Annotated in this window: 55 protein-coding genes (2 of these 55 only partly in view); 31 read left to right on the top strand and 24 right to left on the bottom strand. The window is 63.6% G+C overall.

Going from position 1 to position 56,123, the window contains the following annotated elements; all coding sequences use genetic code 11:
• The 3 genes from ACYG9Z_RS09765 to ACYG9Z_RS09775 form a co-directional block, all read right to left on the bottom strand.
• Positions 1 to 763, bottom strand: partial view of a sugar phosphate isomerase/epimerase family protein gene (locus tag ACYG9Z_RS09765; protein WP_023753220.1) — the 5' portion only. Its footprint begins 89 nt before the window's first position; the window shows 763 of its 852 coding nt (coding positions 1-763); it begins with the start codon at positions 761 to 763; its stop codon lies off the left edge, out of view.
• Positions 764 to 886: 123 nt separating this feature from the next.
• Entirely contained in the window at positions 887 to 2,074 is a 1,188-nt protein-coding gene (locus ACYG9Z_RS09770) for a Gfo/Idh/MocA family protein (protein WP_023683012.1), read from the bottom strand.
• 18 nt (positions 2,075 to 2,092) lie between these two features.
• Complete coding sequence (locus tag ACYG9Z_RS09775; RefSeq protein ID WP_031244304.1) at positions 2,093 to 3,148, bottom strand: sugar phosphate isomerase/epimerase family protein; 1,056 nt, start codon at positions 3,146 to 3,148, stop codon at positions 2,093 to 2,095.
• Between the two features lie 399 nt (positions 3,149 to 3,547).
• Between ACYG9Z_RS09775 and ACYG9Z_RS09780 the strand changes: the two genes are divergently transcribed.
• The 5 genes from ACYG9Z_RS09780 (at position 3,548) to ACYG9Z_RS09800 (ending at position 7,833) form a co-directional block, all read left to right on the top strand.
• On the top strand, positions 3,548 to 4,435 hold the full coding sequence (locus ACYG9Z_RS09780) for a sugar phosphate isomerase/epimerase family protein (protein WP_023753222.1): 888 nt from the start codon (positions 3,548 to 3,550) through the stop codon (positions 4,433 to 4,435).
• A 9-nt stretch (positions 4,436 to 4,444) separates the two neighbouring features.
• The gene (locus tag ACYG9Z_RS09785) at positions 4,445 to 5,614 is read left to right on the top strand and encodes a mandelate racemase/muconate lactonizing enzyme family protein (RefSeq protein WP_023686624.1); all 1,170 of its coding nucleotides are present in this window, start codon (positions 4,445 to 4,447) and stop codon (positions 5,612 to 5,614) included.
• A 2-nt stretch (positions 5,615 to 5,616) separates the two neighbouring features.
• Positions 5,617 to 6,333 (top strand): FadR/GntR family transcriptional regulator, encoded by a 717-nt coding sequence (locus ACYG9Z_RS09790; protein ID WP_023686625.1) that lies wholly within the window; start codon positions 5,617 to 5,619, stop codon positions 6,331 to 6,333.
• Between the two features lie 85 nt (positions 6,334 to 6,418).
• On the top strand, positions 6,419 to 7,396 hold the full coding sequence (locus ACYG9Z_RS09795) for an NAD(P)-dependent oxidoreductase (protein WP_023753223.1): 978 nt from the start codon (positions 6,419 to 6,421) through the stop codon (positions 7,394 to 7,396).
• Between the two features lie 68 nt (positions 7,397 to 7,464).
• Positions 7,465 to 7,833, top strand: coding sequence for a hypothetical protein (locus ACYG9Z_RS09800; RefSeq protein ID WP_245259988.1), 369 nt, complete (start codon positions 7,465 to 7,467; stop codon positions 7,831 to 7,833).
• 3 nt (positions 7,834 to 7,836) lie between these two features.
• On the opposite strand, the gene ACYG9Z_RS09805 is transcribed toward ACYG9Z_RS09800, so the two are convergent.
• On the bottom strand, positions 7,837 to 9,135 hold the full coding sequence (locus tag ACYG9Z_RS09805; protein WP_023815726.1) for an amidase: 1,299 nt from the start codon (positions 9,133 to 9,135) through the stop codon (positions 7,837 to 7,839).
• 116 nt (positions 9,136 to 9,251) lie between these two features.
• On the opposite strand from ACYG9Z_RS09805, the gene ACYG9Z_RS09810 reads away from it, so the two are divergent.
• Positions 9,252 to 9,599 (top strand): GFA family protein, encoded by a 348-nt coding sequence (locus ACYG9Z_RS09810; protein ID WP_023753226.1) that lies wholly within the window; start codon positions 9,252 to 9,254, stop codon positions 9,597 to 9,599.
• A 2-nt stretch (positions 9,600 to 9,601) separates the two neighbouring features.
• Here the strand turns inward: ACYG9Z_RS09810 and ACYG9Z_RS09815 are convergent, their stop codons facing one another.
• Positions 9,602 to 10,510 carry an SDR family oxidoreductase gene (locus tag ACYG9Z_RS09815; protein ID WP_023753227.1) on the bottom strand — a complete coding sequence of 303 codons (909 nt, stop codon included), beginning with the start codon at positions 10,508 to 10,510 and terminating at the stop codon, positions 9,602 to 9,604.
• A gap of 94 nt (positions 10,511 to 10,604) precedes the next feature.
• Here ACYG9Z_RS09815 and ACYG9Z_RS09820 point away from each other — a divergent pair, with 94 nt between their 5' ends.
• Positions 10,605 to 11,183, top strand: coding sequence for a TetR/AcrR family transcriptional regulator (locus ACYG9Z_RS09820; RefSeq protein WP_023753228.1), 579 nt, complete (start codon positions 10,605 to 10,607; stop codon positions 11,181 to 11,183).
• Between the two features lie 38 nt (positions 11,184 to 11,221).
• Here ACYG9Z_RS09820 and ACYG9Z_RS09825 read toward each other — a convergent pair whose 3' ends face one another.
• From ACYG9Z_RS09825 to ACYG9Z_RS09855, 7 genes are all read right to left on the bottom strand, one after another.
• Entirely contained in the window at positions 11,222 to 12,307 is a 1,086-nt protein-coding gene (locus ACYG9Z_RS09825; RefSeq protein ID WP_023683001.1) for an ABC transporter ATP-binding protein, read from the bottom strand.
• A complete protein-coding gene (locus ACYG9Z_RS09830) occupies positions 12,307 to 13,410 on the bottom strand; it encodes an ABC transporter ATP-binding protein (RefSeq protein ID WP_023753229.1) in 1,104 nt (367 codons plus the stop codon). The genes ACYG9Z_RS09825 and ACYG9Z_RS09830 overlap by 1 nt, the downstream gene beginning before the upstream one ends.
• Positions 13,407 to 13,628, bottom strand: a complete 222-nt coding sequence (locus ACYG9Z_RS09835) for a hypothetical protein (protein ID WP_023669846.1) — start codon at positions 13,626 to 13,628, stop codon at positions 13,407 to 13,409. The genes ACYG9Z_RS09830 and ACYG9Z_RS09835 overlap by 4 nt, the downstream gene beginning before the upstream one ends.
• Entirely contained in the window at positions 13,625 to 14,584 is a 960-nt protein-coding gene (locus ACYG9Z_RS09840) for a carbohydrate ABC transporter permease (RefSeq protein ID WP_023682998.1), read from the bottom strand. The genes ACYG9Z_RS09835 and ACYG9Z_RS09840 overlap by 4 nt, the downstream gene beginning before the upstream one ends.
• A 1-nt stretch (position 14,585) precedes the next feature.
• The gene (locus tag ACYG9Z_RS09845; RefSeq protein ID WP_023682997.1) at positions 14,586 to 15,491 is read right to left on the bottom strand and encodes a carbohydrate ABC transporter permease; all 906 of its coding nucleotides are present in this window, start codon (positions 15,489 to 15,491) and stop codon (positions 14,586 to 14,588) included.
• Positions 15,492 to 15,558: 67 nt separating this feature from the next.
• Complete coding sequence (locus tag ACYG9Z_RS09850) at positions 15,559 to 16,875, bottom strand: ABC transporter substrate-binding protein (protein ID WP_023669849.1); 1,317 nt, start codon at positions 16,873 to 16,875, stop codon at positions 15,559 to 15,561.
• 358 nt (positions 16,876 to 17,233) lie between these two features.
• Positions 17,234 to 17,917, bottom strand: a complete 684-nt coding sequence (locus ACYG9Z_RS09855; RefSeq protein WP_023753230.1) for a TetR/AcrR family transcriptional regulator — start codon at positions 17,915 to 17,917, stop codon at positions 17,234 to 17,236.
• Between the two features lie 111 nt (positions 17,918 to 18,028).
• Between ACYG9Z_RS09855 and ACYG9Z_RS09860 the strand changes: the two genes are divergently transcribed.
• Genes ACYG9Z_RS09860 through ACYG9Z_RS09870 form a run of 3 tightly spaced genes read left to right on the top strand, consistent with a single transcriptional unit; the run spans position 18,029 to position 20,512 of the window.
• A complete protein-coding gene (locus ACYG9Z_RS09860) occupies positions 18,029 to 19,222 on the top strand; it encodes a Tm-1-like ATP-binding domain-containing protein (protein ID WP_031244306.1) in 1,194 nt (397 codons plus the stop codon).
• 13 nt (positions 19,223 to 19,235) lie between these two features.
• Positions 19,236 to 20,099 (top strand): phosphoenolpyruvate hydrolase family protein, encoded by an 864-nt coding sequence (locus ACYG9Z_RS09865; protein ID WP_023704250.1) that lies wholly within the window; start codon positions 19,236 to 19,238, stop codon positions 20,097 to 20,099.
• Complete coding sequence (locus tag ACYG9Z_RS09870; RefSeq protein ID WP_023753232.1) at positions 20,096 to 20,512, top strand: cupin domain-containing protein; 417 nt, start codon at positions 20,096 to 20,098, stop codon at positions 20,510 to 20,512. The genes ACYG9Z_RS09865 and ACYG9Z_RS09870 overlap by 4 nt, the downstream gene beginning before the upstream one ends.
• A gap of 180 nt (positions 20,513 to 20,692) precedes the next feature.
• Here ACYG9Z_RS09870 and ACYG9Z_RS09875 read toward each other — a convergent pair whose 3' ends face one another.
• Positions 20,693 to 21,883: a M24 family metallopeptidase gene (locus ACYG9Z_RS09875; protein ID WP_023753233.1), complete on the bottom strand. Its 1,191-nt coding sequence runs from the start codon at positions 21,881 to 21,883 to the stop codon at positions 20,693 to 20,695.
• A 365-nt stretch (positions 21,884 to 22,248) separates the two neighbouring features.
• Here ACYG9Z_RS09875 and ACYG9Z_RS09880 point away from each other — a divergent pair, with 365 nt between their 5' ends.
• The 6 genes from ACYG9Z_RS09880 (at position 22,249) to ACYG9Z_RS09905 (ending at position 28,258) form a co-directional block, all read left to right on the top strand.
• Positions 22,249 to 23,853: an ABC transporter substrate-binding protein gene (locus ACYG9Z_RS09880; RefSeq protein ID WP_023669855.1), complete on the top strand. Its 1,605-nt coding sequence runs from the start codon at positions 22,249 to 22,251 to the stop codon at positions 23,851 to 23,853.
• A gap of 249 nt (positions 23,854 to 24,102) precedes the next feature.
• A complete protein-coding gene (locus ACYG9Z_RS09885) occupies positions 24,103 to 25,089 on the top strand; it encodes an ABC transporter permease (protein ID WP_023751740.1) in 987 nt (328 codons plus the stop codon).
• Positions 25,086 to 25,916, top strand: coding sequence for an ABC transporter permease (locus ACYG9Z_RS09890; RefSeq protein ID WP_023728582.1), 831 nt, complete (start codon positions 25,086 to 25,088; stop codon positions 25,914 to 25,916). Before ACYG9Z_RS09885 ends, ACYG9Z_RS09890 begins: the two co-directional genes overlap by 4 nt.
• A complete protein-coding gene (locus ACYG9Z_RS09895) occupies positions 25,913 to 26,914 on the top strand; it encodes an ABC transporter ATP-binding protein (protein WP_023751738.1) in 1,002 nt (333 codons plus the stop codon). Before ACYG9Z_RS09890 ends, ACYG9Z_RS09895 begins: the two co-directional genes overlap by 4 nt.
• Positions 26,911 to 27,687: an ATP-binding cassette domain-containing protein gene (locus ACYG9Z_RS09900; RefSeq protein ID WP_023751737.1), complete on the top strand. Its 777-nt coding sequence runs from the start codon at positions 26,911 to 26,913 to the stop codon at positions 27,685 to 27,687. The genes ACYG9Z_RS09895 and ACYG9Z_RS09900 overlap by 4 nt, the downstream gene beginning before the upstream one ends.
• A gap of 58 nt (positions 27,688 to 27,745) precedes the next feature.
• Positions 27,746 to 28,258 (top strand): L-2-amino-thiazoline-4-carboxylic acid hydrolase, encoded by a 513-nt coding sequence (locus tag ACYG9Z_RS09905; protein WP_023751736.1) that lies wholly within the window; start codon positions 27,746 to 27,748, stop codon positions 28,256 to 28,258.
• Between the two features lie 10 nt (positions 28,259 to 28,268).
• Here ACYG9Z_RS09905 and ACYG9Z_RS09910 read toward each other — a convergent pair whose 3' ends face one another.
• The 5 genes from ACYG9Z_RS09910 to ACYG9Z_RS09930 are packed head-to-tail and all read right to left on the bottom strand — an operon-like array spanning position 28,269 to position 33,306.
• Positions 28,269 to 29,051 (bottom strand): DeoR/GlpR family DNA-binding transcription regulator, encoded by a 783-nt coding sequence (locus ACYG9Z_RS09910; protein WP_023712282.1) that lies wholly within the window; start codon positions 29,049 to 29,051, stop codon positions 28,269 to 28,271.
• 2 nt (positions 29,052 to 29,053) lie between these two features.
• Positions 29,054 to 29,857, bottom strand: coding sequence for an HAD-IIB family hydrolase (locus ACYG9Z_RS09915; protein WP_023751735.1), 804 nt, complete (start codon positions 29,855 to 29,857; stop codon positions 29,054 to 29,056).
• 7 nt (positions 29,858 to 29,864) lie between these two features.
• Positions 29,865 to 31,157: an iron-containing alcohol dehydrogenase gene (locus ACYG9Z_RS09920; protein WP_084566277.1), complete on the bottom strand. Its 1,293-nt coding sequence runs from the start codon at positions 31,155 to 31,157 to the stop codon at positions 29,865 to 29,867.
• Between the two features lie 14 nt (positions 31,158 to 31,171).
• Positions 31,172 to 32,629, bottom strand: coding sequence for a xylulokinase (locus ACYG9Z_RS09925; protein WP_023751733.1), 1,458 nt, complete (start codon positions 32,627 to 32,629; stop codon positions 31,172 to 31,174).
• On the bottom strand, positions 32,629 to 33,306 hold the full coding sequence (locus tag ACYG9Z_RS09930; RefSeq protein WP_023743084.1) for a beta/alpha barrel domain-containing protein: 678 nt from the start codon (positions 33,304 to 33,306) through the stop codon (positions 32,629 to 32,631). Before ACYG9Z_RS09930 ends, ACYG9Z_RS09925 begins: the two co-directional genes overlap by 1 nt.
• Positions 33,307 to 33,543: 237 nt before the next feature.
• Here ACYG9Z_RS09930 and ACYG9Z_RS09935 point away from each other — a divergent pair, with 237 nt between their 5' ends.
• The 5 genes from ACYG9Z_RS09935 (at position 33,544) to ACYG9Z_RS09955 (ending at position 37,926) form a co-directional block, all read left to right on the top strand.
• The gene (locus ACYG9Z_RS09935; protein ID WP_023751732.1) at positions 33,544 to 34,857 is read left to right on the top strand and encodes an ABC transporter substrate-binding protein; all 1,314 of its coding nucleotides are present in this window, start codon (positions 33,544 to 33,546) and stop codon (positions 34,855 to 34,857) included.
• 67 nt (positions 34,858 to 34,924) lie between these two features.
• A complete protein-coding gene (locus tag ACYG9Z_RS09940) occupies positions 34,925 to 35,854 on the top strand; it encodes a carbohydrate ABC transporter permease (protein WP_155923888.1) in 930 nt (309 codons plus the stop codon).
• A 10-nt stretch (positions 35,855 to 35,864) separates the two neighbouring features.
• Positions 35,865 to 36,698, top strand: coding sequence for a carbohydrate ABC transporter permease (locus ACYG9Z_RS09945; protein WP_023751730.1), 834 nt, complete (start codon positions 35,865 to 35,867; stop codon positions 36,696 to 36,698).
• Positions 36,699 to 36,709: 11 nt separating this feature from the next.
• On the top strand, positions 36,710 to 37,765 hold the full coding sequence (locus tag ACYG9Z_RS09950) for an ABC transporter ATP-binding protein (protein WP_023707568.1): 1,056 nt from the start codon (positions 36,710 to 36,712) through the stop codon (positions 37,763 to 37,765).
• Entirely contained in the window at positions 37,762 to 37,926 is a 165-nt protein-coding gene (locus tag ACYG9Z_RS09955; RefSeq protein ID WP_023698833.1) for a hypothetical protein, read from the top strand. Before ACYG9Z_RS09950 ends, ACYG9Z_RS09955 begins: the two co-directional genes overlap by 4 nt.
• Before the next feature lie 22 nt (positions 37,927 to 37,948).
• Here the strand turns inward: ACYG9Z_RS09955 and ggt are convergent, their stop codons facing one another.
• From ggt to ACYG9Z_RS09980, 5 genes are read right to left on the bottom strand one after another with little or no spacing between them, the layout of a single operon-like run.
• Positions 37,949 to 39,535, bottom strand: a complete 1,587-nt coding sequence (gene ggt, locus ACYG9Z_RS09960; RefSeq protein WP_023751729.1) for a gamma-glutamyltransferase — start codon at positions 39,533 to 39,535, stop codon at positions 37,949 to 37,951.
• A 41-nt stretch (positions 39,536 to 39,576) separates the two neighbouring features.
• The gene (locus tag ACYG9Z_RS09965; RefSeq protein WP_031201307.1) at positions 39,577 to 40,878 is read right to left on the bottom strand and encodes an NAD(P)/FAD-dependent oxidoreductase; all 1,302 of its coding nucleotides are present in this window, start codon (positions 40,876 to 40,878) and stop codon (positions 39,577 to 39,579) included.
• A gap of 2 nt (positions 40,879 to 40,880) precedes the next feature.
• Entirely contained in the window at positions 40,881 to 42,263 is a 1,383-nt protein-coding gene (locus tag ACYG9Z_RS09970) for a glutamine synthetase family protein (RefSeq protein WP_023685714.1), read from the bottom strand.
• 6 nt (positions 42,264 to 42,269) lie between these two features.
• The gene (locus ACYG9Z_RS09975) at positions 42,270 to 43,553 is read right to left on the bottom strand and encodes a glycosyltransferase (RefSeq protein ID WP_023685713.1); all 1,284 of its coding nucleotides are present in this window, start codon (positions 43,551 to 43,553) and stop codon (positions 42,270 to 42,272) included.
• A gap of 10 nt (positions 43,554 to 43,563) precedes the next feature.
• Positions 43,564 to 44,502, bottom strand: coding sequence for a GntR family transcriptional regulator (locus tag ACYG9Z_RS09980; RefSeq protein WP_023685712.1), 939 nt, complete (start codon positions 44,500 to 44,502; stop codon positions 43,564 to 43,566).
• Between the two features lie 235 nt (positions 44,503 to 44,737).
• Between ACYG9Z_RS09980 and ACYG9Z_RS09985 the strand changes: the two genes are divergently transcribed.
• The 9 genes from ACYG9Z_RS09985 to ACYG9Z_RS10025 all read left to right on the top strand — a co-directional run bounded on the left by ACYG9Z_RS09985 (position 44,738) and on the right by ACYG9Z_RS10025 (position 52,678).
• The gene (locus ACYG9Z_RS09985) at positions 44,738 to 45,802 is read left to right on the top strand and encodes a polyamine ABC transporter substrate-binding protein (RefSeq protein ID WP_023686655.1); all 1,065 of its coding nucleotides are present in this window, start codon (positions 44,738 to 44,740) and stop codon (positions 45,800 to 45,802) included.
• 94 nt (positions 45,803 to 45,896) lie between these two features.
• Complete coding sequence (locus ACYG9Z_RS09990; RefSeq protein WP_023712268.1) at positions 45,897 to 46,739, top strand: ABC transporter permease; 843 nt, start codon at positions 45,897 to 45,899, stop codon at positions 46,737 to 46,739.
• A gap of 186 nt (positions 46,740 to 46,925) precedes the next feature.
• Positions 46,926 to 47,717, top strand: a complete 792-nt coding sequence (locus ACYG9Z_RS09995) for an ABC transporter permease (protein ID WP_023672946.1) — start codon at positions 46,926 to 46,928, stop codon at positions 47,715 to 47,717.
• Entirely contained in the window at positions 47,714 to 48,787 is a 1,074-nt protein-coding gene (locus ACYG9Z_RS10000) for an ABC transporter ATP-binding protein (RefSeq protein WP_023712266.1), read from the top strand. The genes ACYG9Z_RS09995 and ACYG9Z_RS10000 overlap by 4 nt, the downstream gene beginning before the upstream one ends.
• 9 nt (positions 48,788 to 48,796) lie before the next feature.
• Positions 48,797 to 50,071: a glycosyltransferase gene (locus ACYG9Z_RS10005; protein ID WP_023751728.1), complete on the top strand. Its 1,275-nt coding sequence runs from the start codon at positions 48,797 to 48,799 to the stop codon at positions 50,069 to 50,071.
• Positions 50,068 to 50,418 (top strand): cupin domain-containing protein, encoded by a 351-nt coding sequence (locus tag ACYG9Z_RS10010; protein WP_023672949.1) that lies wholly within the window; start codon positions 50,068 to 50,070, stop codon positions 50,416 to 50,418. Before ACYG9Z_RS10005 ends, ACYG9Z_RS10010 begins: the two co-directional genes overlap by 4 nt.
• A gap of 21 nt (positions 50,419 to 50,439) precedes the next feature.
• Positions 50,440 to 50,781 (top strand): cupin domain-containing protein, encoded by a 342-nt coding sequence (locus ACYG9Z_RS10015; protein ID WP_023672950.1) that lies wholly within the window; start codon positions 50,440 to 50,442, stop codon positions 50,779 to 50,781.
• A 23-nt stretch (positions 50,782 to 50,804) separates the two neighbouring features.
• Entirely contained in the window at positions 50,805 to 51,149 is a 345-nt protein-coding gene (locus ACYG9Z_RS10020) for a cupin domain-containing protein (protein ID WP_023672951.1), read from the top strand.
• 20 nt (positions 51,150 to 51,169) lie between these two features.
• Positions 51,170 to 52,678, top strand: coding sequence for an aldehyde dehydrogenase family protein (locus tag ACYG9Z_RS10025; protein ID WP_023733647.1), 1,509 nt, complete (start codon positions 51,170 to 51,172; stop codon positions 52,676 to 52,678).
• A 55-nt stretch (positions 52,679 to 52,733) separates the two neighbouring features.
• Here ACYG9Z_RS10025 and ACYG9Z_RS10030 read toward each other — a convergent pair whose 3' ends face one another.
• Positions 52,734 to 53,282, bottom strand: a complete 549-nt coding sequence (locus tag ACYG9Z_RS10030) for an invasion associated locus B family protein (RefSeq protein WP_023751727.1) — start codon at positions 53,280 to 53,282, stop codon at positions 52,734 to 52,736.
• 261 nt (positions 53,283 to 53,543) lie between these two features.
• Between ACYG9Z_RS10030 and ACYG9Z_RS10035 the strand changes: the two genes are divergently transcribed.
• Positions 53,544 to 56,123 carry the start of an inverse autotransporter beta domain-containing protein gene (locus tag ACYG9Z_RS10035; protein WP_460222895.1) on the top strand. 9,660 nt of this gene lie beyond the right edge of the window, so only the first 2,580 of its 12,240 coding nucleotides appear in the window; it begins with the start codon at positions 53,544 to 53,546; the stop codon falls past the right edge of the window.

Here is a 56,123-nt window from a genome sequence, read left to right on the forward strand (position 1 = left end):
TGGTCGCCGCCGCCAGATCCTTCAGCGACCTGCCAAACGCCTCGATCGTCAGCCAGTCGTCATAGCCGCTCTTGCGGATGGCCGCGAAAGTCTCTTTCCACGGAATGTTCCCGCGTCCCGGCACGCCGCGATCGTTCTCCGAAATGTGGATGTGCACGACATTCCTGCGGTGCTTCGTATAGGCGCCGATCGGGTCGGCTTCCTCGATATTGGCGTGGAAGGTGTCGTACATCGCCTTGATGTGCGGCCGGTCGATGGCATCGACGTGCTCGGACAGATCGGCCATCGTGTTCAGCAGATAGCACTCGAAACGGTTGAGCGCCTCCAACCCGATGGTAACGTTCCGCTTGCCGGCATGATCGCCAATGGCGCGCTGCGAGGCGATCGAGCGCTTCTTCTCGGCAGCGGTCGGCCCGCTGCCGGAGAAGGCGCCGAGCGTCGAATGCAGCGGCCCGCTCAGCGTACTCGCGCCGAGCGCCTGGGCGCAATCGATCGCCCATTTCATGTAGCCGATGCCGGCCTCGCGGGTCGCGGCATCCGGCGAAATCAGATTCATCGCCGGGTCGCCCATCGCCGTAACAGCCGTGCGCTCCAACCCAATGCGGTCGAGCAAATCGCCAAGCTTCTTGTAGTCCTCTGGCGTGCCTGAGAAGATCGGTATCTCGACGCCGTCGAAGCCGGTCGCCTTGATGTCGCGCAGCAACGGCTCGTGTTTCTTAGACACGGAAGTCGTCCACAAAAACATGCACATGCCGATTTTCATCGACAGCCCCTCCCCATTTGACGGCGCGCTGGTTTCTTTCGCACCTCGCACCATGCGCCCTCATTCGGCCGCTTAGCGGCCACCTTCTCCCCGAAGGGAGAAGAGACTTGGCGCCGGCGCTACCTAAAGTTTCGTCCACGCCCCGTTCTTCTTCGACGACTTCACGCAGGCCTCGATGAACGCCATACCTTCGACGCCGTCCTGGATGGTCGGGAACACCACGTCCTTGCCCGGCTTGCCGCCCTTCTTGCGTGCCGCGCGGATCGCGCGCGCCGCCTCCTGGTAGATGTTGGCGAAGCCTTCGAGATAGCCTTCCGGATGGCCAGACGGAACGCGGCTGACGCGTCCCGCAACCGGCAGCGCGCCGGCGCCGTTGCGGGTGAGCAGCTGCTTGGGCTGGCCGAACGGCGTGTACCAGAGATAGTTCGGATCGGCCTGCACCCATTCCAGCCCGCCTTTCGAGCCATAGATGCGCAGCTTCAGCCCGTTCTCGTGGCCGGGCGCCACCTGGCTTGCCCAGATCATGCCCTTGGCCGGATGCACCTTGCCGACCGGCTTGAAGCGCAGCATGACATTGACATTGTCGTCGAGCAGTCGCCCCGGCACGAAAGCGTCGAGATCGGCCGACAGGGAATCGAGCTCCAGACCCGAGACGAAGCGCGCCAGATTGTAGGCATGCGTGCCGATGTCGCCGAGCGCGCCGCCCGCGCCCGCCTGCTTGGGGTCGGAGCGCCACGCCGCCTGCTTCTGGCCGGTGGCGGCAAGATCCTCGGTCAGCCAGTCCTGCGGGTACTCGGACTGAACGATGCGGATGTCGCCAAGCTGCCCCTTGGCCACCATCTCGCGCGCCTGCCGGATCATCGGATAGGCAGTGTAATTGTGCGTCAGCACGAACACCTTGCCGGTCTTTTCAACCACGGCCGCGAGCTTCTTGGCCTCGGCCAAAGTCGTCGCCAGCGGCTTGTCGCAGATGACGTGGATGCCCGCCTCGAGGAAGACCTTGGCCGCCGGCACGTGCACATTGTTGGGGGTGACGATCGCCACCGCCTCGATGCCGTCCGGGCGCTTGGCCTCGGCCTTGGCCATCTCGGCATAGGAGGCGTAGCTGCGCGCCGGGTCGAGACCGAGTTCGGCGGCGGAAGCCTTGGCGCGCTCGGGATTGGCCGACAGGGCGCCGGCCACCAGCACGAAGTCATTGTCCATGCGCGCCGCGATCCGATGCACCGCGCCGATGAAGGCGCCTTGGCCGCCGCCGACCATACCATAGCGGATCGGGCCGCCCCCCGCTTCCGACTTCGATGCGCCGACCATGTCTTTCTCCTGCTTGTCTCAAATACCCATCATGGCGCGCAGCATCTTCTTGTCGGTGGTGCCGCCGGCGAAATCATCAAAGGCCTTTTCCGTCACCCGGATAATGTGGTGCTGGATGAAGGGCGCGCCTTCGGCCGCGCCGTCCTCCGGATGCTTGAGGCAACACTCCCACTCCAGCACCGCCCAGGAATCGTAGCCATACTGGGTAAGCTTGGAGAAGATGCCGCCGAAATCGACCTGCCCGTCGCCAAGCGAGCGGAATCGCCCCGCGCGATTGGTCCAGCTCTGATAGCCGGAATAGACGCCTTGCCGCCCCGTCGGATTGAACTCGGCATCCTTGGCATGGAAGGCCTTGATCCGCTCGTGATAGATGTCGATGAATTCGAGATAGTCGAGCTGCTGCAAAAGGAAATGCGATGGGTCGTAGTTGATGTTGCAGCGCTTGTGGCCGCCAACCGCATCGAGGAACATTTCGAACGTGGCGCCGTCGAAGATGTCCTCGCCGGGATGGATCTCATAGCCGACGTCGACGCCGTTCTCGTCATAGACGTCGAGGATCGGCTTCCAGCGCTTGCCGAGTTCGGCAAAGGCCTCCTCGATCAGCCCGGCCGGCCGCTGTGGCCAGGGATAGAGATACGGGAAGGCCAGAGCGCCGGAAAACGTCACCGAGGTTTTCAGGCCAAGATCCTTCGAGGCCTTGGCGCCGAACTCCATCTGTTCGACCGCCCATTTCTGCCTGGCCTTGGGGTTGTTGTGCACCGCAGGCGGTGCAAAGCCGTCGAACTGGGCATCATAGGCCGGGTGCACCGCCACCAGCTGCCCTTGAAGATGCGTCGACAGTTCGGTGATCTCGACGCCGGCATCCGCGCAGATGCCTTTCACCTCGTCGCAATAGGTCTTGGAAGACGCCGCCTTCTTGAGGTCGAACAGGCGTGCATCCCAGGTCGGGATCTGCACGCCCTTGTAACCGAGACCGGCCGCCCATTTGGTGATCGAGGCCAGCGAATTGAACGGCGCGGTATCCCCCGCGAACTGCGCCAGAAACAGCCCCGGACCCTTCATTGTCGACGGCATCGGCATCCTCCCAATTCATTTTTCCAAGGACCAAGCATAGCGTCTGATGAAAGCAGGGCCAGCCTCTTTGGTCTCTCGTGATGTGCATTCTCGTATCGGCGTTCTGGTATTACCAAATACCGGAAATGGGTCAAGCCATTTGACTCACGCGCAAAGCTGCCGGGGCATTCCATTTTTGGCGATATATACCAGCATAATCAATACGGTACACAGATGCCGATATCGCATCGCGGCGGTTCTTGCCGCGCGACAAAAATTGCTGTAGACCTCCATTAGGGCCCAATTGGTCGAACCAGTTGCGCAAAAACGCTGGAGCGCCTTGGGGAGGAAACACGCGACGCGCCTTGTGGGGCGCATCGCAGGCGAACTGGCACAGACGAATTCTGGGAAGGATAGACCATGCATCTTTCGACGCACAACTGGATGCGCGCGGAACCGTTGGAGGTGACGCTGAAGCGCATCAAGAAATTCGGCTACGAGTCGATCGAGATTTCCGGCGAGCCCGAGCAATACAAGACCAAGGAGACCCGCGCGCTGCTGAAAGAATACGGCATCCGCTGCTGGGGGTCGGTGACGCTGATGCTGGGCGAACGCAACCTTGCCGCCAGGGACCAGGGCCAGCGCGAACGCTCGGTGCAGTACGTCAAGGACGTGCTGACCATGGTCAGCGAACTTGATGGCGAGATCATAACGCTGGTGCCCGCGACCGTCGGCAAAGTGGTGCCGGACGGCACCGAGGAAGAGGAATGGAAGTGGGTGGTCGACGCCACCCGCGAATGCTTCACCCATGCCAGGAAGGTCGGCGTCAAGATCGCGGTCGAGCCGCTCAACCGCTTCGAGACCTATTTGTTCAACCGCGGCGCGCAGGCGTTGGCCCTGGCCGATGCGGTGAGCCCCGAATGCGGCGTCTGCCTCGACGCCTATCACATCCATATGGAAGAATTTAACGTCCATGACGCGATCCGTCAGGTCGGCAAACGGCTGTTCGACTTCCACGTCGCCGACAACAACCGCTTTGCCGCCGGCCTTGGCCAGATCGATTGGCCACGGATCGTGCAGACGCTGAAGGAAGTCGGCTATGACGGCGCGCTGACCAACGAATTCGTCGCGCCCGTCGACCGCACACCCGCCGCGCCCTATCCCGACATGGTCGACCGGAATCCGGTCGACATTTCTCCCGAACAGCTGAAGTTCATCCAGGATCACGGCTCCAGCGTGCTGACGGAGAAATTCTATACCGACCAGATGCGCATCACGGCCGAAACGCTGCTGCCGCTGATCAAGTAGCCGATCGGGATGCGCATCAAAACGGTCCAGGCGTGGTGGGTCCGCGTGCCGATTGAGGCCGCGAAGCAGCATCGCAGCGACTTTGGCCAGGTGACGACGTTCGACGCCGCCATCCTGCGCATTGAGACTGACGACGGGCTGATCGGCTGGGGCGAGGGCAAGAACGCCGCCGGCAGCGCCGGCAGCTATGGTGCGCTGGTCTACATGCTGAATCACGAGGTCGGGCCGCAGCTGATCGGCCGCGACCCCGCCGACATCGGCATGATCTGGGAGATGCTCTACAACGGCGTGCGCCATGACAGTGCCGCGCGCGCCGGCCATGCCATGCCGCAGCTGGCGCGGCGCGGCATGAGCATTGCGGCAATCAGCGCCGTCGATATCGCGCTCTGGGATATTCTGGGCAAGTCGTTGGGACAGCCGGTGTGGCGGCTCATCGGCGGCCGCAAGCTCGACCGCATGCCGGCCTACGCCTCCGGCGGCTGGGCTGCCGCCGAGGCTATCGGCGAGCAGCTCAAATCCTACATCGCCAAAGGCGGCTTCAAGGCGCTGAAGATGCGCGTCGGCGCCATGGACGGCGCCCCGCACATTTCCGCCGCCCGCGTCCGCGCCGCACGGCAGGCGCTCGGTCCTGACGTCGAGTTGATGGTCGACGCGCATGGCACCTATACGGTGGCCGAGGCCAAGCGCTTCATCAGCCTGGCCAGCGATCTCGACCTCGCCTGGTTCGAGGAGCCTGTTATCGCCGACGACAAGGCTGGTATGGCCGAGGTGCGCGCCTCGGGCTCGATCCCGATCGCCACCGGCGAAAGCGAAGCGACGCGCTACGCCTTCCGCGATCTCGCGGTGCTGAAATCCGCCGACATCTTCCAGCCGGATCCGGCCTTTTGCGGCGGTATCAGCGAGGCGATGAAGATCGGCACCATCGCCAGTGCCTTCAATCTGCGCTTTGCCCCGCATCTGTGGGCCGGCGCGCCATGCTTCTTCGCCGGCCTGCATGTTTGTGCGGCCTCGCCTGCCAGTTTTACCGTCGAATATTCGCTCGGCGCCAACCCGATGATCCACGATCTTATCGAAGAGACTGTCGAAGCAAGGGACGGTATGATAGCGATCCCTGAAAAGCCGGGTCTGGGATTCACCATTTCGGAGCGGTTCCTGGAGGCGCACGCGCAACGCGGTTGACGATGAAAGAAAAGAACCTTCTCGCCGAGCTCGCCGCCTATCTCTTCGCCCATTCGGACAAGGAGACCGGCCGCACGCCTTCGGAGCGCGAACTGGCGGAGCATTTCGTCGTCAGCCGCGGCCAGATCCGCGAAGCGCTGGCCATTCTGGAGGCCATGCGCATCGTCGAGCGCCGCGCCAAATCCGGCATCTATGTCGACACCAGGCAGGCCAGTGTAGAAGCCTTGGCTCTTTTCGCCCGCGCGGGCCTGCCGCTCGATCCGGTGCAGATCTACGAAACCGTCGAACTGCGCAAGATCCACGAGATCAAGGCCGCCGAACTTGCCTGTTCGCGTGCCACCGAAGAGAATTTCGAACGCCTGCGGGAGATCCTGAAAGCCTCGGAGGAGTGCATCGCCGCCGGCGAAGGCCTCGCCAAGGAAGACCGCGAATTCCACCTCGAAATCGTGCGGGCGACCAAGAACGGCGTCTTCCACAATATCTGCAGTGTCTATTACCTGATGGGCGAGCAGCGGCTGCCGATCTACTTCAACGATCCCGAGCGCTCAGTGCGCTCGCATGCCGAGCATATCCAGATCTACGAGGCGCTGCTGCGTCGCGACGGCAATCTCGCCCAGGCGCTGATGAGCGCCCACCTGCAAGGCGCGGAAAGCTACTGGAAGGGGATCATCGAGGGCCGGGAGGCGCAAGCGCAAAGCCTGGCACTTGAGAAGGTCTAGTGCAATTCCAGGAAAGGTGTGAAACGGTTTTTCTGGGAAAAGCGCGCGGCGCTTTCCTTTGAGAATTGCGACTAGCGAGAGCCCCATGCCCAGAATCCTGTCGACGCACACGCTGCACCCGCGTGCCTCCGCCATGCTGGCGGGCGCCGGCGAACTCGTCGTCGCCTCAGCGCTCGATGCGGCAACGCTGACCGCCGAGGCGAAGCATGCCGACGTCATCATCGTTCGCGCACCGCTGCCGCCGTCGCTGTTCGAAAACGCCACGAAACTCAGAGCAGCGGTCCGCCACGGGGCCGGGCTCGACATGGTGCCCATGGAGGCCGCGGCCGCGGCCGGCGTGCTGGTCGCCAACGTGCCGGCGGTCAATGCGCGTTCGGTCGCCGAATATGTGATGTTCGCGGCCCTTGCCCTGCTTCGGCGCTTCCGTTCGGTCGACCGCGACTTGCGCGCCAAGGGCTGGAATGCCGGCCGCGACCACGCCAGCCATGCCAGCGAGCTTGCCGGCAAGACCATCGGCATCATCGGCTTCGGCGCCATCGGTCAGGCGGTCGCCCATATCGCCGCGCACGGCTTCAGCCTCGACGTCGTGGCGACGACCCGCAGCATGCAGCCGGCACCCGACAGGATCGGCTTCCTGTCGATCGATGCGCTGGTCGAACAGAGCGACATCATCGTGCTCTGCTGCCCGCTGACGCCGGAAACGCGCGGACTGATCAGCCGCGAACGCATTGCCCGCATGAAGCCGGAAGCGCTTTTGATCAACATTTCGCGCGGGCCGGTGATCGATGACGAGGCGCTGATCGAGGCCTTGCGCCAAGACCGGATCGGCGGCGCCGCACTCGACGTCTTTGCCACCCAGCCGCTGCCGGCAAACCATCCCTATTTCGGTTTCGACAATGTCATCGTCACCCCGCATATGGCGGGGATCACCGAGCAATCGATGATGCGCATGGGCGTGGGCGCGGCCGGCGAGACCTTGCTGGTGCTGGCCAACCGGCTGCCTGTCAATCTGCGCAATCCCGACGTGGTCGAGCATTACCGCAGACGGTTTCCTGCCGACTGACGTTTCTGCAAGCCGCCTCAATTTTCGCGGATTTGGCGGCGACCTTCGCCGATATGGTCAAGAGCGTCGTGAGAGTTCTTCTTCTGATTGCCGGTACAAGCGTAGGGACAGCCAAGGCTCAGGCCGAAAGCAGCTACGTGCCTTGCGACAACGGCCTGCGCTGCGTGATGGCGCCCTGCCCTTCTACCAGCGCGCTCGACCTCGCCACCGGAAAGGTCGTCAAGGGTGTGTGGGTCGACATCGACGGCTTGCCGCAGCAGGACAAGGCGCTTGACCTTTCCGACAAGCTCTATGCCGGCAAGCTCGTTGTCACAGGAACAATCGAGAACCGGCCACACAGCTTCAACGGCAAGCAGCACGACGTGCCGACATTGCTCGCGACGGGCATCCTGCGCACCGCCAAGGACAGCGAACGCAAGCACTGCTCGTCGGGTTGACTATTACCGACCAAGCAGCCGCTCGATTTCAGCCGCGATGCGCAGCAGATGGTGGTCGTGGCCATTGCGCGCCACCAGCATCAGCCCGGCCGGCAGCGTCATGCCGGGCATCGGCAGCGAGATCGCGCAGAGGTCGAACTGGTTGGCGACCTGGGTGTTGCGCAGCAGCAGACCTTCGGTGCGTTCACGCAGAGCCGTATCCTCGGCCATCGAAACGATAGTCGGCGCTGTCACCGGCGTGGTCGGCAGAGCCAGCACATCGACCGAACCCAACCGCTCGTCCATGGCTATGCACAGTGCCGCGCGACGACGCATTGCCCTGATATAAACCGGCGTCGGTATGGCCGCCGCCCGCGACAGCGGCCCGCTGACATGGGGATCGACCGGCACCGATGCGCCCGTCGCCAGCCAGTCGGCATGGATTTCAGCACCTTCCATGGCCGCGATCGAGCCGCGTTTGGTGGCCAGGCGCAGATCGGCAATGAGGTCGTCGATCGAAATGTCCGTGAGCCACGCGCCTGCCTGCTCGATCCCGGCAAGGCTGCGATCGAACGCGGCGGCAATCTCCGTTTCCGTGTCTTCGAAAAGCAGGCCGCGCGGAATGCCGACACGAAGCCCGGCAAGCGCTAACGGCAGGTGCAGTTGCGGCATCTGCTCGCCCGTCATCGCGGCGTCAGCCAGGGCACACGCAGCAACACTCAGCGCCAGCGGCCCGATCGAATCCAGCGTCGCGGAAAGGGGATAGGCACCAGTCAGCGGCACGCGCCGCGCCGTCGGCTTGAAACCGACGACGCCGTTCAGCGATGCCGGGATGCGCACCGAACCGCCGGTGTCGGAGCCGATGGAAATGTCGCTCGTCCCCTCGCCAACGGACACGGCGGCGCCCGACGACGAACCGCCTGGAATGCGGCTGGTGTCGGCGGCATTGCCCGGTGTGCCGTAGTGCATGTTGTCGCCGATAGCGGTGAAGGCGAATTCGGTCATGTTGGTCTTGCCGATGATGACGGCGCCGGCCTGGCGCAGACGGCTGACGACCGCAGCGTCGTGCCGACGGGGCGCGGTGTCCCTCAGCATCAGCGACCCGGCCGTGGTCGGCTCGCCGGCGACATCGAACAGATCCTTGATCGACACGATGGTGCCGTCGAGCGGCCCGAGCGATACGCCGGCCTTCTTGCGCGCATCGGTGGCCTCGGCCGCTGCGCGCGCCGCCTCGGCATAGAGTTTGGTGAACACCTTCTCGCCTGCCGCGCAACTGGCAAGACGTGACAGGATGATCTCGAGACGATCGCGGATTGATTGCATGTCGATGTCGGATTCCGTCAAGGTGGAGCGTCTTTAAGGCATATGGGCCGCTAGGTCAGCGGAAGGAATAGCCCGGACAGCGTGCCTTTGCACCTGCCAGCGATAGGAAGGGACTGATGCTGTACAAAGGCAGCTGCCACTGCGGCAAGGTTGCGTTCGAATTCAAGGCGCAGCTGACCGGCGCCGTGAGGTGCAATTGTTCGATCTGCTCGCGCAAGGGCGCGCTGTTGGCCGCCATCCCGCATGACAGCCTGACGGTGCTGGCGTGGGGCGACGATCTCGGCACCTACACATTCGGCAATCATGCAATGGCGCATCGCTTCTGCCGGACCTGCGGCATCCATCCCTTTGCCGAGGATGTCAGTCAGGGCAGCGAACGCAGCGCCTACGTCAACCTCAACTGCGTTGCGGATATTGATGCTGTCGGTCTGTCGATTTTCGACTTCGATGGCCGCTCGGTCTAAGCTTACCGGTAACCCGCGGCATCGGCAGGTTTGCCGGCGTCCTGTACCTCCGGAATATAGCGCCAGGCGTCCGGGCGTGAGCCGTCGAGATCGGTAAAACCATAAATCTGCGCCAACCCACCGCTGGACAGCGACTGGCCGTTCCAGCGCGCACGATCCGGATCCGCCGCAAGCGACGCGACCGCGCGGCCGACAAAGCGCGGCGTTTCGGAAATGACGAAATGCGGCACGTTGGCGGTGGCGTCGCGCCAATTGTCTTCGGTGACGCCAAACGCCTCCAGCATCATTTCGGAACGCAGCCATCCGGGCGTCAGCGACACCGAGGTGGCGCCATGCGCAGCAAGATCTTTGGCGTGTGCCCATGCCATGCGGTTCACCGCGACCTTGGCGAGATCGTAGAACGGCGACAGCCGATAGTGATCGGCATTGTACTCGGCGGTGCCGTCAGTGACCTCGACCAGCAGCCCGCCCGGCCGCTCGATCATCAGCGGCAGCGCATGATGCGCGGTGATCAGATGCGTGTCGATGCCGAGCCGCAACAGGCGCAGGCCGTTTTCCAGATTGTGGTCCCAGACCGGCTTATTCCACTCGAACAGCTTTTCGCCGCCCCAGATATCGTTGACCAGAATGTCGAGCCGACCCTGTTCGGCCCGGATGCGCTCGACCAGACTGCGCACATCATCAGTCACCATATGATCGACTTGCACGGCAATGCCCTTGCCGCCATGCGAACAAACCAGCTCCGCCGTCTCCTCGATGGTTTCGGGCCGGGCATAGTCGGATTGCTGGCTGCGTGTGGTGCGCCCGGTGACATAGACGGTGGCGCCGGCGGCGCCGAGTTCAACCGCGATCCCCCGCCCGGCACCACGCGTGGCGCCGGCGACCAGGGCGACCTTTCCTTGCAACGTCATGGTAGTCTTCCAACCGAATCTATCGACCAAACCGATCTGGCTTACGCCGCTCGCATTATATATAAATGATTATTCGGTTATTTGAGATGTCAAGGTGACGCGACCAAAAACCAAATCCGACGAGCAGGTGCTGGAAGCCGCGTTGGGATTGATTCACGATCAAGGCCCCGAGGCGCTCACCTTCGAGCGGCTGGCAAAGGCCTGCGGCCTCTCGGGCGCGACACTGGTGCAGCGTTTCGGCAACAAGGCGCAGCTGAAGCAGCGCACCTTGCTGCAAGCGTGGGATGGCCTCGATGCCAAGAGGAGGGAACTCGCAGCCACCGTTCCCAAAACGCCGGCCGGCGCGATCGAATTGCTGGTGGGGCTGTCGCAGGGCTACGGCGGCATCGAAGCCTACGCCGAGGGCCTGCTCGTCCTGCGCGAGGATCTGCGCGACCCCGTGCTCAGGGCGCGAGGCGCCGCCTGGAAAGCGTTCCTGAGCGAGGCCCTTGCGGCTTGCTTGGCCGGAACGCCCGACACCCCGCGCGACATCGGCCTGCTGATGGCATCGCATTGGCAGGGCTCACTGCTGTGGTGGAGTTTTGACCCGACGATCGAGGTGGCCACCTATGTCGAGGAAAGCCTCAAGTGCTTCGTTGCAGCCATCACCAAGACAGCGGCCCGAAAACCGTGATGGGCCGCTGCGCAAGCTGGGAGTGGATGTAGTCTAAATTAGCTGGCGTGCCGCAAGCTCACGCCGCTGCCCTTGTCGAACAGCACCACCTTGTCCTGATTCCAGGCAAAGCGCACCGGCTGCTCGATCTGGACATCGGTTCTGGCCGGCACCGTGGCGCGCAGCGTCGTGTCGCCGACCCGCAGAGTCAGGATCTTTTCCACGCCATGGTTCTCGACATCGTGGACGCGTGCCTCGACCGGCGCACCGCTTTCAAGATACACATCCTCAGGTCGAATACCGAAGACGAGCGGGCGACCGTCGGTCGCACCGCCCGCCTTGGCACCCCCAGAGAAAGGCAGTTCGAAATTCAGCGGCGCCATCACCGCGCGGCCGTTGACCAGCTTGCCATCGATCAGGTTCATCGGCGGCGAGCCGACGAAGCTCGCCACATAGGTATCGCGCGGATTGTTATAGATCTCGTGCGGCGTGCCGGTCTGGATGATGCGGCCATGGTTGAGCACGCCCACCTTGTCGCCCATCGACATCGCCTCGATCTGGTCGTGGGTGACGAACAGGAAGGTGGCGCCAAGCTGGATCTGCAGGTTCTTCAGTTCCGTGCGCAGCGCCTCGCGCAGTTTGGCGTCGAGCGCCGACAGCGGTTCATCCATCAGGAACACGCGCGGCTTGCGCACGATGGCGCGCCCGATCGAGACGCGCTGCATTTCGCCGCCTGAAAGGCGGTCAGTCTTGCGGTCGAGCAGATGCTCGATCCGCAGTGTCTTGGCCGCCCGCGCAACACGGTCCTTGATCTCGGCATCCGGCAGCCGACGTATCTTCGGCTTCAGGGGAAATTCGAGATTTTCGCGGACCGTATAGCGCGGATAGAGCGAATATTGCTGCAGCACGAGCGCCACGTCGCGCTCGGCCGCACCCCAGTCGGCGACGTCGACGCCGTCGATGAACACCTGACCCTCGGTCGGCTTTTCCAGACCCGCGATCATGCGCAGCGTCGTCGTCTTGCCGGCGCCGGTCTCGCCGAGCAGCACGAAGAACTCGCCATCGGCGATCTCGAGATCGAGCCCGGCCAGTGCGGTGTGGTTGCCGAAGCTCTTGGAAATATTCTTGAGCTGGATATGAGCCATCAGAGCCTCACCTCAAGCGACTTGCCGCTTGCCGTGTCGAAGAAATGTGCCTGCGTCGGATCGATCCTGGCGAAGACCTTTTCGCCCGGGCCGCCGACGAAGCCGCTCTTGGTGCGCGCGCGCAGCATCTTGGAGCCGACCTTGAGATCGACAATGTCGAACGAGCCGAGCGGCTCGACGATCTGTGTCTCGACCGGCACGAAACCCTCCGCCGCTTCATGGCGCACCAGCACGCCTTCCGGCCGGATGCCGAGCGCAAGCTGGCCGCCGGCATGGCCGTTGAGCTTGGACAAAAGCGTGCGCGGGAATTCGAAGCCGGCGGCAGCGCCACCGAGGGTGACCGAGGCCGCCGAAGCGGTTTCGGCGATCGCCGCGTCGGCGACGTTCATCACCGGGCTGCCGACGAACTGCGCCACGAACAGATTGGCCGGATGCGAATAGACCTCGTCGGGCGAACCGACCTGCTGCAGCACGCCCTCATGCATGATCACGATGCGGTCGGCGAGGCTCATCGCCTCGATCTGGTCGTGCGTGACATAGATGGTGGTCGAGCCCTGTTTGATGTGCAGCCGCTTGATCTCGGCCCGCATCTCTTCGCGCAGCTTGGCGTCGAGGGCGCCGATCGGCTCGTCCATCAGCATCGCCTTCGGCCGCCGCACCAGAGCCCGGCCGATGGCCACACGCTGCATGTCGCCGCCCGACAGCGCCGACGGCTTCTTGGCCAGCAGTTCCGTGATCTGCAGCGTCTTGGCGACCGAGCGCACCTCGCTATCGATCTCGGCCTTGCTCTTGCGCGTCGCGCGCAAGGGAAAAGCAATGTTCTCATAGACGCTCATATGCGGGTAGAGCGAGAACGACTGGAACACCATGGCGATGTCGCGGTCGGCGGCCTTGAGGTGTTGCACCGGCTTGCCGTCGATGAGGATGTCACCGCCGTCGATCGTCTCCAGCCCGGCAACCGCCCTCAATGTCGTCGTCTTGCCGCAACCCGACTGACCGAGCAGCACGATGAACTCGTTGTCGTCGATCTTGAGGTTGAGGTCCTTGATGACCTGGACCGCACCGAAGAATTTCTGGACGCCGCGAAGCTCAATCTGGGTCAATGCTCTGCTCCCGGATTGCGCACCTGGCCGGTACCGGCCTTCTCCGCCGGCGCGATCTTCGAGGTGATGTTGAAGCCGATCAGGCCGATCAGGATGATGGTCACGCCATAGCTGTGCAGCAGCAGGTTCCACGGCTGGCAAAGCGCGATGATGCCGAGGACCATCAGTACCTGAGACCCCGGTTCGAGATATTTCTGGTTGATGGCTCGAAAGCTCATTTGCGGATCGCTCCGAAGGACATGCCGCGCAGCAAATGGTTGCGGAGCAGGAAGGTGAAGATTGCGACCGGCAGCAGGAACAGGAAGGTTCCGGCGGCGATCACCGTCCAGTCGGGCAGGCCGGCGCCGACCTGGCTGGGGATGAAGGGCGGCGCCGTCTGGGCGCGGCGGTTGGTCATGATCAGCGCGAAAGCATACTCGTTCCACGCCGTGATGAAGCAGAAAACCGCAGTCGCGGCGATGCCGGTGGCGGCCTCCGGCAGCACGATCTTGAAGAAGGCTTCCATGCGGGTGTAGCCGTCGACCAGCGCTGCCTCTTCATACTCCTTCGGGATCTCGTCCATGAACCCCTTCATCAGCCACACCGAAAAGGACAGGTTGAAGGCGGTATAAAGGATGATCAGCCCGATATGGGAATCGTTTAGGCCGACGGCCCGGTACATCAGGAACATCGGGATCGCGACCACCACCGGCGGCAGCATGCGCGTCGACAGGATGAAGAAGAGCAGATCCGCCTCCCCCTTCACCTTGAAGCGCGAGAAGCCGTAGGCGGTGAAGGTACCCATGCCGACAGCCAGCACCGTCGAGGTGATGGCAATGATCAGCGAGTTCATGAAGCGGCTCGGATAGCCGGACCATTGCACCTGGCCCTTGCCGTCGCGCACGATCTTTTCACCGCCGTCGAACACGACACGTTCCCACCAGGGTGCCGCCGCATACTCTTCCGGCGACGGCGGGTTGCGCATCTGCGAGCGCTTGGTGAACAGCTTGACGAACGGCGATATCTCGGGCTGGAACACCACCGTCGGCGGGATGGTCGTGGCAAGATTGCGCGGCTTGAACGCCGTCGAGGCGATCCAGTAGATCGGCGCCAGGAAGATGATCGTCACCAAAAGGACGGCGACGATGGCGACGCGATTGAAGCCTATTTCGGAAGAAGTGCGGACGGCGGCCATCTCAGCGCTCCTTCACCTTGTTGAGGTACTTGACGTAGATGTTGGTGATGGCCAGCACCATGATCAGCACGATGTAGGCGAGCGCGCAGGAGCGCCCGGTCTGCCATTCCTGGAACGCCATCTTGTACAGCCGGATAGAGATCAGCTCGGCCGTCGGCTGGCTGGTCAGGATATAGGCGAGGTCGAAGGTCTTGAACGCTTCCATGGTGCGGAAGATGACCGCGATCATCAGGATCGGCGCGACCAGCGGCAGCGTGATGCGGAAGAAGGTGTAGAACGGTCCGGCGCGGTCGATCGCCGCTGCTTCGTAGAGATGCTTCGGCACCGCTGAAAGACCGGCCAGCGACAACAGCATGACGAAGGGCGACCACATCCAGATGTCGGTTAGCGCAACCGCATAGAGCGCCATCTTGGGATCCGCCAGCCACTCGAAATTGCCGAGGCCAAGCGCATAGTTGATGACCCCCCATGACGGATCATAGAGCAGTTTCCAGAACAGACCGACGACGGCCATCGACAGCATCATCGGCAGCAGCAGCAGCGTTGTGATGAGACCCTTGAGGGGAATATCCCGGTTGAGCAGCATGGCCACGCCGAAGCCGACGAGCAGCTGACCCGCGACCGAGATGATGACGTACTTCGCGGTGATGGCGAAGTTGGACCAGACATAGGGGTCGTTGAGCAGGTCGCGATAATTCTGCAGCCCGACGAAATTCGCCGGCGCGTTGGTCGACGCGCGGAAATCGGTGAAGGAATAGCCCAGCGAATAGATCAGCGGGAAAATGTTGAAGACGATCAGGAACAGGATCGTCGGGATTATGAAGAGGTTGCGGATCGACATGTCGCTCAAGCCGCGTGCAGCGGCTCGCGAGGAAGTGTCCAGCGTGGTGATCATCGTGGTCGCCAAGACCCTGCTCCCGTTTCGGAAAAAAGAACGGAGGAGGCACGGATGCCTCCTCCGCGAGAAAAGCTGCTTATTGGCCGCGGCCGTATTTCTTGAACGTCGCGTTCCAGTCGCCTGCGAGCGCGTCCAGCGTTTCCTTGGCGGTGCCTTCGCCGCCGATCATGTAGGGATAGACGCGCTGGTTGAGCTGCTGCAGCAGCTCGGCATATTCCGGCACCGCCCAGAAGTCCTTCACCTTGAACATGGTCTCGTAGAAGGCCTTGTTGTACGGCGTGGCGTTCTGGAACTCCTCCGACTTGAGCACGGCAGCGCTGCAGGTGTAGCCGCCGAGCGCCGCCCACTTCTTCTGGGTCTCGTCCTTGATGAACCATTCAAGGAACTTCGTCGCCTCTTCCTGCTTCTTGGAGTAGGAAACGATCGAGATGCCCTGACCGCCGAGTGCGGCGAACTGATCGCCGTTCGGGCCTGGAGGATTGGCGAAGAAGCCGGTGTTCTTGGCGTTCGGGTTCGACGCCTCGTTGATCAGCGAGGGGAAGAACGCGAAGTAGTTCATGCTCATCGCGGCCAGGTTTTCGGTGATCGCCTGATTGTCCTCGACGAAGAACGACTTGGCCCAGCCCGGAGGCGTGAACGTGTAGAGTTCCTTGTAGGCGTCGAGTGCGGCGATTGCCTTGTCGGAGTTGATGAAACCGTCGACCTTGTAGGTCTTGTAGTCACCCAGTTCGCCGCCGAAGGAGAACAGCGCGTTTTCGAAGCCCATCGCCATCGCGTCATAGGAATTGTCGGTGTAGATGGCGATGCCGTATCGCTTCTGATCCGGCCGGTAGAAGAACTCCGCGATGTCGCGCAGCGCCTTGAAATCCTTCGGCACGTCGAGATCGTAGCCGTACTTGGCCTTGAAGGCTTCCTTTTCCTTCGGGTCCTCGAACCAGTCCTTGCGATAGGACCAGCCGACAGCGTCGCCTTCGAGCGGGATCGCCCAGTACTTGCTGCTGCCGCCCGGATACTCGGCGTAATATTTCACCGTTGCCGGCGCCATCACTTCGCCAAGCTTGTGCTTGTTGAAGAAGTCGGTCAGGTCGACATAGTGGCCGCCGGTCGAGCCGGCGCCGAGCCATTGCGAGTCGCCGACGACCATATCATAGGCGTCGCCATGGGCGTTGAACTCGGTGAAAGCCTTGGTCTGGAAGTCGGACCAGGGCGTGGTTTCCACCGTGATCTTGACGCCGGTTTCCTTCTCGTACTCGTTGCCGAGTTCCTGCAGATAATTGGCCGGATCCCATTCCGCCCAAAAGATGGTGAGCTCCTTGTCCTGCGCGTAGACGGACGTTCCGCAGGCAAGTACTAAGCCGATACCAGCAAGCAGGCTGGTCATTGTCTTGCGCATAATGATTTCCTCCCTTGTGCGCATTCTACCTTGTCATGCTAGCCGGCGGTGAAGCCGGCCTGGTAGTTCCTCCCGAGATCGCACCTTTCCGGTTCCAAGCCTCCTCGCTTTGCCGGAAACTGGATCGCAGCTCTCACTTTCGATCCGCTTTTCTGTCCTGATCTGGTATTACCAATTTTAGATAGCCGTCAAGCTCTTTCTTGGATCACCACCGGACCTTGTATAACCGGATTCTTCATGTATCCGTCTGTTTTCCCTGAATTTTCCTACTCGTTGATATAGAAGAGCCTTGTTTCGGCACTGCCATCCCGGTTAACATCAATAGTGGGCATCGAAATCTGGTCGAACCAGATTGGCGCTATTTCGCCAACGCCTCTGGCCGGGCCACATCGGTTTCAGCCGTCGATTCCGCCACCGCGGCGCGCACAAGGGCGCCCGCCGCCCATTGCGCGACCGACCGCATGCCGCGGCTATCGAGCCCCCATATATCCTTCAGCACGATCAGCACTTCGACGCCGAACATCATCGACAGCGCCTGCGCCAGGCGCTTGAACTCGCGCGGCGGCAGCCGGCCCTTGAGCGGTGCGATGGCATCCTTCAGCAGCTGGACGCGATGTCCGCGCGTGAATTGCGGCTCGCCGCCCAGCGTGCCCGCCTGCCGCTGCGCCCATTGGTCGAGCGACAGTTTCAGCGCTGCCTTGAAAGTTGCCTCGAAAGCTTCGATGCGCGGCATGGCGGTATCGAACAATTCGGCAACGCGCCGCCCGGCATCGGTGGACGTCGATTGCCAGGTCAGGATCGGCCCAAGCCCCTCGTCAACCACCGCCTGCACCAGGGCTGCCTGGCTGGGGAAATAGCGATAGGCGGTGGCGCGCGACACTTGCGCCACCTCCGCCACTTCGCTCACAGACGGGGTGACGCCCGCCTGCATCAGCCGCGTCGCCGTCTCCAGCATCAGCCGTTTTGTGCGGGCCCGCGGGCCGCGTTCGGCAGCCTCGTTGGCGTCGTCGTTCCCAGCGGCTTGTTGACGTGAGACTTCCATGTCAATACGATACGCGCGTCTCAAAAAATTGCAATGACCTTTGCCCACCGAAAGGCCGGCAAAGGGCGACAGGCGGCCCGGCGCCGGTCGACCGGTGACGGGAGAAACGCGATGAAGCGCATCTACGTGGTGGGCACAGCCGACACCAAGGGCGAGGAACTTGCCTTCCTGGCCGACGCAATTGCCGCCACCGGCAGTTCGGTTGCCCGCGTCGACATCGGAACGCGCGGCGCCACCGTGCCGGTCGATATCCCGGCCAGCGAGGTCGCGGCGGATCATCCGGATGGAGCCAGTGGCGTGCTCGGCATCGATGATCGCGGCACGGCGGTGGCCGGCATGAGCGCCGCCTTCACAAATTTCATTCAGTCGCGCGACGACATATCAGGCGTGATCGGCATTGGCGGCGGTGGCGGCACGTCGATCATCACTGCCGGCATGCGCGCGCTGCCGCTTGGGCTGCCCAAGATCATGGTCTCGACGCTCGCCTCCGGCGACACCGCGGCCTATGTCGACGTCTCCGACATCATCATGATGCCATCAGTCACCGATATGGCGGGACTGAACCGGCTCTCCCGCACGGTGCTGCACAACGCGGCGCAGGCAATCGCCGGCATGGCTGCCAAGCCGGCGCCGACTGCCACCGGCAAGCCGGCACTCGGGCTCACCATGTTCGGCGTCACCACGCCTTGCGTGACCGCCATCGCGGATCAGTTGCGCGCCAACTATGACTGCATGGTTTTCCACGCCACCGGCACCGGCGGCCGCTCGATGGAGAAGCTCGCGGACTCGGGCCTGCTCGCCGGCGTCATCGACATCACCACGACGGAAGTCTGCGACCTGCTGTTCGGCGGCGTGCTGCCGGCGACGGAGGACCGCTTCGGCGCCATCGCCCGCACCAAGCTGCCCTATGTAGGCTCGGTCGGCGCGCTGGACATGGTCAATTTCTGGGCGCCGCCGACCATTCCCGAGAAGTTTAGGGGCCGGCTGTTCTACGAGCACAATCCCAACGTCACACTGATGCGCACCACGGTGGACGAATGCCGCGGTATAGGCGAGTGGATCGGCACCAGGCTCGCTCGCTGCGAGGGCCCTGTGCATTTCCTGATCCCCGAAAAAGGTGTCTCGGCACTCGATATCGAGGGCGGCGCCTTCTTCGACCCCGAAGCCGACGCCGTGCTGTTCGGTGCCGTCGAGCGCACCATCAAGCCGAACGCCGCGCGCCGGGTCTCACGCCTGCCGTTGCACATCAACGATCCGGAATTTGCCAAAGCCGCAACCGCGGCCTTCCTCGACATCGCCAGATAGTGAGAGCCAACAAATGCCCGCAATACCGCGCAAGGACATATTGAAGAAGTTCAAGGCGATGATCGCCGACGGCGTGCCCATCGTTGGGGGCGGCGCCGGCACTGGCCTGTCGGCCAAGGCCGAGGAAGCCGGCGGCATCGACCTCATCATCATCTACAATTCCGGCCGCTATCGCATGGCCGGGCGCGGCTCGGCTGCGGGCCTGCTCGCCTATGGCAACGCCAACGAGATCGTCAAGGAAATGGCCTATGAGGTGCTGCCGGTGGTCAAAAAGACGCCGGTGCTGGCCGGTGTCAACGGCACCGATCCGTTCGTCATCATGCCGCTGCTGCTTGCCGAGCTGAAGACGATGGGCTTTTCCGGCGTGCAGAATTTCCCGACCATCGGCCTGTTCGATGGCAGCATGCGCCAGAGTTTTGAGGAAACCGGCATGGGCTTCGGGCTGGAGGTCGACATGATCGCCGAGGCGCACAAGCTCGATCTTCTGACCACGCCCTATGTCTTCAACCCCGACGAGGCGCGCGCCATGACAAAAGCCGGCGCCGACATCGTCGTTGCCCATATGGGGGTGACGACCGGCGGCTCGATCGGAGCCACGTCGGCCAAGTCGCTCGACGACTGCGTGGTCGAGATCGACGTCATCGCCAACGCGGCGCGCTCGGTGCGCAAGGATGTCATCCTGCTTTGCCATGGCGGGCCGATCTCGATGCCGGATGATGCCCGCTACATCCTCGACCGCTGCAAGGGCCTGCACGGCTTTTATGGCGCGAGTTCGATGGAACGGCTGCCGGCTGAAGCCGCGATCGCCAGGCAGACGGCGGATTTCAAGGCCGTCATGCTGCACGACCAGAAGAAAAAGAAGGGGATGAGATCATGACCGACAAGAGCAAGGTATTCGTATACCCGAAGGACGTGAGCGCCTTCGGCTTTGACTGGGGCAAGCTGTCGCTGACGGTGGCGCCTGAAGTGAATGGCGCTGAGCGCTTTTCCGGCGGCGTCGTCGACCTGCCCTCAGGCAAGGGCCACACCCGCCACAACCACCCCGGCGCGGAAGAAATCATCTTCGTCATCTCAGGCAATGGCGAACAGATGGTCGAGGACGAGAACGGCAATCCGGTCGTCGCCAAGGTCGGCCCCGGCTGCACCATCTATGTGCCGGAAAGCCGTTTCCATTCGACACTGAACACGGGCGATGGGCCGATGCAGCTCTTCGTGGTCTATTCGCCGGCCGGACCCGAACTGGTGCTGCGGGAGTTGCCAGATTTCAGGTTGATCCCGGCGGGGAAATGATGATTTCTTCCAGGGGTAGCGCCGCCCCTCATTGTCTTGCCGGACATTTCTCCCCGTATAGTGACGGGGAGAAAGATGCTTTCATCGGCGATTTCGCCAATCGCCCGAGCTGCCTTCTTCTCCCCGTTTTACGGGGAGAAGGTGCCGGCAGGCGGATGAGGGGCGGCGCCGGCCTTCGTTCTATAAAGCCCCACCTCTATTCCAGCCCCGCGCCCGATCCCCAAACATCACATATCCCGTATCCGTCACCGCCAACGTGTCCTCCAACTTGATGAACCCCCGCGTCGGGTGAAGCATGGTCGTCTCCACCGACAGCACCATGTTTGTCTCCAGCGGCTTGGCCGAATAGGTGCCTTCATAGGTGACCGGGTGGTTGGTCATCAGGAACGGCGCTTCATGGGTGATCAGGCCCATGCCATGGGCGAAGAAATCCGTATAGGGCGCGACCTTCGACGCCTTCAGCACGCCCTCCGCGTGCGAAATCATATCGCCGCCGATGGTGCCTGCCCTCACCTTCGAGAACGCCGCCTGCTGCACCGTCTCGACCTCGGCCAACAGATCTTCCAGCTCGGCATCCGGTTCGCCCAGAATGCCCATGCGGCAGAGGTCGCCAATATAGCCGTGATAATTGCCGCCGGAATCGATCGACAGCACCTCGCCCTTTTCCCAAGCCTGCGGTGACGCCGCACGGTTGTGGCTGGAGCCCAGCGTCAGCAGGCAATATTCGAAATGCGCGCCGCGATTGGTCTCCTCGCGCCTGAGCTGCTCGATCATCTCGGCCTTGGTCGTGCCTTCGCGCGCCCACTGGATAGTCGCCAACATGGAATCGGTGATCAGCTCGGAGGCGATGCGCAGCTTCTCCAGCTCGGCGTCTGTCTTGATGGCGCGCATGCGCTCCAGCATGTCGGTCGCGTCGATCAGCTTCGCGTCCGGCAACGCCTTGCGGATCAGCGCATAGGCATCGGACGGCAGGAAGGCCGGCTCGATGCCGATGCGGGCGCCTGCCTTGCCGATCTTGCTGACATGCTCGACCGCAAGATTGGCGGCGTCGAGCGTACCCCAGCAGGCGGCATGCAGCGTCGGCGTCCAGAACGGGTTGTTCTGGTGCTCGGCGCCTTCCATGCGGTTGCCGATATAGGCGGCATGATCCGGCCCGCCCTTCTCATAGACGACAACAGGCAGATAGCGGCTGTGGCCAATCGCATCCATGGCGGCGAAGAAGATGAATTTGTAGCCACCGAGCAGATATTGCGTGTTGTGCTTGGACGTCGCCAGCAGCACATCGATGCCGGCTTCCTCCATCAGCCGGTCGACCCTTGCCTGGTCGAACGGGATATTGCTGACGGCATTCTTGCCCGGGGCAATGTTCATTGTTCTCTCCCTGATTTCCGTGGGATCGCCGGCCGCGCTGCGCCCGATTCCCTTGGCTGTCGGTCAAATCTGCATCATTTTGTCCACTCTGGTCCAGCCAGAAATAGGTCAAATTGCTTCAGCGGGCGGTCGCCAAGTCGTCTTTGCTGCATATCAAGGCAATCTGGTCCTACCAGAATATCAGAATGAAAGGGCCACCTCTAAACTGGTCCAGCGGACGAAAATTTCAAAGCCAAGCAAGGATGCGCCAATTCCGTCTCTGGCGAAACCCTTGGCAAGGGCCATAATCGCCGCGAGGATGCTGGCGGGTGCCGCCAGCTTCGAGGGGTGCGCCCATCTGGTCGCGGAGAGGACGGAGTTCGGTCATGTCAGATATTTCCAGACGCACGCTGCTTGGCGGCTCAGCTTTGCTGCTGGCCTCCACCGCCCTGCCCACATTCAGCTGGGCGCAGACGCCGAAGAAAGGTGGCCGGCTGGTGCTCGCCGCCGATTCCGAGCCGCGCAATCTCAACCCGGCAATCGTCGCCTCCAACGGCGTTTTCTTCATCTCCAGCAAGATTGTCGAGACGCTGGCCGAAGCCTCGTTCGACGGCAAGGACGGGCTCGAGCCCCGCTTGGCGCTCTCCTGGGAAGGTGCTGCCGACGGGCTCTCGGTAACCTTCAAACTGCGCGATGGCGTCAAATGGCATGACGGCAAGCCGTTCACCTCGGCCGACGTCGCCTTCTCGGCGCTGCAGATATGGAAGCCGCTGCAGAATCTCGGCCGCACCGTGTTCAAGGATCTGGCCAGCGTCGACACCCCCGACGATCTCACCGCCGTGTTCAAATTCGCCAAACCGACCCCGTTCCAGCTGATACGCAATGCCTTGCCGGCGCTGAGCAGCGTGGTGCCGAAACATATCTACGAAGTCGGCAAGATCGAGGACAACCCGGCCAACAATGCCCCCATCGGCACCGGCCCGTTCAAGTTCGGCGAGTACAAGGCCGGCCAATATTACAAGCTGACAAGGAATGCGAACTATTGGGGCAAGGACGAGCCCTATCTCGACGAGATCATCTATCAGGTGCTGCCGGACCGCACGTCCGCCGCGGCCGCACTCGAGGCCGAAGAGATCCAGCTCGCCGCCTTCTCCGCCGTGCCACTGGCCGACCTCGACCGCATCTCGAAAGTGCCGGGCCTGAAGGTCATCTCCAAGGGCTATGAGGGGCTGACCTATCAACTCGTCGTCGAGATCAACCATCGCCGCAAGGAACTGGCCGACGTGAAGGTGCGCCAGGCGATCGCGCATGCCATCGACAAGGATTTCGTCGTCAAGACGGTGTTCCTCGGCTATGCCGCCACCGCTACCGGTCCGGTGCCGAAGAACGACCCGCAATTCTACACCGCCGACGTGCCGACCTATCCCTTCGACGTCGCCAAGGCCAACGCCCTGCTCGATGAGGCCGGCTACACCAAGGCCGATGATGGCAAGCGGTTTGCGCTCAAGCTTTTGCCGGCACCCTATTTCAACGAAACAAAACAGTTCGGCGATTATCTGCGCCAGGCGCTGGCCGCGATCGGCATCGACGCCGTGATCGTCAACAACGACTCGGCCGCGCACATCAAGGCCGTCTACACCGACCACGCCTTCGACCTCGCCGTCGGCCCGCCGGTGTTCCGCGGCGATCCTGCGATCTCGACCACAATCCTGGTGCAGAGCGGCATTCCCGACGGTGTGCCGTTCTCCAACCAGGGTGGCTACAAGAACGCCGAGCTCGATGCGCTGATCGCCAAGGCATCGGAAACGCTGGATGCGTCAGCGCGCACCGACCTCTACAACGAATTCCAGAAACAGGTCGCGGCCGACCTGCCGCTGATCAACGTCGCCGAATGGAGCTTCATCAGCGTCGCGCGCGATACCGTGGGCAACATCGCCAACAACCCGCGATGGGCGGTGTCGAACTGGGCGGACACCTATCTGGCTGGCTAGCGATCAGCCCGGCATGCTTGCGCATCGGTTGGACGAATGCTCATCATCAGGGATGAGAGTTCCTTCACGCCTCTGTTCTGTCCTGCCGGATAGCGCCAACCTTCACCCTCCCCCTTGTGGGGAGGGTCGGCGAGCGGTTGCTGCGCAGCGGCAGCCGCTCGACGGGGTGGGGGTAGCGCCCTACGAGAACCCCCACCCCGCTCCGCTTCGCGGATCGACCCTCCCCACAAGGGGGAGGGTAAGGCAGCCATGACCCGTGCCCTCACCCTCATTCGCCGTCGCCTCGTCGGCAGCATCTTCGTGCTGCTGATCGTCATCATCGGCACATTCCTCCTCCTGGAAGCCGCCCCCGGTGACGCGGTCGACGCCTACATCGTCTCGACCGGTGGCGATGCCGGCATGATCGAGTTGCTGCGCCATCGCTGGGGCCTCGACCAGTCCGAGTTGACCCGGCTCGCCAACTACCTCTGGGCGCTGCTGCATTTCGACCTTGGCCAGTCCGTTACCTTCTCGCGGCCAATTCGCGATGTCATCCTGGAACGCCTGCCGACGACACTGCTCCTGATGGTCACCGCCACTGCGCTCTCCTTCGGGTTCGGCTCGGCGCTCGGCATCTACGCCGGCGCCAGACCCGGCAGCTTTCGCGACCGCTTCCTGTCGATCGGCTCGCTGGCGCTTTATGCCGTGCCGGGCTTCTGGCTCGGCCTGGTGCTGATCGTCGTCTTTGCCGTCGACCTGCGCTGGCTGCCGATCGGCGGCATCGAGAGCCTGGCCTCGGACAAAATCGGGTTGGACCGCGCCGCCGACATCGCCGTCCATCTCGTCCTGCCGGTTTCCGCGCTCGGCTTCATCTATCTCGCGCTCTATCTGCGCATGATGCGCGCCGGCATGGCCGAGGCGTGGCGGCAGGATTTTGTGCTCGCCGCCCGCGCCAGGGGGCTGTCGCGCCGCCGCATCGTGCTCGCCCATGTCGCCCGCAACGCGCTCTTGCCGCTGGTCACCATGCTCGGCCTGCAATCGGCGCAGATGCTTGGCGGCAGCGTCGTCATCGAGAGCGTCTTTGCCGTGCCCGGCCTCGGCCGGCTGGCGCAGGAAGCGGTCGCCTCGCGCGACACGCCGCTGCTGCTCGGCATCATCCTCACCAGCGCCGTCCTCGTCATTGCCGTCAACCTTGCCGTCGACATCGCCTACGCCTTCCTCGACCCGCGCGTCGGCGCCGACGAGGCCAGCGCGTGAGCGCGCTGCCGCGGTTCCTGCGCCGGCCGGAAGCGGTCGCCGGCGCGATCATCCTGGCGCTTCTGTTCGCCATGGCGCTGTTTGCGTCGCTGCTCTTCCCCGGCGACCCGCAGGCCATTGCCGGACCAGCACTGCTGCCGCCCTTCCAGGACTGGTCGCTGCCGCTCGGCACCGACCGGCTCGGCCGTGACGTGCTGGCCGAACTGTTCCACGGCGCCCGCACCTCGCTGGCGGTCGGCCTGGCGGCGGCAGCGGCGGCACTCTTCATCGGCGCGGTCGTCGGCACGCTGGCCGGCTTTGCCGGCGGCCTTGTGGACGAGGGGCTGATGCGCATCACCGATGCCTTCCAGACCGTGCCGAGTTTTCTCCTGGCGCTGGCCTTCGTCAGCGTCGTCGGGCCGTCGCTCGGCGTCGTCGTCACGGCAATAGCGCTTGGCGCCTGGACCGGACCGGCGCGTGTAGCGCGCGCCGAAGTGCTGTCGATCCGCGAGCGCGATTACGTCGCCGGCGCCCGCGTCATCGGCATGCACCCGCTTGAGATCGCTTTTCGCGAGGTGTTGCCCAACGCGTTGCCGCCGGTGCTGGCCTTGTCCTCGGTGATCGTGGCCGCCGCGATCCTCACCGAGGCAGCGCTGTCCTTCCTCGGTCTCGGCGACCCCAATCGCGTCACTTGGGGCGGCATGATCGCCGAGGGCCGCACTGTGCTGCGCACCGCGCCCTTTCTGTCGATCGTTCCGGGCATTGCCCTGGTGCTGACCGTGCTCGGTATCTATCTCGCCGGCGAAGGCGTGGTGGAGACGACGGCGGTGCGGAGGAGCCTGTCGTGACCGCACTGGCTGAGATACGCGATCTGTCGGTGCGCTATTTCAGCGATGGCAGCGAGGTGACGGCGCTGAAGGGGGTCAGCCTGGATGTTATTGCCGGCGAGCGGCTGGCGATTATCGGCGAAAGCGGTTCGGGCAAGAGCACGCTGGTGCTGGCGGTGGCTGGACTGCTGCCGGCGAGCGCCAAGATTGAAGGGCATGTCAAGTGGCAATTTCAGGCGCCGCGATCCTTCCCACCCCCCTCTGTCCTGCCGGACATCTCCCCCGCAAGGGGGGAGATCAGCAGCTTTGCCGACGGCTTCCCTTCTGCAACGTTCGTGGTTGGCGAAGGCGGAGATGAGAGAGCAATCTCCCCCCTTGCGGGGGAGATGTCCGGCAGGACAGAGGGGGGTGTGACGGAACGCCGACCTCTCAAATTAACCGAGCCCAGCACGCTCCCCCTTCCCGGCCGCGACATTGGTTTCGTCTTCCAGGACCCCTCCGCCAGCCTCGACCCCGTCATGACCGTCGGCAAACAGATCGCCGAAGTCGCCCGCACCCACCTCGGCCTCGACTGGCCACAAGCTTACGCCAAAGCCAAAACCCTGCTCGAACGTGTCCGGCTGCCCGATCCACAAACCGCCATGCGCGCTTTCCCGCACCAGCTCTCCGGCGGCCAGAAGCAGCGCGTTGCAATTGCCGCGGCCATTGCAGCCGGTCCGAAACTGCTGACCGCCGACGAGGCGACCAGCGCGCTGGACACCATTGTGCAAGCGGAAATCGTCAGCCTCATTCGGCAACTGGTGGCGGAGGACGGCATGACGCTGCTGTTCATCAGCCACGACATCGCGCTGGCCGCCGAACTCGCAGAGCGTATCGCTGTATTCCGGAACGCCGAACTGATAGAACTCGGCCCGACGGAGCAAATCATAAACGCCCCGCGCCATGCCTATACGCGAACGCTGCTCGACGCCCATCTCGGCCTCGACGCCGATCCGCTGCTACGACGGGCGCCGGCATGAACTTGCTCACCGTCTCCGGTCTTACCAAGCGATACCGTCTTGGCGGCAAGGCCATCGCGGCCGTCGACGGTGTCTCCTTCGCCATCGAACCCGGCGAGACGCTGGCGCTGGCCGGGCCCTCCGGCAGCGGCAAGTCGACGATCGCGCGGCTGGTGCTTAGGTTGATCGAGCCCGACGCCGGCACCGTCCAGTTCGAAGGCGATGACTTTCTGCTCTTGAAGGGTGCGGCCCTGCGCACCAAGCGCGCGCGCCTGCAAATGGTGTTCCAGGATCCGCTCGCCGCGTTCAACCCGCGCGCCACGGTGGCTCGCGTGCTTGACGATCCCTTGCGCATCCATGCCATCGCTTCCCGCGCCGAGAGGCCGGCCCGCATTGCTGCCTTGCTGGATCGCGTCGGGCTGGCAGCCGATCTCGCCCCGCGCGCCATTCACGAAATCTCCGGCGGCCAGCGCCAGCGCGTCGCCATCGCCCGCGCCATTGCGACAAACCCGTCGCTGATCGTGCTCGACGAGGCAGTGTCGGCGCTCGATGTTTCGGTGCGCGGACAGATCCTCGAACTGCTGCTCGACCTGCAAGCCAGGGAACGGATCGCCTATCTCTTCATTTCGCACGATCTCGGCGTGGTCCGTGCGATCGCTCACCGCGTCGTCCTTCTCGACGCCGGGCGGATCGCCGAGAGCGGCGACGCCCGCACCATCATCGACGGGCCGCAATCGGCGGTCGGCAAGGCGCTGGTGGCGGCCGCGCCAAGATTGAACAGGATCCGGCCATGATCCCGCAAAGTGCAAACCCGTTTGCGGACAAGATCATGGTCAAAGGCAAGGACACATCATGACCGATCCCGAAGCACCCAGAGCCGAAAAACTCTCGCGCGAACTCGATTCCGCCTTCCGCACCCGCGCCGATCTCTACCGTCTGTTTCTCGACGAGCTGACCGGCGAACTCGGCGCGGAAAAGGCCGAGGCGATCATGATCCGCACCATCGAGCAGCGCGGCAAGGAGGTGGCGGCGGCCGCCTTCGCCCGTTTCGGACCTAACGACGCGCCGGCCATCGGCGAGGCATTTTTGGCCGTCAGCCCGGATGGCGGCCTGATGTATCCGACCGATGTCGAGCGCGGGCCGGACCACATCGCCTTCAAGGTGAAGCGTTGTCCGCTGAAGGACGCCTGGGTCGAGGCCGGTGTCGGTGATGAAAAACTCGCCACGCTCTGCCGCATCGCCGGCGCTTTCGACCGTGGTCTGTTCGAGGCAACGGGCGTGCGCTTCGACAATGTCACCTGGACGCCGGGCCACGGCTCCGGCTGCTGCCACATCGCGCTGACCAACCGGGATGCCGCCGGATAGCCAATGCTGATCAGTCGGCGGCAAACACATGCATCTCCGTGCCCGCCTGTTCGGCAGCAGTGCGCAGGTCGGCCTTCGGTTCGCTGTCGGTGACGATATCGGCAATGTCATCGAGCCCGCAGATGCGTTCCAGACTGCTGCGGCCAAACTTGTCGTGGGTCACCACCAGCACCGTCGACAGTGAACGCGATATCATTGCGCGTTTAACGGCCGCGGCGCCCGAGATCATGTCGCTCGGACCATCGGCGCTTATCCCCGATGCGCCGATAATGGCGACGTCGGCATTGTAGCGGCGCAGGAACTCGACGGTGTCTTCGCCCAACACGCTGCCTTCCCGGCTATCATAGGTCCCGGGGCAGAGCAGCACCCGAAAGGTCGGATTGGCGCCCGCCACCGAGGCCACGCCGGTGGAATTGGTGATGATGGTCAGGTCGCGCTTCAGCTGCGAAAGGTTGCGCGCCACCTCATAGGTGGTCGAACCGCCATCGATCATCACGATCTGGCCCTTCTCGACAAGGCTTGCCGCGCCGCGGCCGATTCGGGCGCGCTCCTCGATCAGGGTCAGGCCACGCTCCGAAATCACCGGTTCTGATGTCACCAGCGAGATCGTCGCACCGCCATAGGTGCGGTTGATCAGCCCGGCATCGCCGAGTTCGATGAGATCGCGGCGGATGGTCTCGCCGGCGACGCCGATGCGCCGTGCGAGCTTGGAGATGCGTATCGACGCCGACCGGCGCACTTCCGAAAGGATAAGCGCGTGCCGCTCCTTCTTCGTCAGTCGGCCTTGGTCCATGACTATTCCATTCCCTTTGCAGCAATCAGCGCGTCGCCAAGCTCGGCAAATCCCTCCGCGCCGCGCCCTCTTGTGACGAAGGCGGGAGACGCAGGAAGCTCGCCGGCGAAGTCCAGCACATTAGCGACGCCGACGCTGTTGGGGAAGAAGCCGAACATTGGTGCATCGTTTGGACTATCGCCGACGAAGACAATGCTGTCCTTGTCGTGGTCGATATCTATACCGAAACAGTCCCGCAAGAATAGCCGGCTTGTCGACAGTTTGTCGTATTTGCCGAACCAGCCATTGACGTGGATGGACGAGATTTTCGCCGTCGCGCCATAGCGCTGGAAGACGCCGACGATCTTCAGAACCTCGGTTTTGGGCAGCGGCGCCACGTCCTCGCAAAAATCGATCGCCAGATCGGCCTCGCGATAGGCCTGGTCGGCCGCGACCGCCGCACCCGGAACTTCGCGCAGAACGGTTTGCTCGATCTCCTTGAGGCGCGCGGCATCGGCCTGCCGTTCGGCAGCGCTCTTGGCGTAGTGGCGAACAATCCGCTTTTTGGCGTCGTCGTAGCGGAAATAGAAGGCGCCGTTCTCGCCGATCACGCCGTCCACCGGCCATTGCCGGGCGATCAGGTCGCACCAGCCGGCAGGGCGGCCGGTAACCGGCGCGACAATGAAGCCGGCCTGCTTCAGCCGCTCCAGCGCCACATAGGCCTTTGCCGGCAGCCGTCCCTTGTCGGTCAAGGTGTCGTCTATATCGGTCAGCACGACGGCGATGTTGCGCCGGTCCAGCGCGGTGAAGTCGGCAAGCGGACGCAGCACCCGCTCAGGCTCCCGCCGCAACCGTTTCGAGCGAGGCAGCCGCGACGTCGAGCATGGTGAACCTGTCGCGGATCAGCCGGGCATTGGCGACCGCCTCGTCGTAGAAGCCAGCCGGTATGGCAACCTCCTGCGGCGTGGTCGGCGCGCCGGCGGCGCGCAGTGCTGCCGCGATCTCGCGCGCCGGGCGTGCCACCCGCACCAGCCTTTCACGATGCGAGCGCCATTGCCTGGCCAGCATGGTGTTGATGACGTCTGCCCGTTCGCGGTCCAGCAGCTTGGGCTTGAATGCCGCCCAGCAGGAACGTCCGAGCGTTTCGCCGAAGATTTCGATGAAGCGGTCTGGCGTATCGGCGGAGGGCGCGAGCTGCAATTCCCGCAGCGCCAGCACGCGTTCCTGCAGCCGCGCCATCGTCAACGTCGTCACCGCTATGTGCTCGCCGTGATGCGCTTCGGGCAATCCCTGGCCCCGCATGTCGATATAGTGGGCGATGAGATGTTCGCCCTGACTGGCCGGATAGGAGCCGCCGCACAAAGTCATGCCAAGGCCCGACATGACCAGCGTGCGCACCAGCACTTCCATCGCCTCAATGTCGCCGGTCCCGAGTTCGCCGGCTTTGGCGATAAGCGCCTCCTCGTCCTCGGCCAGAAGCATGAACGGCGCCTCCCGGTAGGGCGTGCCGAGCAACAGATGCGCCATCAGCCAATCGGTCTGCGCGGTCGGCCGCGCCATCGAATCGCCGAAGCCGGCAGCGATCAGCCGGTGCGGCGCTCGCGCCATGACATCGAGATCGAGGAAGACACCGACCGGCAGGCTCGCCGTCAGCGATTTCTTCAGGCCGTCCTCTGTGATTGCCGCAGACACCGAGGTGTAGCCGTTCATCGACGGCGCGGTGCCGAACACCGCATAGGGCTTTTGGGTCAGATGGGCGGCATATTTGGTGATGTCATTGATCGAGCCCGATCCGACCGCGACCAGACCGCTGGCGTCTTTCGTGCGGGCGATCACCGATCGCACGGCGTCCATGTCGGGATGCGGATGGCGCGGCAGGATGATCTTGTCGACATCGCTGGAGCCGCGCAGCGCAATCGACACTCTCTCGCCGAGAGCCAGCCTTGTGTCGGGATCCATGACAACGGCGAGCCTGCGGCCGAGCGGCAGCGGCTTGACCAGCGCATCGGCTTCATCGCCGAGACCGCGCCCTATGACGATGGTCTTCAGCGGCACCGACAGCATTCCCTGGCTGTCCGGGTCAGGCAGCGTGCCGGCAATAAGGCGATCGAGCATTTGTCTGGACATAGGATGCAGTCCGGTCAGTCAGCATGAAGCGGGGTCAGGGCATCGAACAAGGTGCGATACCGGCGGTAACTTCTGTCGTAGGCGGCCTTGGCGGAAGGATCAGGGTCGATCGTCTCGATGTGGCCGGCCAGCCTTTCAGCCGCCTGCTGCACTGAGGAGGTAAGGCCGATGGCTGCGGCGGCAAGGATTGCCGCACCGATCGGCGAGGCATCGGCCGCACCCGCGATCTCGACCGGCCTGCCGCTGACATCGGCACGGATTTGCGCCCATACCCGGCTGCGCGCGCCACCGCCTGAGAGCCGGATGCGATCCGTCGCGATATCGAGATCGTCCAGCCGGTCGACCACGTCGCGCATGGCAAAGGCACAGCCCTCCAGCACGGCACGGGCACAAGCGGCTTTGCCGTGGAAGGATGTCAGGCCGTAGAAAGCGGCACGCGCTTCGGCGATCCAGCGCGGCGCCATGGCACCGGACAACGCGGGCAAGAACAGCAAATCGTCGCTGCCGGCAACCACCGTCGCCGCCAGTTCCGACATCGCCGCCGGCGAATCGACGCCGAAGGTTGTTAGAAACCACGTCACCGCGCCGCCCGAGAGCCATCCGGGATTGGAGATGAAATAGCCGTTGCCGAGAAAGCCATGGGTCTCGACCAGGCCGCCGGGGTCGAGGCGAAGCGTGCCGGACACCGCGCCGACCACTTCGGCCGTGCCGAGATTGCAGGCGACGACACCGGGCACGACAACCCCGGCGCCTATGGCGGCCGAAAAATCATCGCCGGTGCCGACCGCCAGCGGCGTGCCCACAGGCAGACCGGTGAGCTCGGCGCCGGCGTGGGTCAAGGCGCCGGCGATCTCAGATGCATCGTCGATGCCGGGCAATTTATCTGCATCGATGTCGAAGGCCGCCAGCAGATCGCCGGCATAGTTGTGCTCCTTCAGCCCATAGAGCATGGTCGTCGAGGCCAGCGCGTGATCGATGACGGCACGACCGCACAACGCTGCGACCACGAATGATACCGGTTGATGCCAGAGCGCCACTCGGCGCGCTTCGGGCAGGTTGCGCGCGGCCCAGCGGATTTTCGCCGCCATATGCGTGGCGTCCAGAACGAGACCGGTGCGCTCGCGGATGAAGTCCGGATCGATGGCGGCGATCTCTGCCGCCGCGCGCCGATCCATCCAGATGATGCACGGCGTCAGGGCCTGGCCGCTGCTGTCGACCGCAACACAGCCGTCGAGTTGGCCGGCAATGGCAATGCCCTTGATGTCGGACGGCGCAAGCCCAGCCTTGTCGAGCGCGCCGGCAATGGCCGGCTTGAGCGCCGCCAGCCACAGCGCCGGATTCTGTTCGGCCCAGCCGGGCGCCGGGAAGGCCGGCTGGTACAACACAGCGGCCTCGCCACGCAGCCGCAATTCGTCATCGACAACGATCGCCTTCAGGCTTTGTGTGCCGAGATCGATGCCGATGACTGGCATTAGACACGCTCGCAATCCGCGAGAACATCCCGCAGTTGCGAGAGGATAGAACCTTTCGTCGGCGAATAGGAACCGTCGAACACCGCTGTGCCAATGGTAAAAGCGTTGGCGCCGGCCAGCTTGATCGCCTTGATCCGATCGGCTGATGCCACGGCGCCGGCGACGATCAGATGCCGCGACGGACCAAGCCCGCGCCGGGCTGCGCGCACCAGTTCGGCCGGGTCGGCCTCGGTGGCGCGATAGGCGAGGATGTCGCATCCCGCACAACCCTTCTCGGCGAAGGCGCGGCAGTCGGCCTCGACATCCTCGGCCGAACCGCCGAGCTTGGTCGGATGGCCGACCGGCCGACCCGGAAAAGGGTAGTATTCGGTGCCGCTCCCCTCCAGCAACGCCATGATCTCGTCGACCTGGGTTCCACCGAGCAGGCGCCGGACGCCGAGATCCCTGGCGATGCGCGCGGAATTAAGGCAGGCCTCAGCCGTCGTCGAGACAACTTCCATGTAAGTGGTGGCGCCTGTCCGGCCAATGGCGACAGCGAGCTTGCGCAGCACATCCGGCGCGACGCCAATATCCTTGAAGCCGACATGCTTCAGGCCGACCGGCTCAATCAATTCGACCAGGTCGAGACAGTCCTCGACCGTGCGATCGTTGCGCGTCAGCATGAAGATGAAGTCCATCCGAAAGGTCCCTCGCCTGGTCGGGAAAGCCGGTTTGCTGCCGGTCTGTTAACACCTCCCAGCCATTTGTTGCAAGGTGCCACATTTTGATTTGCAGTACCACACATTTTATGACAGAACGGGCGCCAGCCCGCCAGGCACGACTTCTAGGGAGAGGGAAGAATGCTCAAGCCGCTGAGACGTACTGCGTCCAGACTGCTCGTCGCAGCCGTATTTGTGTGGCCCCTGACGTGGCAAGTGACACAAGCGGCCGCGTGGGATCTGAAAGAGGCGTCGAAACCCTATAGCGGCCAGACCATCCGCATGGTCGGCGAGGCGCTGCCGCCGCTCGAAGCGCTGAAGAAGATGGCGCCGGAGTTTGAAAAACAGACCGGCATCCATGTCGAAGTCGAGATGTACGAGCACTCGGAAGCCGTCAACAAGGTGCAGCTCGATCTCAACTCGCACCGCGGCCGCTACGACGTCATCATCCAGCCGCATCGCGAACTCGGCAAGTTCGCCACCAACAACCATCTGGTCGAAATCGCCAAGATGATGGCCGACCCGGCTTTGCGCGATCCGAGCTTCGAGCCGGAGAAGCAGCTCTACCAGACCGCCTGGCACGAAATCTCCTGGTATGACGGCAAGGAGTACGGCTTCCCCTTCACAGTGCTCAACATGTTCATGTGGTATCGCTCGGACCTGCTCGCCGATCCCAAGGAGCAGGCAGGCTTCAAGGCCAAGTATGGCTACGACCTCGCTCCCGCCAAGGACTGGAAGCAATATCGCGATATCGCCGAATGGTTCTATCGCCCCGACCAGGGCTTTTACGGCACCGCCCTGCAGGGCAAGCGCCACGAGGCGCTGTGGTATGAGTGGCTCAACTTCCTTTATTCCTTCGGCGGCGACGTGCTCGACGTGAAGAGCGGCTCGGCCTGCGGCCCGGTCATCGTCAACAGCCCCAAGGCCGTCGCCTCGCTCGAATATTACAAGAGCCTGCTGCAATTCTCGCCGCCGGACAGCCTCAACTATTTCTGGGATGATGTCATGGCGCTGATGCAGCAAGCCAAGGTCACCGAGCTGATCATGTGGAACGACGCAACCTATGCCGTATCGGTCGACACCACGGCCTCCACCGTGGTCGGCAAGGTTGGCTTCGATCTCGTGCCGCAAGGCGACGGCGGCAAGATCGGCCAGGTCGAGGGCTGGACCTATCTGATCCCGGTCTATTCGAAGAACCAGCAGGCCGCCTTCCTCTTCGTCCAGTGGATGATGGGCTATGACCGCCAGCTCGAGCAGCATCTCAATGGCGGCGCCTCGGGCCGGCCCGATGTCTATGCCTCGGCGGAGGTGCAGAAACTGCCCTACGCCAAGGCGTCGATGGAGGCCAACGAGCATGCGGTGCCGAAGGCGACGCTGCCGCAATCGGCCGAGATGACCGACATACTGGTGCGCGAACTGTCATCCTACCTCGCCGGCGAAAAGGAGGCGCAGGCCGCCCTCGACACCGCCGCCACCGACATCTCGACACTGCTCGGTTCTTGCGCACCCATGACCTATCCGGCACGATAGGCCTTGAGATGTCGCGCAGAGGCTACCCGCACAAGCGGGTAGCCGTTCTTGTCCGCAGGAAACGCCCGTGACGAACCGCACTCCATCGCCGCGCGGAATGCCGCTTCTCGACCGTGGGGTGGGGCCGCTCTTGATGCTGCCGGCGACGCTGCTCGTCGTCGTCTTCCTGGTCGGCCCGTTCTACTACATGGTCTACACCGCGCTGACCGACCTCAGCTTCGCCGACGCCAGCCATGCGGGCGCCTTCGTCGGTTTCGACAATTTCCGCAAGCTGATGCGCAACGACCCATTCTTCTGGGCATCGTTCCTGCTGACGCTGAAATTCGTCATCATCGCCGTCGGCCTGGAATTCCTGCTCGGCTTTGCGCTGGCCTTCCTGATCTTCCGCTTCGTCGCCAGCCAGCGGCTTCTCACCACACTCCTGCTCATCCCGATGATGATCGCGCCGGTCGCCGTCGGGCTGATCTGGCGGCTGCTGTTGCAGGGCGATTTCGGCATGCTCACCTTCTACATGCGCAAGGTCGGCCTGCTTGCGCAGAATTCGGCGGTGCTTTCGGCACCCGACCTGGTGTTTCCGACCATCGTCGCCATCGATGTCTGGCAGTGGACGCCTTTCGTCACCCTGATCATGCTCGCCGGGATGATGAGCCTGCCGCGCGCGCCGTTCGAGGCGGCGATGATGGATGGCGCAAAACCGTTTCAGATCTTTTGCGATGTCATGCTGCCGCTGCTGCGGCCCGTCATCGCGCTGGTGCTATTGCTGCGCGGCATCGACGCGTTCAAGGAGTTCGACAAGGTTTTCCTGATGACCGGCGGCGGTCCGGGAACGCTGACCGAACTGGTGTCGATCTACGCCTACCGCGTCAACTTCCGCAACTGGGACCTCGGCTACGGCGCCGCGGTCGCCTTCATGATCTATCTCGTCGTGCTGATCCTGTGCTCCGTCTTTTACAAGGCCGTCTACTGGTCGAGCCGCAAGCAGGCGGCGTCGTTTTGAGGGCGCTGCGATGATCGATCAATCCACCAACCGCGCCTGGAGCAGTTTTGCCTGGGCCGTGCTGCTGGTCGCTGTCGTGGTGGCCTTGACGCCCTACGTCTGGATGGTGCTGGCCTCGTTCAAGAACCGCGTCGACCTGTTGTCCTCGGTGCCAAAATGGGCTTTTACGCCGACGTTCTCCAACTATCCGGCGGTCTTCATCGACAAGGAATACTGGCCGCTGGCGATCAATTCGGTGCTGATCTCGGTGTCGTCGACCATACTTTGCATCGTCATCGGCGCGCCAGCGGCCTATGGCTTTGCCCGCTCGGATTTTCCCGGCAAGGAAGACCTGTTCTTCTTCTTCCTGACCACGCGCATGGCGCCGCCGATCTCAATCGCCGTGCCGCTGTTCCTGTTCTTCACCTCGCTGGGCCTGATCGACACCATCTACGCCGTTGTGATCGCCCACACCTCCTTCAACCTGTCGCTCGTCGTCTGGATGATGCGCGGCTTCTTCGCCGAAATCCCCAGGGAGATCGACGAGGCCGCGATGATGGACGGCCGCTCGCGGCTCGGCGCCTTCTTCTTCGTCGTTGCACCGCTGGCCGCGCCCGGCATCGGCGCGACGGCCGTGCTCTGCTTCATCCTGTCATGGAACGAGTTCCTCTACGCCTTCATCCTCGTCGCCTTCGACGGGCGGCCGCTGACCGTCGGCATACCGGGGCTGGTGACGCCGCATGGCACGCTATGGGGCCAAGTCGCGGCGGTCGCCATCGTGGCGACGCTGCCGATCGTGCTTTTCACTTTCCTTGTCCAGAAACAGCTCGTCCGCGGCCTCACCTTCGGCGCGGTCAAGGGTTGAAGGGATCTCGCATGGCAATTGTTTTCGACGGCGTCACCAAGGCTTTCCCCGATGGGACGGTGGCGCTGCAGGCGCTCGACCTTGCTTTCGAGCCCGGTGAATTCCTCGTGCTGCTCGGGCCCTCCGGCTCGGGCAAGACGACAGCCTGCCGGCTGCTCGCCGGGCTGGAGCGGCCGACCGCCGGGCGCATCATGGTCGAGGGTCGCGATGTCACCGACCTGCCGCCGCGCCTGCGCGGCATGGGCATGGTGTTCCAGAACTATGCGCTCTACAGCCATAAGAGCGTCTACGAGAACATCGCCTATCCCTTGCGCATCCGAAAGATGCCGGCTGCCGAGCTCGACCGCTGCGTCCGCGCCATGGCCGAGCTGCTCGAAATCACCCGTTACCTCGACCGCCGCCCTTCGCAATTGTCGGGCGGCCAGGCGCAGCGCGTCGCCGTGGCCCGCGCCCTGGTCTGGCAACCTAGCCTCTGTCTGATGGATGAGCCGCTGTCCAATCTCGACGCCTTGTTGCGGCTCCACATGCGCACCGAGCTGAAGCGTCTGCATCGCGAGCTGAAAAAGACCTTCGTCTTCGTCACACACGACCAGGAAGAGGCGATGACGCTGGCGACCAGGGTCGCGGTGTTGCGCGAAGGCGCACTGATCCAGTACGACGACCCGCGCGAGATTTATCGGCGGCCTGCCAATCGCTTCATCGCTGAATTCATCGGCCGTCCAGCGATGAACACGTTCGATGGCGATGTCCGCGCCGGCGTCTTCCACGCCAGCGGTTTCACTTGCCCGCTTCCGGGAAAGCCTGATGGTCCCATCGTGCTCGGCATTCGCCCCGAGCAGATCCAGCTTGTCGACGCGACTGCCGGCTATGCCATCCTGTTTGCCGTCGACGTCGTCGAACCGGTCGAGCCGGACGTGCTGATCTTCGCCACGAGCGAGGCCAACGCGCTGATCGTCAGGACCGTGAATGTCGATCGCGCTTTCGATCCCGGCCAGCCGCTTTATCTACACTTTCCGCCGGCGGCGCTGCACACATTCGATGCGGTGTCGGGAGCGCGACTGCCGTGAGCACGCTGCTCGCTTTGGTGCCGCTGGCCGCCGCAGCCTTGGTCGGGTGGCTGTTCTACAGCTTCAACCGGTCGCGGCGCTGGTTCTCGATGGGCGAACTCATCTTCTGGGACGCCATTGCACTGGTAATCCTGCAGCTTGTCTGGCTGATCTGGTTCTGAATGCGCATTCCAGCAACGCAGATCAGTAGCCCAGCGCACAACCGTCCTTGCGCGGATCGGAGGCACCGGTGAGCGTGCCCTTTTCCCAATCGATCAGCACCAACTGGCCGCCGCCATGCGGCTCCTCGGCGATCGAAACCTGATGGCCGCGCTGACGCAGGCCGGCGATCGCCTCAGCCGGAATCCCGCGCTCGGCCAGCACGGCATTGTCCTTGTAGAACACCCGTGGCGCATCCAGTGCCTGCTGCGGGTCCATCCCGAAATCGATCATGTTGGTCAGCAGATGGACATGGCCGAACGGCTGGTAGCCGCCGCCCATCACCCCGAACGGCATCACCACCTTACCCCCTCGCGTCGCCATGCCAGGCATGATGGTGTGCATCGGTCGCTTTCGCGGCGCGATACGATTTGGATGGCCTTCCGTGAGGCGAAAACTGCTGCCGCGATTCTGCAGCACGACGCCTGTCTTGGGACCGACGACGCCGCTGCCGAAGGAACCGAAGGTCGAGTTGATGAAGCTGACCGAATTGCGGTCGCGGTCGACCACGGAGATATAGACGGTGTCGCTGCGCGGCAGCTCAAGCCGCGGCAGATGCGTCATGGCGAGGGCCGGATCGATGGCGGCGCGCAGCCGCTCCGCATAAGCTGCCGACAGCAGTTGTTCGACGGGGACCTGGACGAAATCCTGGTCGCCGATGAAAGTATCGCGGTCCTGGTAGGCAAGCCGGCCGGCTTCGATCTCGAGATGCAGCCGCTGGGCACTGTTCGGCTCCAACGAACCAAGGCTGAAGCCCGAAAGCACATTCAGCATGATCAGCGCCGTCATGCCCTGATTGTTCGGTGGCATCTGATGGATATCGTAGCCGCGATAGGACGTATTCACCGACGTGACGTAGTCGCCTTGGGTCTCGGCGAAATCCTCCAATGCATGCAGCCCGCCCAGCGCGCGAAGACGTTCCACCAGATCGTCCGCGACTTCACCTTCATAAAACCCTGCACGGCCTCGGTTGGCGATGATGCGCAAGGTGTCCGCCAAGTGCGGCTGCCGATGCACATCGCCGGCTTGCGGCGCCCTTCCCTCGGGCAGGAATATGCGCGCGGCGTGTTCATCGGCTGAGAGCAGGGCGACCTCGTCGGCCCAGTCGAAGGCGACGCGATCATAAACGACACAGCCTTGTTCGGCATAGCGAATGGCTGGCGCCAGCGCGGCGTCGATGCCCTTTTTTCCGTGGTCCTCGAGTAGCCGGCACCATGCATCGATGGCGCCTGGTATGGTGACGGCATGCGGTCCGGCCGCAGGCAGTTCGCTATGCCCCCGCTCCAGATACCATTCGGCGGTTGCCGCAGCGGGCGAACGCCCCGAGCCGTTGAAAGCGAGAACATCGCCCTCGCCTTTGGGACTGTAGAGCACAAAACAGTCGCCGCCGATGCCGGTCGATTGCGGCTCGACGACGCCTTGCACCGCCGCAGCGCAGACAGCGGCATCCATGGCATTGCCGCCGGAGCGCAGCATGTCGATGGCGGCCAGCGTCGCCAGCGGATGCGATGTCGCCGCCATCGCTTCTGTCGCGCGAACTGGCGAGCGGCCGGGGAACTGAAAATCACGCATGCAATCGCCTCCAATGATTTCGCGCCCGCCGGCCGCAGCCTTCAATGCTTGATGCGGTCGCGCATGGCGTACCACAACATCCCCAGCACATAGAGCGGGCCCCGCAGCGCTGTACCGCCCGGGAACGGCATCGGCGTCAGCGTCGAGAACAGGTCCAGCCGCGAGGCGTCGCCCGTAATCGCTTCGGCCAAGAGCTTGCCCGACAGCGTTGACAGGATGACGCCCTTGCCGGAATAGCCATGCGCGAAATAGACCTCGCCATAGTGCCCGACATGCGGCAGCCGCGACGTGGTCACCGACACCAGACCGCCCCAGGCATGATCGATGCGGCAGCCCTTCAGTTGCGGGAAGGTGGCCTCCATGTGCGGCCGCACGAAGCCGGCGATGTCGGCCGGCGGCGATGGCGTGTAGCGCTCGCCGCCGCCGAACAGCAGCCGACCGTCCGCCGACATGCGGTAGTAGTTGACGACGAAGCGCGTGTCGGACACCGCGACATTGGCCGGGATGACATTGTGTTTGCCCTCCAGCGGTTCGGTGGCGACGATGTAGTTGCCGACCGGCATGATGCGGCTGTTGACGCGCGGCTCCAGCCCATGCAGCAACGCGTCGCCGGCCAGCACGACATGTTTGGCCCTTACCGACCCCTGCGCCGTCGAGACCCGGATCGAAGGCTCGCGCTCCAGCTTTACCGCGACGGAATTTTCATGGATGACGACACCGGCCGCCACGGCGGCACGGGCAAGGCCGAGCGTGTAGTTCAGCGGATGCATATGGCCGCCAAGCGGCTCATACATCGCGCCATGATAGGGCGTGTCCACCTTGCCGCGTGCCTGCGCCGCCGACAGGATCTCGACGTCGCGGAACTTCATCACGCTCTCGAGGCATTTGGCCTCGTCTTCGAGATCCCTGAGGTCGGAGCCATTAACGGCACCGACGAGATGGCCGGTCAGCCGCAGATCGCAATCGATGGCGTGGCGCTCGATGATGTCGAGCACCAGGCCCCGCGCCTCGAAGGCGAGGTCGAACAGCGCCTTCGCCCGCTCGGGGCCGTAAAGCTTGACCAACCCCTTGGCGCCTTTGCGCAGGCCAGGGATCATCTGGCCGCCATTGCGGCCCGACGCGCCCCAGCCGATCTTGCCGCCTTCGAGCAGCACCACCTTCAGGCCGCGCTCGGCGGCATGAAGGGCGGCCGACAGGCCGGTGCAGCCGCCGCCGACCACCACCAGATCGGCGCCGACATCTCCCACCAGCGCCGGATGGTCCGGCGCCGGATTGGCGGTGGCGACATAATAGGAATTGCCGATATCGAGGCTCGAATTGAAACCTGTTGAGCCGGAGGCCATGATCACACCTTCAGCAGCAAATGGTCGCGTTCCCAGCTCGTCACCACGCTCTGGAACAGGTCGAGTTCGACGCTCTTGACGCGCAGATAGGTCTGGAAAAAATCCTCGCCGAGCAATGCCCGCACCGGCTCGCAAGCAATGAAACGATCAAGCGCCTCCTCCATCGTTTTCGGCAGCGTGCTTTTGATCCTGTAGGCATTGCCCGAGGCCTCAGCCGAGCGCGCCAGCTTCTGCTCGACGCCGAGATAGCCGGCAAGCAGCGAACCGGCGATCGCCAGATAGGGATTGCAATCCGCTCCCGGCAAGCGGTTCTCTACCCGCCGGGCGGCGCGGCCACCTGCCGGCACGCGCAGGCCGCAAGAGCGGTTGTCATGCGACCATTCGATGTTGGCCGGTGCGCTGTGGTTCGGCCGGATGCGGCGGAACGAGTTCACGTTGGGTGCGAACAGCGGCATGATCTCGGGCACATATCTCTGCAGGCCGCCGATGAAATGGCCGAACATTTCGGTGTCTGCATCATCTCTGTCGGCAAACAGCGCGGCGCCTGTCGTTTCATCGACGACAGACATGTGCAGATGCATCGAGCTTCCCGCCTGCGCCGCGATCGGCTTGGCCATGAAGGTCGCGTGCATGCCGCTCTGCTGCGCCGCCTGGCGAGTCAGCCGCTTGAACAGCAGCACCTGGTCGGCGAGCGGCACCGCGTCGCCGTGCAAGAGATTGATCTCCAGCTGCGCGGTGCCGGACTCATGGATCAGCGTGTCGAGCGGCAGGCCGGCGGCTGCGGCATAATCATAGACGCGCCTTATCACCGGCTCGAATTCTTCCAGCGCCACCATGTCATAGGGATGCTGCGAGCCCTCGGCGCGGCCATTGGCGCCAACCGGTGCCGTCAGCGGCTGGTCGGGATTCGGATTGGGCGCGGTCAGATAGAATTCGATTTCCGGCGCCACCACCGCGCGCCAACCGCGCTTCCGGTAGAGATCGAGCACGGCGCGCAGCACATGTCGTGGCGAGGCCATCCAGGGCTTGCCTTGCATGTGGAAGGCGTCGGCGAAGACATAGGCTTTGCCGACGCCACCGCCCGGCGCCAGGCACAGCGTCGACATATCAGGCACCATGCGCATATCCGGGTCTTGATAGGCAAAGCCTTCGTCGATGGAACCGGAGTAGCGGCCATCGATGCTGACCAGGAAAGCGCTGCTCGGCAGGTAGAGTGCGCGGTCTTCCAGCGCCTTGAGGAATTTCACCGTCGGCAGCGCCTTGCCGCGCAGCACGCCATTCATGTCGGGCACCAGGCACTCGACCTCCGTGATGCCGTGCTGGGCGAGCCAGGCCTTGGGATCGTTGCCGGTGAAGAGAGCGGTGTTGGTATTTTTGTCCTGCATTTTGGTTCACGTACCTATGAGAGAGAGTATGGCTTGCGCGGCCACATCCGTTCCCGGGGTCAGCGCCATCTTGGCAGCATTGTCCCTGAGGCGGGCGCGCATCGCATCGTCGGCCAGCAGGCCGAGAATGGCTCTCTCCAATCCCCCTTCCGTCCAGGCGTCGCGGCCGATATGGTCGCCGACACCTGTCTCTCCCGCGCGTTGCGCATTGTCGTGACCGTCCCAGCAATAGGGCATGATCAGCGACGGCACGCCGAAGCGCAGCGCCTCGCAAAAGCTGTTGTTGCCGCCATGGTGGATGAACAGGTCCGACTTCGCCACCACCGAAGGCTGCGGAAACCAGGCGTCGAGATAGACATTGTCCGGCACCGCGCGATAGGCGTCGCGCAGGCCGCCGGCATTGACGATGAAGCGCGCCGGCAGCCGGTCGAAGACGGCGAGCATGCGTTCGATCAGCCCGACATCCATCGCGCCGAGACTGCCGAAGCTGACATAGACCAGCGGCCCGCCATTGCGCGGAAACACCGGCACCTCGAACGGCCCTTCCGAGCGCACGCAGCCTTCGAGATAAACGAAGCGTTTGGGGTCGAGCGGCTCGGCCCGCTCACGCCGTACGATCGCTGGCGTCAGCAGCAGATTGAGGTCGGGTGATGTCTCGAGGAACAGGCCCTTGGGCAACGGCGCCAGGCCGGCATCCGCGCGAAAACGGTTGAAGCGCTCATGCGCGGGTGCGGAGGCCGCGAGATAGCGCGCTTCGAACGCCGCACGTTGCGGGTCGTCGGCACCCATCCCCGAGAGATAGGGCGGCACCTCGGCATCCGGCAGTTCCGTCTCGGCACAGGAGACGACGCGCACCCACGGGCAGCCGGCGGCGGCGATCGCCGGGAACATGATGACGTTGTCGAGCACCACCACATCCGGCTTCAGCCGCGCCAGCAATTGGCGCAGCGGCGCCTCGGCGTTGACGGCGGTGTCGACGATCGCTTGCCAGGTCGGCGCGACATAGGTCTCGAGCTGGTCGATCGGGCTCAGCCGGAAATGCGGCAGGTGCCGGCGCACGAAGGCCTGCCAATAGCTCTGCCGCTCGCTGTCGCTCAGCGGCTCATCCGTCGGCAGATGGTATTCCTGGAAGCCATAGTCGGTAAAGACGCCGGAGAAGCCGGCATGGCAGATGAAGACGGGGCGAGCGCCCCGTGCGCGCAATGCCTGTGCGATACCGACGCAATTCAACGCGGCGCCGAAACTGGCTTCGGGAAACAGCGCGATGGTCGGGCTGGCTTTACGCGTCAATTATTCCTCTTCAATCCGGCCGGCTGATCATGCCGAACAGTGCGGGAGCTCCGCGGCTGGCTGCTTGCGGTCGCTGGCTGCGGGAGAGCCGCAGGTGGATGCGAAGCAGATCGGCAGCCACCTCATACTGCCGGCTTTCAAGATAGTCGAGTATGCCCGAGTGTTCGCGCAACGATTGCCGCAGCCGAAACACGTTGACGCCGGAATAGATGCCCGGCAGCCGGCGCAGGCGGAGATGATCGGCCAATGCATCCGACACAAAACGGTTGGCGCAGCCCTCGGCGATCATGCCATGAAAATCCATGTCCAGCCGCTGGAACTCGCGCGTGTCGAATGTCTCGTCCGGCAGCGCTGCAAGCGCTTCCATGCCTTGCCGCAACATTGCTGCCCGCGCCCCGTCCAGCCGAAAGCCTGGCGTCAGGATGGCCGCCGGCTCCAGCACCAGGCGGAACTCGTAGCTTTCGCCTTGCGCCTCCGGATCGTCCGGCGCGCGGCGAAACAACCAGGATTGCCCAGGCGCACGATCCAGAAGATTCTCGTCGGTCAGTTTGTTAAGTGCTTTTAGTACCGTCTTGCGATCAGCGTCGTAGCGTCGCATCAGCCCCGCGATGGTCACCGTCTGGTCCAACCGTCGCGCCGAGCGGTCGCGCAGGATGGCTTCGGCGAGCTCGTCTTCCTCCGCACTAGGTAGTTCGGCGGCAATGGCGGGCTGGGCGGCGAGGTCGACCGTCAGATGATAACCGCTGTCGGCCTCCCAGCGCACCACGCCCCGTTCCGCGAGCAGGCCGAGTGCGGCGCGTACGGGCGTGCGCGAGACATTGCACAGCGAGGCGATCTGCTGTTCGGGCAGGCGGGCGCCAGGCTCGAAGCCACGCTGCCGCGCCACATCCAGGATGCGCTGCGCCAGATCGAGATGGTTGGTGCGAGGTCGTCTGGCTACGGCTTGCATGACTTTTCTCGAATGCGAATGTGGCGCATTGGTCTGGCTGATCGCCGGAACAGGGACAATCGGCCAAATTCCTCCGTCGGTTGACAGATTATGGATTGACGTACTTTTTTCTGCAATAGTACTGTCGGCACAATCGGCGAGAAAAGACCGAGGGAACAGGATCGAGGCAGGCGCGCGCGTCGCCGGCCTTGGTCCGGCAAATGATTTCGACGATCAAACCGAATGGGAGACTGCCATGACCGCTACCAGCCTGCGGCGCCGTGCGCTCAATACATCCTCAATCGCTCTCGGTCTCGCCCTGACGCTCTCGGGGCCGGCCGCCGCAGCCGACCTCGTTATTTCGAACTGGGATGGGTACATGGCACCCGACGCTATGGCCGCTTTCAAGACCGCCACCGGCATTGCCGGCGAAGTGGTGGTGCACGCCACCAATGAAGAGATCATGGGCAAGCTGATTGCCGCCGGCGGCAAGGGCTATGACGTGGTCTTCGTCTCCTCGCCCTTCGCCGAAGTATTAAACAAGCTTGGCCTGACCGAGCCGATCGACCATGCCAAGATCCCCAACCTCGCCAACCTCTATCCCGAAGCGACCAAGCTGCCGCACGATGCCGGCAACGCTTTCTCCGTGCCTTACACCTGGGGCACGACGGGCCTCTGCTACCGCTCTGACCTTGTCAAGACGGCGCCCACGAGCTGGAGCGACCTGCTCGCCCCTTCCGACGAGATGAAGGGCAAGACCACCATGCTGGCGACCGATCGCTGGCTGCTGGCCGCCGGGCAGCTCGACAAGGGCTATTCGGTCAACGAGACCGACCCGGCCAAGATGGCCGAGGTCAAGGACCTCTTGATCTCCGCCAAGAAGACCCTGCTCGCCTATGACGACACCACCTTCTATTCCAAGCTGGTTTCCGGCGAGGCGCTGATGGTGCAGGCCTGGGACGGCTGGTGCAATTACGGCATCGCCGACAAGCCGGAGATCAAATACGTCATCCCTAAAGAAGGTTCGGACCTGTGGGTCGACACGATGGTGGTGATGAAGGCGTCCGAGCACAAGGACGACGCCTTCAAGTTCATCAACTTCATGCTCGACGCCAAGAACCACGCCTGGGCGGCGCAGAACATCGACTACAAGGTGCCGAACAAGCCGGCGATGGAAAGCCTGCCGGCCGACTTCCTGGCCAAATTCCCCAACATGGCGATGCCGGTGGCCGATCTCGTCAAGTTCGAGCAGTTGCGTGACGTCGGCGAAGCCCAGCGCGACTATTCCAAGATCGTCAGCGAGATCAAGGCCGCGCAGTAAGCGGCGCAGACTTCACGGCCGGCAGCACTTCTGCCGCCGGCCCTGAGCGGTACCCGAGAAATTGTCCCAGACCCGACTTCGTTCCTCTCTGCTGATGGCCCCGGCGCTGGTCTGGCTGACCGCGCTGATGGTTATCCCATGCGCCCTGGTGCTGGCGCTCGCCTTCTTCCGGCGCGGCGTCTATGGCGGCATCGACTACACTTTGACGCTGGAAAATTTCGGGTTGGTCTTCGACCCGCTCTATGCCGGCATCTTACTCAAATCGGCGCGTATCGCCGGCACCGCGACCCTGATCGCGGTGGTGATCGGCTATGCCGCCGCCTATGCGATCGCGGCCGCCCCGCGCCGGTGGCAGCCGGTGTTCCTGTTTTTCGCCGTGCTGCCGTTCTGGTCCAACTACCTGATCCGCACCTATGCCTGGATCGTGCTGCTGAACCGCGAAGGCCTGATCACCCAGCTCTTGCGCTGGTTCGGCTACACCGGCGAACCGCCCTCGATGCTCTATACCGAAGGCTCGGTCATCGCAGGCCTCGTCTACAACTATCTGCCCTTCGTCATCCTCGCCTGCTACGCGCCGCTGTCACGCCTCAACCCGGAACTGGCCGAGGCCTCACGCGATCTCGGCGCCTCCGCTGCCACCACCTTCCGACGTGTCATCCTGCCGCTGACCGTGCCCGGCATCGCTGCGGGTGCTGTCTTCGTCTTTGTGCTGTCGATCGGCAATTTCGTCACCCCGGCGCTGCTTGGCGGCGGCCGCTTCCAGATGATCGGCAACCTCGTCTACGACCAGTTCCTGACCGCCAATGACTGGCCGTTTGGCGCGGCATTGGCGATGGCGCTGATCGCCATCATGCTTCTGGTGCTTATGGCGCAGGCGCTCGCCGCCGACCGCGCCGCGGGGCGTGCGGCTGAGGCAAGGGGTGACGCCTATGGCTGAGCGCCGCGCAATTCTTGCCTTCTCCCCGTTCACCGGGAGAAGGTGCCCCGAAGGGGCGGATGAGGGGCGGCGTCAACCTTTGCGACGCTCAACGCTGCCCCCCGTCTGCCTGCCGGTAGCTTCTACCCGCGAACAGGGAGAAGGACTCTGGTCGTTCGCTTGCCCTCCAATTGTCGGAGGCCGGCGATGACCCATTCCTTCACCCGTACGCTCGGCATGCGGACGATCCTCACCCTCGTCTTCGCCTTCCTCTACATCCCGATCGCCGTGCTGGTGGCGCTGTCCTTCAACGAAGGCGGATTGCCGACGGCATGGTCGGGCTTTTCGCTGAAATGGTATGCCTCGCTGGCCGGCAATTCCGCAATCCTTTCCGCTGCGCTCAACACGCTGATCGTGGCGTTGGTCTCCACGGCCATCGCCACGCTGCTCGGCACGCTGCTGGCCATCGGCATCGAGATGCGCCGGCAATACGGCAGGGGTCTCGAGGCGCTGATCTTCGCACCGATGATCATCCCCGACATCGTCCTGGCGATCGCTCTGCTGTCGTTCTTCTCCATGCTAAACCTGACCATGGGCCTGCATACCATCATCCTCGCCCATGTCGTCTTCAACCTCGCCTTCGTCTGCTCGGTGGTGCGCGCAAGGCTAAAGAGTTTCGACTGGTCGATCGTCGAGGCCTCCGCCGACCTCGGCGCCTCGGCTCTGACCACCTTCCGGCGTGTGACATTGCCGGTCATCGCGCCGGCAGTGATTGCCGGCGCTCTGCTTGCCTTCACGCTCTCGGTCGACGAGTTCATCATCGCCTTTTTCACCGCCGGTGCCGGCCGCGCCTCGACGACGCTGCCGATGCAGATCTACGCCATGATCCGCTTCGGCATCACGCCGGAGATCAACGCGCTGGCGACCATCGTCATGGCGGTATCCATCACCGCGCTGACCCTGTCGCAGCGGCTCAACCGTGGGATCATCGGCCAATGAGCGAACCGCGCACGCTGCTGGCCATTGATAACGTTTCGAAGAAGTTCGGCCGGGTCACCGCCGTCGACGGCATCTCGCTCGACATCCGCGAAAACGAGTTCTTCGCGCTGCTTGGACCCTCCGGCTGCGGCAAGACCACGCTGCTGCGCATACTGGCCGGCTTCGAGACGCCAACCGGCGGCCGCATACTGCTCGATGGCAAGGACATCGCCCGGACCCCGCCCAACAAGCGGCCGGTCAATCTGATGTTCCAGTCCTACGCGCTGTTCCCGCATATGAGCGTGCGCGCCAATGTCTCCTACGGGTTGGAGATGGAGCGCTTGCCGAAAGCTGAAATCCGTTCCCGCGTCGAGGCCATTCTGGCCACCACCGAGCTTGTCCCCTTCGCCGACCGTAAGCCTGAGCAATTGTCGGGTGGCCAGAAGCAGCGCGTCGCGCTCGCCCGCGCGCTGGTCAAACGGCCTCGGTTGCTGCTGCTCGACGAACCGCTCGGGGCGCTCGACAAGAAACTGCGCGGCGCCATGCAGTTGGAGCTGAAGCGCCTGCAGCACGAAGTCGGCATCACCTTCGTCATCGTCACCCACGACCAGGAAGAGTCACTCGTCATGGCCGACCGCATGGCGGTGCTCAAGGACGGCCAGTTGCTGCAATGCGACGCGCCGCATGCGATCTACGAGCATCCCGCCGACCGTTTCGTCGCCGACTTCATCGGCGTGATGAATTTCGTACCGGGCAAGGTGTCTGCGGATGGCGTGATCGCCGCGAACGGCGCGCGCATTGCCGGCAAGGTTCCCGCCGCGCTTTCACCCGGCGCTTCCGCCGTGGCCTCGGTGCGACCCGAACGCATCCGGCTGTTCCCGTCACCCGAGACCGCCAACCGCACCGCCGGCATGGTCGAGGCGCTGGCCTATCACGGGCTGGACCTGCAGTTGCATATCCGCACGCCTCTGTCGCCAAAACCATTTCTGGTGCGCGTCACCGCCGATGCCGCCGACCGCCGGCCGGTCTCGTCGGGCGATCAGGTCGAACTCGGCTGGGACGCCGCCGATGTCAGAATTTTTCAGGAATAGGAGAGCTTGATGGCGCAGAAGACGATCGCGTTTTTTCCCGAAGCGGCCTATGGCCCGGCGCTCAATTCGGTCGGCATCGCGCAAGCGGTCGAGGCGCGCGGCCATAAGGCAGTGTTCCTGTCCGACCCCGGCTTTGTCGATGTCTACAAGGGTTACGGCTTCGAAGCGCATCCGGTGAACCTGTCGGAGCCGATGCCGCCCGAGCAGATGGCGAAATTCTGGGAAGACTTCATCAACGGCCACATGCCGAACTTCCGCAAATCGCCCTACGATCAGGTCGACAATTACGTGAAGGATTGCTGGACCGCGATCGTCGACAGCGCCAAATGGGCGCAGAAGGATTTGCCGCGAGTCCTGGCCGCCATCAAGCCTGATGTCATTTGCGTCGACAATGTCATCCTGTTTCCGGCCATCAAACAGTTCGGCAAGCCTTGGGTGCGCGTCATCTCCTGCTCGGAAAACGAGATCGAGGATGAGGACATCCCGCCGCATCTCTCCGGTTGCGGCGAGAACGACCATGTGGGCCACCAGCGCTATCGCGATCATTTCAATGCGGTGATCAAGCCCATCCACGACGACTTCAACGCCTTCCTCACCGCAAACAATGAAGCGCCATACCCGGTCGGTCAGTTCTTCGAGACCTCGCCCTATCTCAATCTGCTGCTCTATCCCGAAGCGGCAAAGTTCAAACGCCGCCATCCGCTTGATACGACGAAATTCCAGTATCTCGAAGGCTGCGTGCGGCAGGAAAAGCCATACGCCGTGCCGACCTTCGCCGAGAACAATGACGGGCCGCTGCTCTATGTCTCCTTCGGCAGCCTCGGCGCTGGCGATGTCGATTTGTTGAAGCGCATCATCACAACACTGGGCAAGACCCGTTACCGCGCGCTGGTCAATGTCGGCGGCTACAAGGACCTGTACACGGATGTGCCGGACAACGTCATCGTCGAGAGCTGGTTTCCGCAGCCTTCAGTCATCCCGCAGGTCGATGCCGTCATCCACCATGGCGGCAACAACTCGTTCACGGAGTGCCTCTATTTCGGCAAGCCGGCCATCATCATGCCCTATGTCTGGGACGGCCACGACAACGCCACCCGCGTCCAGGAAACCGGCCACGGCTTCGGCATGCCGCGCTACGACTGGAGCGACGCCCAGTTGGTCAGCAGGATCGAGGCTTGCCTGACCGACCCCAAGATGAAGGCCAAGCTGGCGAAGACCTCGTCGCAGATGCGGGCACAGAACGGACCGGAAAAGGCCGCAGGGTTGCTGGAGAAGTTGCTGTGACCTCCTCCGCCCCGCACCTTTACCAAGCCTCCACCCGCACCGACCTCGTCGACTGGGGCGCCCAGTCCGACGCGCTCGACGGCGCGTCGCACTCGACCGGCAGGCTTGTCCACAAAGGACCCAACAACCAGCCGGAATCCGGCATCTGGGTCTGCACGCCCGGCCGCTGGCGGCTCTCGATTCCGCGCGACGAATTGTGCCATTTCGTCGCCGGCCGCGCGACGTACCGGTCGGATGCCGGGGAGGTGGTAGAAGTCGCAGCCGGGACCGTGGTCATGTTCCCTGCCGGCTGGACAGGCGAATGCACCGTGCATGAGACCATGCGCAACGTCTACATGCTGGCTTGAACAGCAACGGAGCTTCCCAATATGCCGACACCGCACTGGCCAAAGGCCTCGACCGTGAAACTGGAGGACTGGGGCGGGGGCAGCAACACGCTTGCCGGCTCGCCGCGCGCCTCGGGCAGGATCCTCTCGCAGAACCCGGACGGCTCAAGCGAATGCGGCCTGTGGTCGTGCACGCCAGGCAGCCGCAAGGTTACCTTTGCCGCCGACGAGTTCTGCCATTTCCTGTCGGGCCGCGGGACCTATGTCCGCGAGAATGGCGAAGAGATCCCGGTCGAGGCCGGCATGCTGGTGTTCTTCCCCGCCGGCTGGGCCGGCACCTCCACCATCACGCAAACACTGACCAAGGCCTTCATGTGCCGCTGAGCACTTTTTTAAAGGAAATCGCCATGACCACGCCCATCATGCAATCCCCGCTTGCCATCACCGACCTCGTCGACTGGGGCGTCATCCCGACCATGATCGAGGGCGTGTCCCACACCTCGGGCAAGCTGCTCTACAAGGGGCCGGAGGGCCGTTCGGAATGCGGCCTGTGGGTCTGCACCCCCGGCAAATGGCACTGCCATGTCACCCGCGACGAGTTCTGCCACTTCCTCGAGGGCCGCTGCACCTATGTGCACGAATCGGGCGAGGTCATCCAGATCGAGCCGGACACGGCGGCGTTCTTTCCTCAGAATTGGAAAGGCGTCTGCACCGTCCATGAGACCATCAAGAAGGTCTACATGATCCGCTGAGCGGACCTGAAAGGACGACCATGCAATTCTCCGCTGAACGGCCGGCTTTCTTCGTCAATCCGGACTACCGGCCGATGACCGGCACGGCAAAACCGGTGATCGATCCGGCGACGCTGGAGACCGTCGGCTCGATCTCCGCCGCAACGGACGGTGAGGTCGATGCGGTGCTGTGTGCCGCAACCACGGCACAAGCCGCCTGGAAGAAGCTCGATGCCAAGAGCCGGGCAAAGCATCTGCATGCGGTCGCCAACGCCATCGAGGCGGCGGACTTCACCCGCTGCGCAGAGCTGATGGTGCGCGAGATGGGCAAGCCTTATCCCGAAGCAATCGGCGAGATCGCCAATTGCGCGCCGATCTTCCGCTACTATGCCGAGATGGCGCGCGACGACGCCGGCAAGATCGCCGGTACGACGCAGGCCGGGTCGTTCCAGTATGCGCGCTACGAGCCGTATGGCGTCTCCGTGCACATCATGCCTTACAACTTCCCGATCCTGCTGATGTGCTGGACCGTTGCGGCCTCGCTTGCCGCCGGCAATGGCTGCGTCATCAAGCCGGCCGAAGCGACGACGCTGTCGACGCTGGACTACATGACGGTGTTCCGTTCACTGCCGGAAGGGCTGGTCGCCTGCCTGCCTGGCACGGCCGCCACCGCGCAGGCGCTGATCGCCTCCGAGCGCACCCACGCTGTCGCCTTCACCGGCTCGGTCGCCGCCGGCAAAGCCGTGGCAGTCGCCTGCGCCGAGCGCATGAAGCCTTGCGTCATCGAAGCCGGCGGCAGCGATCCGCTGATCATCAGCGAGCACGCGCCGCTCGACGTGGCGGCAGCCGGCAGCGTCACCGCCGCCTTCCACCTGACCGGCCAGGTCTGCACCTCGGCCGAACGCTTCTTTGTCGTCGACTCGGTTCACGATCGCTTCGTCGAGCTGTTCGCCGAGAAGACGCGGGCGCTGCGCATCGGCAATGGCATGGACAAGACCGAGATCGGCCCGCTGGTCAGCGAAGCCGCCCGGGCGAAAGTGATGCGGCTGGTCGATGATGCTATCAGCAACGGCGCTATAGCCGTTGCCGGCGGGCGCATTCCGCCGGCGCACAACAATGGCTGGTTCTACGAGCCAACGATCCTGACCGGGGTTACACCCGATATGGCGATCGTGCGCGAAGAGTGTTTCGGGCCGGTCGCAGCGATCTGCCGCGTAAAGGATTTCGACGAAGCGATCCGGCTTGCCAATGACAGCCCGTTCGGGCTCGGCGCCTCGGTCTTCACCACCGACCTCGCCGAGGCGCATGAAGCGGCCGAGCGGCTCGAGGCCGGCATGGTCTGGGTCAACAACCCGCTGATCGACAATGACGCCCTGCCCTTCGGCGGCTGGAAGGCATCAGGCCTTGGCCGCGAGCTGGGACGCCAGGGACTCGACGCCTTCCGACGCTCCAAGATGGTCATCATCGACCACAGACCGGCGATCAAGGACTGGTGGTACCCCTACCCCGACAGCTGGTTCCGCGAGACAGGCGGCCGCAAGCACGTGTGAGCCCGGCTAGTCCATAACGTAAGCTGATGCTTACGCATCTGCCGAGATAGGCCGGCTATTTCAACGCTTGAAGCTTGTCGATCGCGGCAGTGAATCCGGCAAGCGAGACCGGAATGGTCACCGGCTTGCGCGTCACCGACTCGATGCCGATGTTCAGGTTGGTTCCCGATTTCACCGCCTTGAGGAGGTCCGCCGACAAAGGGGTCGCGGCATAGGCGCCGTTCTGGTCACTGGTCTGGATGGCGATGGTCGTCTTCTGCCCCTGGTCGATCTGGTACGAGGCGCCGGAAGGCAGGAACAGCCCGTGCGGCAAGGCCAGCAGCATCGCGAGGTTGCCATTGCCGTTGTCGCGGCGAACCGTAACGGTAAGAACGCGCTGCCCCGTCTTGGCCTCGGTAAGGTTTTGGGAGACCTGGCATTGAAGCTCGGTGCCGGCCGATCCGCTAGCGCAGTTTAGCGACCATGGATTGCCTTCTGCAGGCTTTGTCTCGGCAGATTTGGTTGACTTCGGCTCTTCGGCAAGCGCCGACCCTGCCGACACGACCAGCCATAGCGCGCCGACCCAGGCGGCCCGCCCACAAACGGTTCTCAGCAATGAAGCCACCCGATCCTCGTCGTGTCAGGGTTTCGCCCAGCGCGTTGATACAACAGCCGAGCCTGGCGGGGAAGCCAATACGGTACATGAGCGCCGGCTAAATTACTGTTGCTGGATTACCACAATAAACAACTTTGAAATCTTGTACGTGTAAAGCAAACAATCATGCTCGCTATACACTGGGATTCGGATAGTATTAGCGACGGAGCGTGTACTCGTCGGGGTTCGCAAGGGATGGAGACGACCGAGAAAACTCGGCAGATCAATGACATGGCGACGCACGGAAGAAGCTTCCGGGCGAATAGCAAGTATCGCCGGTCAGGTTTTTCCAGGCATCTCTGGAAGACGACTGCGCTGTCCACTCTGGCACTTGCCCTTACCGGCATAGCCGCCCATGCCGGCGACACCGGACTGTGGCAGCCGCAGGTCCGCGCCATCATCGGCGCCAACAACAATGGCGGCAACACGGCGATCGAGGGTTTCCTGCCGCTGAAGCAGAACCTCGAATCCGTTCTCTTTCTCGATGTGCGCTCGAAATACGATTTCGACGACGGCTTCGGCCAGGACGTCGGCCTCGGCGTTCGCCGCATCGTGAATCCGGATCTGATGATCGGCGGCTACGCCTATCTCAACATCCAGAACCACGACAGTCACCAGTTCGTCGCCTCGACGCTCGGCCTCGAGGCCATCACCTCAAAATACGATGCGCACGTAAACGTCTATCTGCCGATCAGCGGCGACCGCAGCACGGCCGGGCAAGAGTCGAGCCTGTCGCTGGTCGGTCATCAGCTGATCGAGCAGATATCGGCCATCGCCCACCGCGATTACGCGGCCTGGGGCATCGAGGGCGAGGTCGGCGTTCAGGTGCCGCTCAACCTGCCCGAGAACCATTCACTGCGTTTCGATGTCGGCGCCTACCATTTCGGCGATCCCGACGGCGACGACGGCAGCATCACCGGCGCCAAGGCCGGCCTGGAATATTCGATCGGCGACGTCATCGGCAAAGGCACGTCGCTGACCTTCACCGGCGAGGTGCGCAACGACAACCGCGATGACACCCAGTTCGCCGGCAGCATCCGGCTGACGGTGCCGCTCAACGCTTTCCACAAGGGCTCGTCTTCGGCCGATGACGGCGCCGAGCCGGTCTATCCGGTCAGCCCCGGCCTGCGCAAACGCGTCAACAATCGCGTGCGCGGCGACATCGGCGTACGCATCGAGAGCCAGGACAAAGTTACCGGCACGTCGACGCGGGTGGCGATCAATGCCGCCACCAACACGGCATTCGGCCAGTTCTTCTTCGCCGATGGCGACAACGACGCGCTCGGCCTCGGCACGATCGGCGACCCGACCACGCTCGACAATGCAGTCGCCGGCGCCGGCGCTAACGGCGTCGTCGTCGCGCTGGGCGGCAAGGGCAACATTACGACAGCCGGCGTGACGCTCGCCAACGGACAGACCGTTATCGGCGGTGGCGGCGGTGTCCAGGCGCGGCTCGCCGACGGCAGCATCGGCACCTACAATTTCGGCGGCTCCAACGGCACCATCCAGGGCACCAACCCCGCCAACAACGTCCTGACGCTCGCCAATGGCAACACGCTGAGCGGTATCACCATCACCGGCGGCAAGGACGGCATCTTCGGCAACAACATCGCCGGCGCCACGCTGACCAACGTCACGGTCACCGGCACCGGCGGCCACGGTGCCGACTTCACCGGCACCTCGACCGGCGTCAATGGTTCGAACTTCACCGCGACCGGCAACGGCCTCGACGGACTGCATATCGAAGGCGACGGCACCTATAACTTCACCGGCACGACGCTGCTGCAGGGCAATGGCGACGACGGCCTGGATATAACCGGCCACGGCACCTACACTTTCGCCACCCTCAACGCGCTCGACAACAACGATGCCGGCATTACCGTGAAGGGCACCGGGGTCGCCGGCTCGATCACCATCACCGGCGGCCAGGTGTCGGGCAACAAGGCGCTCGGCGACGACGGCGTCGGTGTCTTCATCGATCCGATCACCGCCCATATCGTGCTGGATTCGATCACCCAGACCGGCGGCGCATCGGGCGTCGTGCTCGAGAATCTTTCGGGCAGCTTCACCGTCAACGGCGCGACGACGATCTCGAACACGACCGGACCGGCCATCGCGATCACGGATTCGCCGGCCGCGATCCGCTTCGGCGACATCAACATCACCAATCCCGGCACCGACGGCATGGTGTTTGCGGGCGCCAACACATCAATAATTGCCGGCAACATCGTCATTGCTGGCCTCGGCTCCGGCGTCGGCCTCGATTTCTCCGGCAGCCAGACGAATTTCACCGCGCAGTCGCTCAACATCACTGGCACAGGCGCCGCCGGCTCGATCGGCATCGATCTGTCTTCCCCGAGCGCGGGCGGGGCTACGATCGTCATCACCGATGGCGGCGCGATCGCCAATGTCGACACCGGCGTGCGCTTCGGCATTTCCGGCTCGCCGGCCAATTCGGCCAATGCCCAATTCAGTTTCGGTGGCGGCTCGATTGCCGGCATCACCGCCTCCCTCGACGCGCGGGGGCTCAACCAGACGCTCGGGCTCTATGCTTTCGGCTCGACGACCTTCAGCGGCCCGCAGCTGTTCGACCAGCAGAATGTGATTTTCGTCGGCGCGACCGCGACCGGTTCGGGCACCGGATCCTCGCTGCTCGATCTGGCGACGGTCGCGACGGCCGATGCCAATACCGACGGCACCGCGATCTTCGTGCTGGTCAATCGCGGCACGGACATAGACGATGCGGACGCCTTCTCGCTGAGCGCCGGCCAGACGCTGGCTTCGTTCGGCAACGGCCGCACGTTCTCGCTC

Source organism: Mesorhizobium sp. RSR380A, from assembly GCF_054719385.1.

Excerpts from the sequence above, each read along its gene's own strand:
- ACYG9Z_RS09770 (WP_023683012.1), bottom strand. The coding sequence starts at position 2,074 with ATGGTCGGCGCATCGAAGTCGGAAGCGGGGGGCGGCCCGATCCGCTAT.
- ACYG9Z_RS09775 (WP_031244304.1), bottom strand. The coding sequence starts at position 3,148 with ATGCCGTCGACAATGAAGGGTCCGGGGCTGTTTCTGGCGCAGTTCGCG.
- ACYG9Z_RS09780 (WP_023753222.1), top strand. The coding sequence starts at position 3,548 with ATGCATCTTTCGACGCACAACTGGATGCGCGCGGAACCGTTGGAGGTG.
- ACYG9Z_RS09785 (WP_023686624.1), top strand. The coding sequence starts at position 4,445 with ATGCGCATCAAAACGGTCCAGGCGTGGTGGGTCCGCGTGCCGATTGAG.
- ACYG9Z_RS09790 (WP_023686625.1), top strand. The coding sequence starts at position 5,617 with ATGAAAGAAAAGAACCTTCTCGCCGAGCTCGCCGCCTATCTCTTCGCC.
- ACYG9Z_RS09795 (WP_023753223.1), top strand. The coding sequence starts at position 6,419 with ATGCCCAGAATCCTGTCGACGCACACGCTGCACCCGCGTGCCTCCGCC.
- ACYG9Z_RS09805 (WP_023815726.1), bottom strand. The coding sequence starts at position 9,135 with ATGCAATCAATCCGCGATCGTCTCGAGATCATCCTGTCACGTCTTGCC.
- ACYG9Z_RS09810 (WP_023753226.1), top strand. The coding sequence starts at position 9,252 with ATGCTGTACAAAGGCAGCTGCCACTGCGGCAAGGTTGCGTTCGAATTC.
- ACYG9Z_RS09815 (WP_023753227.1), bottom strand. The coding sequence starts at position 10,510 with ATGACGTTGCAAGGAAAGGTCGCCCTGGTCGCCGGCGCCACGCGTGGT.
- ACYG9Z_RS09825 (WP_023683001.1), bottom strand. The coding sequence starts at position 12,307 with ATGGCTCATATCCAGCTCAAGAATATTTCCAAGAGCTTCGGCAACCAC.
- ACYG9Z_RS09835 (WP_023669846.1), bottom strand. The coding sequence starts at position 13,628 with ATGAGCTTTCGAGCCATCAACCAGAAATATCTCGAACCGGGGTCTCAG.
- ACYG9Z_RS09840 (WP_023682998.1), bottom strand. The coding sequence starts at position 14,584 with ATGGCCGCCGTCCGCACTTCTTCCGAAATAGGCTTCAATCGCGTCGCC.
- ACYG9Z_RS09850 (WP_023669849.1), bottom strand. The coding sequence starts at position 16,875 with ATGCGCAAGACAATGACCAGCCTGCTTGCTGGTATCGGCTTAGTACTT.
- ACYG9Z_RS09855 (WP_023753230.1), bottom strand. The coding sequence starts at position 17,917 with ATGGAAGTCTCACGTCAACAAGCCGCTGGGAACGACGACGCCAACGAG.
- ACYG9Z_RS09860 (WP_031244306.1), top strand. The coding sequence starts at position 18,029 with ATGAAGCGCATCTACGTGGTGGGCACAGCCGACACCAAGGGCGAGGAA.
- ACYG9Z_RS09865 (WP_023704250.1), top strand. The coding sequence starts at position 19,236 with ATGCCCGCAATACCGCGCAAGGACATATTGAAGAAGTTCAAGGCGATG.
- ACYG9Z_RS09870 (WP_023753232.1), top strand. The coding sequence starts at position 20,096 with ATGACCGACAAGAGCAAGGTATTCGTATACCCGAAGGACGTGAGCGCC.
- ACYG9Z_RS09875 (WP_023753233.1), bottom strand. The coding sequence starts at position 21,883 with ATGAACATTGCCCCGGGCAAGAATGCCGTCAGCAATATCCCGTTCGAC.
- ACYG9Z_RS09880 (WP_023669855.1), top strand. The coding sequence starts at position 22,249 with ATGTCAGATATTTCCAGACGCACGCTGCTTGGCGGCTCAGCTTTGCTG.
- ACYG9Z_RS09885 (WP_023751740.1), top strand. The coding sequence starts at position 24,103 with ATGACCCGTGCCCTCACCCTCATTCGCCGTCGCCTCGTCGGCAGCATC.
- ACYG9Z_RS09900 (WP_023751737.1), top strand. The coding sequence starts at position 26,911 with ATGAACTTGCTCACCGTCTCCGGTCTTACCAAGCGATACCGTCTTGGC.
- ACYG9Z_RS09905 (WP_023751736.1), top strand. The coding sequence starts at position 27,746 with ATGACCGATCCCGAAGCACCCAGAGCCGAAAAACTCTCGCGCGAACTC.
- ACYG9Z_RS09910 (WP_023712282.1), bottom strand. The coding sequence starts at position 29,051 with ATGGACCAAGGCCGACTGACGAAGAAGGAGCGGCACGCGCTTATCCTT.
- ACYG9Z_RS09920 (WP_084566277.1), bottom strand. The coding sequence starts at position 31,157 with ATGTCCAGACAAATGCTCGATCGCCTTATTGCCGGCACGCTGCCTGAC.
- ACYG9Z_RS09925 (WP_023751733.1), bottom strand. The coding sequence starts at position 32,629 with ATGCCAGTCATCGGCATCGATCTCGGCACACAAAGCCTGAAGGCGATC.
- ACYG9Z_RS09930 (WP_023743084.1), bottom strand. The coding sequence starts at position 33,306 with ATGGACTTCATCTTCATGCTGACGCGCAACGATCGCACGGTCGAGGAC.
- ACYG9Z_RS09945 (WP_023751730.1), top strand. The coding sequence starts at position 35,865 with ATGATCGATCAATCCACCAACCGCGCCTGGAGCAGTTTTGCCTGGGCC.
- ACYG9Z_RS09950 (WP_023707568.1), top strand. The coding sequence starts at position 36,710 with ATGGCAATTGTTTTCGACGGCGTCACCAAGGCTTTCCCCGATGGGACG.
- ggt (WP_023751729.1), bottom strand. The coding sequence starts at position 39,535 with ATGCGTGATTTTCAGTTCCCCGGCCGCTCGCCAGTTCGCGCGACAGAA.
- ACYG9Z_RS09965 (WP_031201307.1), bottom strand. The coding sequence starts at position 40,878 with ATGGCCTCCGGCTCAACAGGTTTCAATTCGAGCCTCGATATCGGCAAT.
- ACYG9Z_RS09970 (WP_023685714.1), bottom strand. The coding sequence starts at position 42,263 with ATGCAGGACAAAAATACCAACACCGCTCTCTTCACCGGCAACGATCCC.
- ACYG9Z_RS09980 (WP_023685712.1), bottom strand. The coding sequence starts at position 44,502 with ATGCAAGCCGTAGCCAGACGACCTCGCACCAACCATCTCGATCTGGCG.
- ACYG9Z_RS09985 (WP_023686655.1), top strand. The coding sequence starts at position 44,738 with ATGACCGCTACCAGCCTGCGGCGCCGTGCGCTCAATACATCCTCAATC.
- ACYG9Z_RS09990 (WP_023712268.1), top strand. The coding sequence starts at position 45,897 with ATGGCCCCGGCGCTGGTCTGGCTGACCGCGCTGATGGTTATCCCATGC.
- ACYG9Z_RS09995 (WP_023672946.1), top strand. The coding sequence starts at position 46,926 with ATGACCCATTCCTTCACCCGTACGCTCGGCATGCGGACGATCCTCACC.
- ACYG9Z_RS10000 (WP_023712266.1), top strand. The coding sequence starts at position 47,714 with ATGAGCGAACCGCGCACGCTGCTGGCCATTGATAACGTTTCGAAGAAG.
- ACYG9Z_RS10005 (WP_023751728.1), top strand. The coding sequence starts at position 48,797 with ATGGCGCAGAAGACGATCGCGTTTTTTCCCGAAGCGGCCTATGGCCCG.
- ACYG9Z_RS10015 (WP_023672950.1), top strand. The coding sequence starts at position 50,440 with ATGCCGACACCGCACTGGCCAAAGGCCTCGACCGTGAAACTGGAGGAC.
- ACYG9Z_RS10020 (WP_023672951.1), top strand. The coding sequence starts at position 50,805 with ATGACCACGCCCATCATGCAATCCCCGCTTGCCATCACCGACCTCGTC.
- ACYG9Z_RS10025 (WP_023733647.1), top strand. The coding sequence starts at position 51,170 with ATGCAATTCTCCGCTGAACGGCCGGCTTTCTTCGTCAATCCGGACTAC.